This window comes from Tenacibaculum sp. ZH5_bin.1 (genome assembly GCF_042865525.1).
In the GTDB taxonomy this organism is placed as follows: Bacteria; Bacteroidota; Bacteroidia; order Flavobacteriales; family Flavobacteriaceae; genus Polaribacter; species Polaribacter mesophilus.
The window spans coordinates 1-57,671 of sequence record NZ_JBEGIO010000003.1 but is presented as its reverse complement, the minus strand read 5'-3'; the positions used below and the strand labels follow the sequence as shown (position 1 = coordinate 57,671).

Genomic DNA, 57,671 nt, shown 5'->3' with positions numbered 1-57,671 from the left:
CAAATAGATTATGGAAATGCAACAATTTTATTACGATAATAAGATCGTAAAAAAATTCATCTACGCAACCTTACTATGGGGAATAGTAGGTTTTTCAGTGGGATTGTTATTGGCTTTTATGTTTTTATTCCCAAATTTAACTGACGGTATTTCGTGGTTAAGTTTTGGACGTTTAAGACCATTACATACGAACGCAGTAATTTTTGCATTCGTTGGAAATGCCATTTTTGCAGGAGTTTACTACTCACTACAGCGATTACTGAAAGCCCGTATGGCGAGTGATTTTTTAAGTAACTTTAACTTTTGGGGATGGCAGTTAATAATTGTTGCAGCAGCCATAACACTTCCGCTAGGGTATACCACTTCAAAAGAATACGCTGAATTAGAATGGCCAATCGATATTGCCATAGCCCTAGTTTGGGTGGCTTTTGGTGCTAACATGATTTGGACAATCTTACAAAGAAGACAACGTCATTTATATGTAGCAATTTGGTTTTACCTAGGAACTTTTGTAACCGTAGCAGTATTACATATTTTTAATAGTTTAGAGTTGCCAGTAAGTTTCATGAAAAGTTATTCTGTGTATGCAGGGGTTCAAGATGCACTGGTACAATGGTGGTACGGACACAACGCTGTGGCATTCTTCTTAACGACTCCGTTCTTAGGATTAATGTACTACTTTGTTCCTAAAGCGGCTAATCGTCCAGTATATTCATATAGGTTATCTATTGTGCACTTTTGGTCATTAATTTTTATCTACATCTGGGCAGGGCCTCACCACTTATTATATACATCATTACCAGATTGGGCTCAAAATTTAGGAGTTGCGTTCTCAGTAATGTTAATTGCACCATCTTGGGGAGGTATGATTAACGGATTACTAACACTTCGTGGAGCTTGGGATAAAGTAAGAGTAGATCCAGTATTAAAATTCATGGTAGTTGCAATTACAGGTTATGGTATGGCAACTTTTGAAGGACCAATGTTATCGTTAAAGAATGTAAATGCAATTGCGCACTTTAGTGATTGGATTATTGCTCACGTACACGTAGGTGCCTTAGCTTGGAACGGATTCTTAACTTTCGGTATGTTATACTGGTTAGTACCAAGAATGTTCAAAACAAAATTATATTCTACAGCATTGGCTAACTTCCATTTCTGGATTGGAACTTTAGGTATTATTATGTATGCGCTACCAATGTATGTTGCAGGATTTGTACAAGCTTCAATGTGGAAACAGTTTAATCCAGATGGAACGTTAACTTATGGTAACTTCTTAGAAACAGTAAACGAAATTATTCCAATGTATTGGATGCGTGCTATTGGAGGAAGCTTATTTATCCTTGGAGCATTTGTAATGTTATATAACATTGTTAAAACGGTAAGATCAGGAAGTGGAGTAACAGATGAACTAGCAGAAGCAGCGGCATTAACAAAAGTATCTAAATACAGAACTTCTAAAGAAGGTTGGCATACTTGGTTAGAAAGAAGGCCTGTAAAATTAACTATATATGCTACAGTGGCGATTTTAATAGGAGGAGTTGTTCAAATTATTCCAACATTATTAGTAAAATCTAATATTCCAACAATAACAAGCGTACAACCTTATACTCCTCTAGAATTAGAAGGTAGAGATATTTATATCCGTGAAGGATGTGTGGGATGTCACTCACAAATGGTACGTCCATTTAGATCGGAAGTAGAACGTTATGGAGAATTTGCAAAAGCAGGAGAGTTTGTATACGACCATCCGTTTTTATGGGGTTCTAAACGTACAGGTCCAGATTTATTAAGAGTTGGAGGAAAGTATAACGATAGTTGGCATTTAAATCATATGTATGATCCACAAAGTACATCTCCAGGATCTATTATGCCAGCATACCAATGGTTAGTAAGAAATAAGTTAGATAAGAGTGATACCGAAAGCAAAATGAAAGCAATGGTTAGCTTAGGAGTTCCTTATACGGAAGAAGATATTGCAAATGCACAAACAAGCATGGAAGAGCAAGGAGCTATAATTCAAGAGAACTTGTATGCTGATCCAGACTTTGCAACAAACTATGAAGCAGATAAAAAGTATGCTCAAGAAAATGGACAAACTTTCATAGAAATGAAAGATAGGGAAATCGTAGCCTTAATCGCTTATTTACAACGATTAGGTACCGATATTAAGATTAAAGATGTTCAAGACCAATTAAGCGCTAAAAACTAGAAATTATGTTAAAGTTTGTAAAAAATCATATGGAAACTATTGCAGGTATTGAAATATACCCAATTATTTCACTAACCATATTCTTTACATTTTTTGTAGTGTTGTTTTGGTGGGTATTTACAGCCAAGAAAGAATATATAAGTAGGGTAAGTGAATTGCCTTTAGATAATTAGTAAAATTTAAAAAGATGAAAAAATATTTTCAGTCTATAGTATATATCATTTTTGTTGCAGTAACCTTTTTTGCTATTGCTACTGCAATTAAATCATATCAAAATCCATTTAGTCTATATGAACACCCATTAGTTTGGATAGCGATTGTAGGGCTTATAACTGTTGTAGTTTTAAAAGAAGTTTTAAATATTGTGGCTCAGCAAAGAGCAGAGCAACTTCAAATGGAAAAAGATGGAATTAAACCAGAAGAAGTTGATAAATGGGCTTGGGCTAAAAAACTTATTAGTAAATGGACAGAGGCCAAAGCAATTGAGCAAGAAGATGAAATTATTCTTGATCATAATTATGATGGAATTAAAGAGTTAGACAATAACTTACCACCATGGTGGCTATATATGTTCTATGCAACAATCATTTTTGCAGCAGTATATTTAATAAGATATCATGTATTAGGAGCAGATAACCAAGAAATGGAGTATGCTCAAGCAGTAGCAGAAGCTAAAAGAGAATTAGCAGCATTTAAATCAAACTCAAAGGAAGCTATTATTGATGCAGAAACTGCTACAGTATTAACTTCTGATGCCGATTTAAGTAGAGGTAAAGCTGTATTTAATTTAAACTGTGCAGCATGTCATATGGCTGATGGAGGAGGAGGTATAGGACCTAATCTGACAGATGAGTATTGGATTTTAGGAGGAGGAATGAAGAATATTTTTAATACAGTTGCTAATGGAGGTAGAGACGGTAAAGGTATGGTTGCTTGGAACAAAACATTAAAACCTAAAGACATTCAAAAGGTTGCGAGTTATATAATTTCTTTACAAGGAACTACTCCAGCAAAACCAAAAGAACCTCAAGGAGAGTTATATAAAGAAGAAGGTCAAGCATCAACTGTTGCAGAACCAGTAGAAGAGCAAGTAAAAGATAGTATTCAATAAAAAAATAGAAGTTACAAATTAGTTTTTAATAGTTGATTATGGAAACACCCAAAAACGAACAATTCAGAGATAGTATTGGTACTATAAATGATGAAGGAAAAAGGGCTTGGGTGTTTCCAAAAAAACCAAGCGGAAAGTTTTATAAGTATCGAAGCTATATAAGCTATTTTTTATTAGCGTTTTTATTACTAGCACCGTTTATTAAAATTAACGGAAATCAGTTTTTACTATTTAATGTTTTAGAACGTAAATTTAACATTTTCGGATTTCCTTTTTGGCCACAAGACTTTCATTTAATGGTGATTTCAATGATAATAGGAGTGGTGTTTATCATTCTATTTACTGTTGTTTTTGGTCGAATTTTTTGCGGTTGGATTTGTCCGCAAACTATTTTCTTAGAAATGGTTTTTAGGAAAATTGAATATTTAATAGAGGGAGATAGAGGAAAACAAATTCGTTTAGCAAAACAAGCTTGGAATGCAGAAAAAATAAGAAAAAGAGTCTTAAAATGGATAGTCTTTTTTATCATCTCTTTTATTATAGCAAACGTTTTCTTAGCATATTTAATAGGAAGTGATAAATTAATAAGTTACATAACAGGTAACCCATTAGACCATATTAGTACTTTAATATCATTGCTAATTTTTACAGGAGTTTTCTATTTTATTTTTGCATGGTTTAGAGAGCAAGTTTGCATTATAGCTTGCCCTTATGGTAGACTGCAAGGAGTGCTGTTAGATAATAAAACTATTAATGTGGCTTACGATCATGTAAGAGGAGAAGGAAAAGCAGGGAGAGGAAAGTTTAATAAAAAAGAAGATAGAGCAGCGTCTGGAAAAGGAGATTGTATAGATTGTTTTCAATGTGTGCATGTATGTCCTACAGGAATAGATATTCGAAACGGTACGCAATTAGAATGTGTAAACTGTACAGCTTGTATTGATGAATGTGACCATATGATGGAAAAGGTAGGGTTGCCAAAAGGACTTATTCGTTATGCAAGTGAAGAAAATATTGTAAAGAAAGCACCTTTTAAATTCACTGCAAGAATGAAAGGGTACTCAGCAGTTTTGTTTATTTTAATAGGAATTTTAATAGGGATGCTGTTTTTGAGGAACGATGTAGAAGCAACAATTTTACGATTGCCAGGTCAGTTGTATCAACACAAAGAAAACGGAGTTATTAGTAATATTTACACTTTTAAAGTAGTAAATAAAACAACAAAACAAATAGATAATGTGAGTTATAAATTGTTATCTCATAAAGGAAAAATAGAAACAGTAACACATCAAGATTTTGAAGTACCTAAACAAGGATTAGCAGAAGGAACCTTATTTATAGAGTTACATCAGTCTGAAATGAAAAATGAAAAAGAAAAACTAAAAATAGGAGTGTATAGTGGTGATAAACTTATTGAAACTACTACAACCAACTTTTTAGGACCAAGAAGTTATAGATAAATCAGTCTAAAGTTCATTAGCTTTTAGGAGTAAGTATGAATAAAGATTAAGAACCAAAGACTAAAAACAAATTAAAATGAAACTAAACTGGGGCACGGGTATAGTAATAGCAATAATAGGATTTATAGGCTTTATTATGTATTTCGTAATTACGATGAGTACAGGTAAAAACTTTAATCACGATTTAGTAACTGAAAAATACTACCAACAAGAATTAGAATTTCAGAACAAATTAGATGCTACTAAAAATGCGAAAGCATTAAAAAAGAATATTAAAATAGAAAAAGTAACTGAAGGAATTAAAGTCCATTTTCCAACGGACTTTAACCCTAAAGATATAAAAGGAAAAGTGTTCCTATACAGACCATCTGATAAACAATTGGATTTCGAAATACCTATTTCGATCTCCGAAACATATTTGCTCGTGCCTGAGAAACGTTTGTTGGGTGGTCGTTGGAACATAACAGTTTCCTGGAACTACAAAAATAAAGATTATTTATTTCAGAAAGAGTTAGTGTTTTAATGTTTCTTTCAGCAATCATATTTGGTTTATTAGGTAGTTTTCACTGTATAGGCATGTGTGGTCCTATAGCCTTTATGTTACCTGTAGACAGAACGAATAAAGTAAAACAGTTTTTTCAAATAACTAGTTATCATTTAGGACGCTTATTTACTTATAGTTTAATAGGCTTTTTATTTGGTTTACTAGGTAAAGGGTTTTATTTTTTTGGGTTTCAGCAACAACTATCAATTATTGTTGGTGTATTAATGATTTTTGCAGTTTTAATACCTAAAACTTTTCAGAAATATAACTTTTCAAATCCAATAAATAAATTGGTAATGAAAGTAAAGTCTTCTTTAGGGAAAGAATTAAAGAAAAAAGGAAATGATACTTTTTTTACCATCGGTTTTCTAAATGGATTTTTGCCTTGTGGATTAGTTTATATGGCAGTTTTTGGAGCGTTGAGTACAACTAATATGTTATCAGGAAGTATATATATGTTTCTCTTCGGATTAGGAACAATACCATTAATGACAGCAGTGGTTTATGTAGGGAATTTTGCAAATGGTTTGATGCGAAAAAGAATTCAACAAGCAATACCTTATGTTGTAATTATTATTGGAGTATTGTTTATTCTTAGAGGACTAGGGTTAGGAATACCTTATGTTTCTCCACTTCCTGTGTCTGATCTTCATAATTCAGTTGATGGTTGCCATTAATCATAATTTTGAAAAGTGTAAAAAACTTGTTTAATAGTTGGTTATGTTAATTTCCTGTTTTATATAGTTTCCTTGATTGTCTATTATTACATTTCCTTTTAATGTAAAAACATCATAAAAACTAAGAATTGTTTTGTTTGGTAAAAAAGTTGCATTCACAGTAACTTTACCATGAGCATTATTTAAAAAAGGATTGTTTTCTTCATTAAAATCCCATAGTTTATTTCCTGTTATAGTATCATATGCTGAAATGATATAAGGAGTTTCTTTTTTTATGTTGACTTTGTGTCTAATAACAACAACATTATTTCTATAAGAAATAATTTCAGCATTTAAAAAGATAGTTTCTTGTAAGGTGGTAGCTAGCTGTTTCTTTTTTGCATATAATTTATATCTATGTTCGTTTATGCGTCTTAGATAGTATGTGCTGTTAGTGTATTTGTATCTATCAGTAATTAAATTATCATCTGTATGCAAGTATAATACCTCACCGTAATTAGTTTTTACATAGACACTATTTTTTTGAGCAGGAGAATAACTTAATTCGGCAATACCACTTTTTTGATGTTTTTTGGGCATCATACGGTTTAAATCTTCTTTGTTTTTTATAACCATGTTGCTGTTAACCATGTTAAAAGCTTTTATATAATTATTAGAAGCTTCAAATAACCATAAGGTATCTTTTGCACTAAAAACGTAAACATTATTGCCTGGAATAACTAATTTTTCAAATAAAACTGTATCTATTTTTTTAGTGTTAAATTTTCTTACAACTAAAAATGAAGAGTCATTGCTTACGGTTTTATGTTCTTTAATATAGTTACCTCTTATTTTTTGAACACCTATTTCCCAAATTTCATTATTAGGATTATATATGCGCTCTTTAAGTACATAATCACCTCTTTCATTGATGTTTAAAAAAGAATCAATATTTATGTATTTGGGCATAAAGTAGAAGCTAACAACAAGTAGTGTTAAAATAAAATCTCTTTTGGCTAATTGCGTGTTTTGTGCTTTAAAATTTAAAAATGTTGCAATAGCAGAAAATACTCCAAAGTAAAAAACTAAAGCAATAAAAATCACTAGAAGTAAGGGTAAGGCTACATATAAACCATCATTGTTTAATACAAAAAAATCAAAAGTCCATCCATTTTGTCCTGGTTTATATGAATAATGTGTACTAGTATATGCTATAGATCTATTAAAAAAAATACGATTGGGTATGGTAATAAAAAACTTTAATAAAATACCTAAAATAGAAACGACCATTAAAGAAATAAAGGCACGTACAACAACGCCTACAAATTTAGAAGAGTTTTTATCCATAACAAATGTAAAATTTAAGAAAGCAAATGTATAGAATATATAGTGGTTTATAAAGTGACAAAAATCATAGCTTTACTGACAAAATTTAGGTAACTTTATAGAAGACGTAGAACCTAAAAGTAATTAATCATGAAAAAAATTATAGTCCCAGTTGATTTTTCTGAATATTCTGAAAATGCTTTACAAACAGCAGCTTTTTTAGCAAAAAAGTCAGACGCTGAGGTGTTGGTAGTACATATGCTTGAGTTATCTAATGCTGTTTTAAGTAGATCAGAAAGTTATTTACAACAAGAAATGTTGTTTTATTTACAAATGTCTGAGAAAAAGTTAGCAGAATTTTTAGAGAAAGAGTATTTATCGGGTATAAAAGTAACCCCAATTATAAAGCATTTTAAAATCTTTAGCGAAATAGACCAGTTGGCAAGAAATGAAGGAGCAGATTTGATTGTTATGGGATCTAAAGGAGCTAGTGGTTTAAAAGAAATGTTTATTGGTTCTAATACAGAAAAGGTAATCCGTTATGCGCATGTACCTGTATTAGTAATAAAAGAGGAACCGATAGTAAAACAGATAGAAAAGATACTGTTTGCTTGTGATTTTTCTGATGACGATGTAAAACCATATATGGAAGCGAAAGAGTTTCTTAAGAAGTTTAATGCAGATATGGAGCTGGTATATGTAAGTACACCAACGTCTAAGTTTAAAAGCACCGAAGAGTTAGAAGAAAGAATGAAGCATTTTTTTAATCAAACAAATGAAAGTTATGATGAAAACATTCATAAAGTAAAAATAATTTCTGATTATTCTGTAGAAAAGGGAGTGTTCTATTATGCAGACAAAATAAACTCAGATGTTTTAGTAGTAGCTACGCATGGTAGAAAAGGAATAGCACACTTTTTTGAAGGTAGTATTTCAGAAGATATTGCCAATCACAGTAAGTTACCAGTATTGTCTTTTAAAATTTAGAATATAAAAGTAAAAAAGCTCATTCAAACTGAATGAGCTTTTTTACTTCTTTTAAAGAAAAGAATATTTACTTTCCTTCTTTAGTTTTTATATCATCTACAAACTTTTGTAAACGTTTACCGTATTCAGAATTTTTAACTTTATCAGTTAAACTATTATTAATAGTATCTAAAAGCTGAATGTTAGCATCATATAGTTCAGATAATGCAATGTATGGTGCAGCTTCACTATCAGCGTTTGCAATAGCAAAGTTTGTAGAGAATAAGAAACGACGACGTACCATTTTCTTATAATCTGTTTCTACTTGTTCTAATTGTACCTCATCTTGAGCTTGACGAGCTTCTACTTCTTTTTTTACAAAATCTAGACGTTGCTCCATAAAACGTTGGTTTATTTTACGATACTCATTCATTACTTCTTGATTTTTAGAACCTTTAATTTCAGGTTTAAAACCAAACTCTTCAATTTTATCGTTGATGGTAATTTCACCTTCTTCCCCAAAAAACATAATGTGTTTATCTGTTGTATTACCATCAAAAGTTAAGTAATACATTACAGGAGACTCAACATTATCTGTTAATATAAATTTATCATCACCTAACAACGCCATAGAATCAACAGATACCAATAATGTGTCCTTCATCTTTTGAAGATATAAAGTACCTTTTTTTAATCCTTTAATCTGACCTTTAACAACCATGTTTCCTTCTTTTTTAGAGGAACAAGCAAAAGCAACAAGTGCAATTGCGAAAAGAGCAATAATTTTCTTCATTGAATTCAAAATTTGTCTGTTGCAAATATGCAGATTTCTCCTAAACTTTTGAGGCTATTTCCATTAAAATTGTACATAGGATTGCGCCTACGGTACCGATAGCGTATCCGAAAACAGCTAATAAAACACCTACAGTTGCTAAAGATGGATGAAAAGCTTGCGCTACGATTGGGGCAGATGCAGCCCCACCAACATTTGCCTGACTTCCTACTGCTAAGAAGAAATATGGAGCGCGAATTAATTTAGCTACTAAGATTAATAATCCAGCATGAATTGCCATCCATACCAAACCAATAAAAATTAAATTGAAATTATCAAAAATTAGCGTTAAGTCCATTTTCATACCAATAGTTGCTACTAGTACGTAAATAAAAATACTTCCTAATTTACTAGCTCCAGCGCCTTCATAATTTTTAGCTTTCGTAAAAGATAAAACAACAGCAACAATTGTTGATATACTAATTAACCAGAAAAAGTTTGATCCTAAGAAAGAGAAAATGTTTTTTGTAGTTTGAGATTCCATAGTTGCTGTTAACGAAGCAAAAACGTCACTTAAATACGCTCCTGCAAAATGACCAAAACCAACAGTACCAAAAGCAATGGCAAGCATAATTATAAAGTCGGTTAAAGTAGGAGTTCTTTTTACACTTTGTGTAAAGTTAGAAACTCTTTGTTTTAAATCTTCAATAGCTGAAGTATCAGCTTTTAACCATTTATCTATTTTGTCTTTTTTACCAATTCCAATTAAAATGATAGCCATCCAAATATTAGCTACTACGATATCAACAAACACCATTCCTCCATATTTAGCTGGATTGTATTGATAAATTTCTAGCATAGCAGTTTGGTTAGCTCCACCACCAATCCAACTACCAGCTAAGGTAGAAAGTCCTCTCCAAACAGCATCAAATCCAGCTCCTCCTACTGTTTCTGGTGAAACAGTAGAAATTAATAAAATGGCAATTGGTCCTCCAATAACAATACCAACAGTTCCTGTAAAAAACATGATTAAAGCTTTTGAGCCCAAGTTGAAAATAGCTTTTAAGTCAATACTTAATGTCATTAAAACTAAGGCAGCAGGTAATAAAAACCTACTAGAAACATAGTATAGTTGTGATTTGTTTTTTACGACTTCGCCAGCAGCACTGGTAGTTTCCCATTCTGGAGAAATAACTCCTAAAGTAGTAAATATTGCAGGGATAAAATAAGCCATGAATAAACCTGGGACTATTTTATAAAACTTAGGCCAAAATCCTGAGGTTTTTGATTCTGTATAAAATACAAAACCTAACGAAATCATTAAAATACCAAATACGATTGCATCGTTTGTAAAAAGAGGTGCTTCCATTTAAAAATAATTTGTCGCTAAAGTATGAAATATTAGTTAGTTCTATTTTCTATGATCTGTACTTATTGCAACTCCTAATTGAATTCTATTAAAGTTACCAACCTCGTTTACATGTATTAGTTGATATCCTGCTTGAAGCTTAACTACGTCAGATACTTTATATTTAAAACCAGCTCCAAACCAGTTTTGATTATAAGCTTCTCCCTCAAAATCTAAAAAGGTTTCATTGTATAGGTATGTAGACCATTTTTCATTGATAGGATGTCCCAATGCAAGTTGATATCGAAAGAAATTACTGGTAGTTGATTTAAAAAAACGTTGTTCACCTCTAAAACGATGTACCAGGTTTAAACTAGCTATTTTATGATTTACATTTAGGTCTTCATAAATACGATGTTCGTTAAAGTCGCCTGCATTAACATTAAAAGTTTCATCAGTGTTTAAGAAGGCATACCCTATAGTAGCGTTGATATTTTTATTGAACTTATAATTAGCTCCCAAACGCCCGATAAACTGCTGCATGTCATCTCCAACTTCAAAAAAGCGAAAATGTGCCATAGATTTTAAACCAAATTTATCTGAAATTTGGTGTGATCCGTTATACATGTACCAAACCCCTAATTCTTTGGTTGGATCAGGTTGATTTTGTGAAAAACTGTTTAATGAAAGTAAAGAGACAATTAATAAGAATAATTTTCGCATAATAATAGTGTTGTAGTTCTTTGTCATATTAAAAATCTCCCACATAAATAAATATACGGGAGATTTTATGTTGTATTGACAAAAATATAAACTCAATAATTTTTATGAAAAGTTATATTGTTAAAGTTCTTTTATAATTGGTCGTTTTTTATAGGTTCTTCTTTCTTTAAGTAGGTGTCTAAAAATTGTAAGATTCTACTATTAGCTTCTATTTGATTTTCCTTTTTAACAAAACCATGCCCTTCATCATCAAACAGCACATATTCTACAGGAACTCCATTTTTCTTAACACCAGCTACAATTTCATCAGATTCTACCTGTAAAACTCTTGGGTCTTTAGCTCCTTGTAATACCATTAATGGCTTGGTTACTTTGTCTGTATGGAATAAAGGAGAAATTCTTTTCAACCTTATTGAGTCTGCAGAGTGTGGATCTCCTAGTTCTTTATATAAAGCTTCTCTAAAAGATTCCCACCAAGATGGAATACTTTTTAAGGTGCGCATCCAGTTTGTAACTCCGTAAATGTTTACACCAACAGCAAATTCTTCTGGAGTGTATGTTAAAGCAGCCATGGTCATATAACCACCGTAAGATCCTCCAATAATACCTATTTTTTCAGCATCAATTTCTGGTTGTTTTGCTAACCAATTTTTCCCTTCTACACAATCTTGCAAATCTTTTTCTCCATGGTTTAAATCATCCATAGTAAAAAAGGTTTTACCGTATCCGCTACTACCTCGATTGTTAACCGCTAAAACAGCATAGCCATGGTTTACTAAATATTGAATTCTTGAACTAAAATTTTGACGTGATTGTCCTCCAGGACCTCCATGAACCCAAACTAAAGCAGGAACTTTAGTATCTTCTGAAGCTTGATGAGGTACATAGTAAATTGCAGGAATAGTTACTCCATCAAAAGAAGGGTAACGAATTACTTTCGCTTTTACTAAATCAGCAGGATTAATTTCTTTATTTAACACATCGGTTAGCTGCGTTTGTTTTTTTGTTTTTAAGTCATACACATATAAGTTTGAAGGAGTATTAGAACCACCAGCATAAAAACGCATCATACTTTCGTCTCTAGAAAAACCAACGCTAGTAATACTTTTTCCATCAACATTAGGAAGCTCAATATTTTTACCAGCTTTGACATCATAAACTTCAATGACGTTTTTAGCATCTTCATTAATATATGTTACTCTATAGGTACCATTGTTTGTAAAGTAGCTTCCGGAAATATCCCAATCTTTGGCTAATACTTTTTCTGTTTGGTTAGTGCTAATTGTATATTTCATTAAGGTAGCGAATTCACCTTCAGCATCTGTTGTATAGTAGAACTCTGTATCATCGATAGAAAAATCAGCAGCAGAATTACCACTCAATGTTAGGTTAATTTTGGTGATTACTTTGGTGGTTCTATCAAACAAAAATAAATCACTATCGTTAGTATTAACCGTTTTGCTTAGGGCTAGTATGTTTTTATTGTTTGATATTGCTGCTACGTTATAACCTTCTTTATTTTCATAAATCATTTTTGGAGTAAACGTTTCCACATCCATTTCATAGAGATCCATAAAACGATTGTCTCTTTCGTTTGAAGTGAAAAAGAAACTCTTTTCGTCTTTAGCCCAACCAAAAAAGCCTGCTCTGGCACCTTTAGTAGGTGTTAAATCTTTAATATCACCGTTAAGTTCTCTTAAAAAGATATGATAAATTTCATCTCCATTATTATCCATTCTAAATAACATTCTTTCATCCTTTGGGAAATAAGATGTTGCAAAAACGGAAGAACTATCTGATTTTGTAATAGGTTCAAATTCTCCTCCAGATGTTGAAACGGTGTACATGTTATAGATTCCCGAACGATTACTAGTTACAAGTAACTTAGAATTATCAGGAGAAAAACTTCCACCAAAAACGTTTTCGTTATCCATCATTTGCTCAATAGAATATTTTTTGGGAGCTGTACTGGTTTTAACAGATTCTTTTTTATCCGTTTTACAAGCAATTACCGAAACGGCAATGGCAAGTAATAAGAAATGTTTTTTCATAAGTGTGTGTTTGGGTTATTAATTTCGGTTTTTAATAGTTTTTTTATTCTAAGCTAAACTGCTTGGTTTCTTTAAAAGGAGATAAATCTATTTTCTCAACTTCTGCCTTATATTCTTTCCAATCTTTATTAAAGAAAGCATTGGTTTTTTCTAAAGCAGGTTTTAATGCCTCTTTAAATTGAATAATTAACTGTTTTTCTGTAGAAGTTTGTTCGCTAAATCTACTATTCACATATCTACTAGCAGTTCCTAAACGTTGAATAATATTTACTTCTGGATTTCGTGTAATCCCTTGTCTTTTATCTACCTTTCCTAAATAAACAGCTAAAAGTGTATCTATTTTCTTAATAATATCTTTAGAATCTTTAATTGATTCTTTATAAAGCTTTTTGTCTTTTTTAGATAGTTTTTGGTTGAAACTATTTGCAATATTTTTACTCTCAACTAACTGTTTTACTGCATCAGTTATAATTTTTTGCTGAGCTTCTAGATCTTTGGCTGCTGCATATTTTTGATCTATTGCATTCTGAGAAATATGCAGTCTTGGGTCAAATTTTACAGTAATGTTTTGTTCTGATGTTTGATTACCAAAGGTAGCTTTTATGCTGTAGGTTCCAGGTTTTACTCGAACACCTCTAGGTTCTCTTTTTTGTTTCCTGATAGTTCTAGAAGGTCTGGCAACACCTTTTTCACTCATAAACCAAACACCTTTATGAATACCATTTTCTTTGGGAGTTTTTCTTTTAAGGGTTCTAATAAGTCTGTTACCATCAAAAACTTCAAATTTGATAGAATCCCATTTTATGGTATTCTCGTCTTCTTTTTTAATAGAATCTTTGCCTTTTACTTCAGGTTTTTTTGTTGATTTCGGTTTATTCACATAAAATTGAACCAAAGCACCACGACTTCTATTAGTTCCATTAAACATAGCATCAGCACCAAATCGGCTACCAGTGGGTTGTTGGTATGCTGCTTGATATGCTGTTGGAGGTGTGAATAACTCAATATTTTTGGTAAGAATGTTTTTGTTTTTAGCTATTGCTCTTAACGGACGAATGTCATCTAACACCCAAGCAGCTCTACCAAAAGTGCCAATAACTAAATCGTGCTCTCTTGGGTGAATTACTAAATCTTTTACAGGAACAGTAGGGAAGCCTTCCGTCCATTTTGTCCATTTTTTTCCTGCGTTGATAGAAATATATAAACCGTCATCAGTTCCTAAGAATAGTAAATTTGGCTCAATTGGGTCTTCGATAATACATTGTGTAAAGCTTTTTACATCGCTTTCATCAACAATACGTTCCCATGTTGCTCCGTAATCTTTTGTTCTGTATGCATAAGGTTTATAGTTAAAACGACGATAATCGTTAGCAACTAGTAGAGCTTCTCCTTTATTTTTATTAGATGCTTTTATTTGCGTAATCCAACTATTTTCAGGTAAACCTTTCAAGTTTTTGGCAACATTTGTCCAAGTTGTACCTCCATTTTTAGTAATATGTACTTGTCCATCATCCGTAGCAATCCATAACATATCTTTTTCTAGGGGAGAAGGTTCAATTACTAATATAGTACAGTGATTTTCTGCTCCGGTAGCGTCCATGGTTAACCCACCACTTTCTGATTGTTTGAGTTTACTTTTATCATTCGTAGTTAAGTCTGGAGAAATTACTTTCCACGTTAAACCTTTATCGGTTGATTTGTGTACAAATTGGCTTCCAAAATATAAAGTGCTGTTATCAAACGGGTCAATATTAATAGCTGCATTCCAATTAAAACGTAGTTTTATAGTAGCATCAGGGTGTGTTGGGCGAACAGTATAGTTATTACCTGTTTTGTAATCGTAACGAGATACATAACCTTGTTGACTCATAGACCAGCCATAACGCGAGTCGTCTTTGTCTGGAACAACATCAAAACCGTCACCAAAACTAATTTCTTGCCAATATGAATTTCGTATTCCTTGGTCTTTCCATACATAAGCAGGTCCGCGCCAAGAGCCATTATCTTGCATACCGCCATACACATTGTAAGGAAACTCATTATCTACATTAATATGATAAAATTGTGCAACAGGCAAATTCCCAATAAAACGCCAAGTTTTACCTCCATCTTTGGTAACATTCATTCCACCATCGTTTCCATCAATCATGAATTTTCCATTTTTAGGATGAATCCACCAAGCGTGATGGTCTGGGTGAATACCATTATCAACACCATAAGCAGGCATGAGTTGCTTAAAGTTCTTTCCTCCATCAATAGAAACATTTACATAGGTGAAAACAGTGTATAATTTGTGTTCGTTTTGGGGATCTACGTAAATTTCTGAATAATAAAAAGGGCGATTTCCGATGCCTTTTTTATCATTAATTTTTTTCCAAGAAAAACCACCATCTTCACTTTTGTATAAGGCATTCTTTTTTGCTTCTACCAAAGCATAAATAGTGTTAGGGTTAGAGGGAGCGATTGCTACTCCAATTCTCCCCAATTCTCCTTTTGGAAAACCTTCTTTTTCGGTAATTTTTTTCCAGTTTTCTCCACCATCATGGGTAATGTATAAACCACTTCCTTTACCTCCTGATTTAAAAAACCAAGGATCACGTTTGTGTTCCCACATAGCAGCTATTAGCTTGTTTGGATTGGATGGATCCATAATTAAATCTGCAGCACCGGTTTTATTATTATTGAATAAAATTTGTTTCCAAGTTTTACCGCCGTTGGTAGTTTTATACACACCACGTTCTTTATGTTCACCCCAAGGTGATCCAATAGCACCAACGTAAACAATGTCTGGATTGTCTGGATGTATCACTACACGATGTATATGACGTGTTTTTTCTAACCCCATCGATTTCCACGATCTTCCTCCATCAAGAGATTTGAAAATTCCGTAACCACCATTTAAACTATTACGAGGGTTTCCCTCACCTGTTCCTGCCCAAATTACACTAGGGTTTGATTGTTGTATGGCTAAAGCACCAATAGAGGCTGTTACTTCTTTATCAAAAATAGGTTCCCATTTAATGCCTCCTGAAGTAGATTTCCAAATACATCCAGAAGCTGTACCAACAAACATAATATCAGGATTGGATTCAACAACATCAATGGCTGTGACACGTCCACTCATTCCACCGGGACCAATGTTTCTTGGTTTCATGTTTTTGACTAAATCCATTGAGAATTCTTGAGAAAAAGTAGCGCAAGAGAAGGTTATAAATAGTAGATAAAAAAGGTTTTTCATAAGAGTTAGTTGCTTGTAATTTAAGGTTGTACAATGTACAAAATAGAAAACGTCCAATAAAATTGGACGTTTTTTTTAACAAGTTCTTAAGATTTGTTATTCTTCTTCTTTCTTTTTAGGTTCTCTTTTGGCTTCTTTAAGTGCTTGCATAAGCATCCATTCAATCTGCCCATTAGTAGATCGAAACTCATCGGAAGCCCATTTTTCAATGGCTTTTAACATTTCTTCATTAATACGGAGTGCAAAAGCTTTCTTTTTTGCCATGTTGTGTTTTATAATAGTGTTTTTTGAAACGCAAAAATGGTTACAAAAATACAATTTCAAAATTCTTTTAGTTTATAGTAAAGAGCTCATAAAAATTAAGATATATACTATAATGGTGGTTATAATTTGTGTCACGTTAATTGATTTTGTATAGATAACTTAATGGTTTAAAGTACCAGCATTTACCACAGGAGACGCTTCTTTATCTCCACATAAAATAACTAATAAGTTACTAACCATCGCAGCTTTACGTTCTTCGTCTAACTCCACAATTTCTTTTTTGTTTAGTTCTTCTAAAGCCATGTCCACCATATCAACAGCACCTTGTACAATTTTATGTCGAGCAGCAACGATGGCTGTAGCTTGTTGACGCTTTAACATGGCACTTGCAATTTCTTGTGCATAGGCTAAATAACCAATTCGTGCTTCTAAAACCTCAATACCTGCAATGGCTAATCGTTCTTCTAATTCTTTTTCCAAAGCTTCACTTACTTCATTTACACTAGAACGTAGTGTAATATCTTCTTCGTGTCCCTCATCTGCGAAATTGTCGTATGGATACATACTAGCTAGTTTTCGTACAGCAGCATCTGTTTGTACACGAACAAAATTCTCATAATTATCAACATCAAAAGCAGCCTTATAGGTTTCGGTAACTCTCCAAACTAAAATAGTACTTATCATTACCGGGTTTCCTAGTTTATCATTAACCTTTAAACGCTCACTATCAAAATTACTAGCTCTTAACGAAACAGTTTTCTTTTTGTATAATGGATTTGCCCAGTATAAACCATTTTGCTTCACAGTACCTACATATTTACCAAAGAATAATAGAACTTTTGAAGAATTAGGGTTTACTAAAATAAAGCCCAATGCTAAAATAAATGCTATTACAGACATTAATATAAATATTGGATTTTCTGTTTTAACGGCTAATGCGATTCCGCCAATAAAAAGAATAAGTACAATAAAAAACATTAGGTACCCATTTGCTGGTTTGATAATTTTTTCTGCCTTCATATTTGTTTTAATTAAATTGATGTTAAAATGATATCATAAAGATATAAATTAAATTTTGTTAAATCCAAATTTTTGATGATTATATTTTATAATTTAGCTTCCGATTATAATTTAAACCATTCATGAAAACAAAATTTTTAATAGTACTAGTTGCATTGTTAGTGAGTATTTCATCAATAGCTAATAACGAAGATGTTTGGGGGCCAACAGGTCACAGAGCTACTGGAAAAATTGCAGAAAAACATTTGACTAAGAAAGCTAGAAAGAAAATTGAAAAATTACTACAAGGTGAGAGCTTAGCATTTGTATCTACTTTTGCAGATGAAATAAAATCTGATAGAAAGAAATATGGAAAGTTTTATACTTGGCATTATGTAAACATGCCGTTAGATGCTCGTTATGAAGATACCGAAAAAAATCCGAAAGGAGATATGATTACTGGTATAGAGCAATGTATAAAAGTGTTAAAGGATGAAAATAGTTCAATTGAAGACAAACGTTTTTACTTAAAAATGCTAGTACACTTGGTAGGTGATTTACATCAACCGATGCATGTTGGGCAAAAAGAAGATTTAGGAGGTAATAAAATTCAGGTTCAGTGGCATGGAAAAGGCTCTAATTTACACAGAGTTTGGGATGAAGATTTAATTAATAAATGGGACATGAGTTATGTTGAATTAGCTGATAATGAAAGAGATTTATCTAAAGAACAAATCAAAGTAATTCAAAAAGGAACTGTTGTAGATTGGTTACATGATACACATAAGATCACTAAAGAAGTATATAAATCTGCTGAAGTAGGAGAGAATTTACGTTACCGTTATTCGTATGTATACTTTCCTGTAGTGAGAGAACAGTTACAAAAAGGAGGTTTGCGTTTAGCCAAATTACTAAATGAAATTTTTTGTTAATACAACAAAATACAGTGATAAAATGAAGAGCTTGGAAATATATTTTCCGAGCTTTTTTCTTGTTAATATTTAGTTAATTCTATCTTTTTAATACGATAAACAGTTAATTTTGAGAGAAATCGTTTTAAAATGCATAGAAGTAAATTCTTACTCATACTTATAATAACCGCTTTTTTTAGTGGAATAACAGCCCAAGCTCAGGTAAAGGACACATCTAAAAATGTTAAAATTATTACGTTAAATTACGAAGAGTTAAAACCATTTTTACATAAAAGCAATGATAAAACTTATGTAGTTAATTTTTGGGCTACATGGTGTATGCCTTGTGTAAAAGAGTTACCTGCTTTTGAAAAACTTCATAAGAAATATAAAGATAAAAATGTTGAAGTTGTTTTGGTAAGTTTAGATTTTTCTAAGCAAATAGAAACGAATTTGATACCATTTATCAAAAAGAAAAAACTACAATCTAAAATACTTCATTTTGAAGATTCAAATGAGCAGTTTTGGATTAGAGATATTGCAGAAAGCTGGTCAGGTTCAATACCAGCAACCCTAATTTACAATAGGCAAAAGAGAAAATTTTATGAACGAACTTTTAGCTATGTAGAGTTACAAAACGAATTACAAACCTTTTTAAACTAAATAATTATGAAGACAATTAAAATAATATTGATGTTATTGGTGGTGGCATCTATTTCAGCATTTACTAGTAATAACTCTAGAGGTTATAAAGTAGGAGATGAAGCTTCTGATTTTACATTAAAAAATATAGATGATAAAATGGTTTCTTTGGCAGATTATAAAGACGCAAAAGGATTTATTGTTGTGTTTACATGTAATATGTGTCCGTATTCTGTAGCTAATGAAGATAGGTTAATAGCTTTAGATAAAAAGTATAAACAAAAAGGATTTCCTGTAATAGCTATTAATCCGAATGACCCAGAGGTATCGAAAGGAGATAGTTTTGAAGCAATGAAAGTACGAGCTAAAGAAAAAGGATTTACATTTCCTTATCTATTTGATGAAGGGCAGAAAGTATATCCTAAATATGGAGCAACAAGAACCCCACATGTTTATATTTTAAATAAAGTAAATAAAAAATTAATTGTAGAATATATTGGAGCTATTGACGATAATTCTCGAGATGAAAACAATGTAAAAGAACGTTTTGTTGAAAATGCTGTAGATGCTTTGATAAAAGGAGAAAAACCAACAAAAACTGATACAAGAGCAATAGGTTGCTCTATTAAAGATAAAAGAAACAGATAATTAACAGTTAAATATTTAAAACTAATAAATCCCGCGGTTTATGCGGGATTTTGTCTATTAGTGCTATTAATTACCTAATTTTATAACCAATCGCAAAATGAAACCAAGAAAATAATGAAGAAATTATTACTATCACTACTGTTTGTTAGTGCAACAGTAACGGCTCAAACTATCGATTTGAATTATTACTTGCCAAAAAATGTTTCTTATAACTCCAATATTCCCACTCCAAAATCTGTTTTAGGACATGAAGTAGGAGAGTGGCATGTTACACATGATAAGTTGGTAGAATATATGAAAGCACTTGCGAATGCTTCAGATAGAGTAGTGCTTGAAAACAGAGGAACAACTTATGAAGGAAGACCTTTAGTATTGCTAACAATTACTTCCTCTAAAAACCATCAAAATTTAGAAGAAATACGAGAAAATCATATAAAAGCAACAAACGATGCTTCTATAGATGTTTCTAATAGTCCAATTGTGGTATACCAAGGGTTTTCAATTCACGGAAATGAAGCAAGTGGTTCAAATGCAGCCTTGGCAGCAGCGTATTATTTAGCAGCAGCAGAAGGGCAAAAAATAGAGGAATTATTAAATAACTCAGTAATACTTTTTGATCCAGCAATGAACCCAGATGGTTTACAACGTTTTGCATATTGGGCAAATACAAATAAGGCAAATAATATTAATCCTGATCCGAATGATAGAGAATATTATGAGGTTTGGCCTGGGGGAAGAACTAATCATTATTGGTTTGATATGAATCGTGATTGGTTGCCAGTTCAATTACCTGAGAGTAGAGCACGAATTAAAACATTCCACAAGTGGTTGCCTAATATTTTAACCGATCATCATGAAATGGGAACAAATTCTACCTTTTTTTTCCAACCAGGAATTCCGAGTAGAACAAATCCATTAACTCCAAAGATGAATCAGGAGTTAACTAAAGAAATAGCAACCTATCACGCAAAAGCATTCGATAAAATAGGTTCAACCTATTATTCAGAGGAAAGTTTTGATGATTTTTACTACGGAAAAGGGTCAACTTTTCCAGATATTAATGGAGGAATCGGAATTTTGTTTGAACAAGGAAGTTCTCGTGGACATGCACAAGAAAGTGAAAACGGAGTTTTAACCTTTCCGTTTACCATTCGAAACCAGTTTACAGCAGCATTGTCAACACTAGAAGCTGCTAAAAATATGCGAACTAAAATCTTACAGTATCAACAAGATTTTTATAAAAATTCAAGAAGCTCAGAAACAAACAAAGCGATAGTATTTGGTGATAAAAAAGATGCGACGAAAACAAATCACTTAGCTGAGGTTTTACAACGTCATCAAATAAAACTCCACAAGTTAAAAGAAGATTTTACATCGAATGGAAAACGTTTCAAAAAAGGGTATAGCTACGTAGTACCTATGAACCAAAAAAATCACAGGTTGATAAAAGCAATGTTTGATGTACGAACTACATTTAAAGATAGTTTGTTTTATGATGTATCTGCTTGGACCTTTAATTATGCATTTGGAGTTGATTTAGCTGATAATGTATCATTATCGAAAGCAGGAGCTGAGGTGACTCAATTACAACCAAAACAAGGAACAATTCAACAAAAAAGTAGTGTAGGCTACTTATTTTCTTGGAATGAGTATAGTACACCTAAAGCGTTAAATACGATTTTAGAAAAAGGATTGCGAGCGAAGGTAGCGATGAAAGAGTTTGTAAACGATGGTAATTCGTATGATTACGGAACTATTTTTATTCCAGCTCAAAATCAAAAATTAAATGGAAATGAGTTGTTCGATTTCTTAGGAAAAGTAGCCAATGAAAATTATATTGAAATTAAAGGTGTGTCTACAGGATTAAATGAAGGAATTGATTTAGGAAGTAGAAACTTTGAAGCTGTAAAAAAGCAAAAAGTAGCGATGTTGGTTGGAAAAGGAGTAACAAGTTATGATGCAGGAGAAATTTGGCATTTATTAGATCAACGTTACGATATGAAACTAACGAAGCTAGATACCGATTATGCTTCGAGAGTAAATCTTGATAAGTATACGACGATTATTGTTCCGAATAGTCGATCTATTGATAAGAATTTAGTAGAGAAACTAAAAGTATGGGTACGTAATGGAGGAGTGCTAATCGGATATAGAAATGCAGTAAACTGGTTGTCAAAAAAAGGATTTATTAAAGTGAAATTTAATAAGACTAAAATTGATTCTATAAATAATGTGTCATTTGAAAATCGTTCGTTACAATTTGGAGCGCAAGTAATTGGAGGTGCTATTTTTGAAGCAAAGATTGATCGTTCTCACCCAATCAATTTTGGATACAAGAATGAAAAAATAGCATTATTTAGAAATACTAAGCAATTCATTCAAGCAGACGCGAAGAGTTATAACAACCCAATTCAGTACACCAATAATCCGTTATTGAGTGGTTATATTTCAAAGGAGAATTTAAAGGAATTGAAAAACACCGTTCCATTTAAAGCAGGACGCTTAGGTAGTGGAAGGGTAATCGTTTTTACAGACAATACCAATTTTAGAGGTTTTTGGTTTGGAACGAATAAACTATTGATGAATGCTATTTTCTTTGGAAAGTTGATGTAGAGAATTATTACAAATGTTAGATTAAACTATAAATATGCAGTTTTTTGAATTTTATGTTAACACATTTCAATGGAAAGCAGTGTTACAACAAGGAAAGCAATTACGCAAAGTATTTATACCTATAGATAATGAAGAATGGGTACAGGAAGAAAACTAACCTGTAAAAATGGATTTGGTAGATGCCTACCACGATTTATCTTTATGGAAAGGAGAAACTACCTTTATGGATGTTATAGAATGGTCTAACGATTTTACTATAGGAGGATTAACTCATAAAGCTGGGGCTTTTATGTTAATGACAGGAAAAGTAAAAGAGGTGTTAGAAAAATACAACCTACCACCACATCGTTTTTATCCTACCGAAGTCTATTGCAAACGGTATAAGGAAACAAGAGATGATTATTATTTGTTTCATATGACAGGAGAGGGTCTATATGGTGATGATTATGTAGATTATCTTAAATGTACTTTTGTAGAATACAAAAGAGATTTTCAGTATAACAAAATACAGGTAAAAATTCACCCTGAAGGCGTGGTAAATAGTTTAGAAAGCTACAATGAAATAACTTTTGGGGAAGGAGATTCTTTTTTAGGTAGTTATACAGAAAAAATAGCTAACGGAGAAATGAAAGAAAAACGTAATGGGTTAGATTTTCTTAATAAAGTATATAAACACGATTATGATGTATTATGGGGTATCTCAAATACGATTTATATAAGTGAAGCAATAAAAGAAGAGTTAGAAAAGGTAGGTGTAAGTTGTGGTAGTTTTTTTCCTATAACACACAATATGATTCGAGCTTTTGAATATAAACAAATGAAAAATAGTTAAGATTTATTTAAGAGATATGTTTATAATGATTCAATAAGTGTAACAAAATTCTAATTAACTCGTCTTTTAAGTATACTAACAAAAAAAGTACTATGAGTTTATTAAGAGTTTTATTAGCAATATTTTTTCCACCGTTAGCAGTGATAGGTAAAGGTTGTGGATCAATTATAATAGTGTTTTTATTAACACTTTGTGGATGGGTTCCAGGAGTTATTGCAGCGCTAATTATATTAAACAATCCAAATTAGTTTTGTGTAATGTAGCAATTTGGTAATTTGAAAATGTATCAATGAAAAAACTCCAATTTGATGAAATCAAATTGGAGTTTTTTTATGGTCTATTCTCTAGTTTCTCATTTCTAAGTTTCCTATTCAAGAACTTCTTCAATAATCTTTCCAGAACATCCGTTAGGGAATTCTATCTGTAATAAATTAGAGATGGTTGGAGCGATATCTACAATTTCATATTTCTTTTTAGAAACACCTTGCTTAATTCCGTTTCCATAAAAAATCATCGGAATGTGTGTATCGTACGAGTATCCAGAACCATGCGTAGTCCCTTTTTTTGAACTACTAGCAATAGTTGACGGATTAGGTATTAAAATAACATCACCCGAAAACTTTTGATTGTAACCGTTTTGTAATACATGTAAAATTCCGTTAGTAAACGTTGTGGTTTGCATGGTTCTAGCAGTTACCGATTTGTATATCTTTTTATGATTAATAGCTTCATCCGCTATGGTTTGTGCTACATTTTCATAGTTAAGGTTTAACTCTCTAATCTTATCTTTATTTAAGAAAACTTGGAAGTTAGAAACATTTTCAATGATTTCATCAGATTTAAAATGCTTTAATGTAACCTCATTTAAAAAGTTTTTAAAAGCAACAGGCTTTACATAACCAGCGGGTATTTTTAAAGATTCTAAGTATGAAGGAACTTGTACAGCAGCATGATCAGCAGTTAAGAATAAAGTGTAATTACCTTTTCCAACCTGTGTGTCTAAAAACTTAAATAACTCTGCTAAATCTTGATCTAAACGTAAATAAGTGTCTTCAATTTCTTTAGAAGCAACTCCAAACTGATGTCCAACATAATCGGTTGAAGAATAACTAACCGCTAAAAAGTCGGTGTACTCAGATTTTCCTAAGTTTTCACCAATAATAGCCGCTTTAGCAAAATCAGTTGTGATAGAATTACCAGCAGGAATCCCTTTTATTATACTGTAATTATTATTACTCTTTCTTAACGTTGGAATGTCGTGCGGAAAAACTGGCTTTTCCTCCCCTTTGAAAGTTACTTCAAAGTTATTATCATCATCAATACTTTGGGTATACGTACTAATATCATATAAAGTTTCCCATGGTTTACTTAAATATTCATCAGCTTTCCCTGAAGCATTGAACTCTTGTACCCAAGTAGGTAATTCATTTAAGTAAAAAGAAGAAGAAATCCATTGCCCTTTATCACCACCGTCAAACCAATAAGCAGCGTTAGCTGTGTGTCCTGCAGGTAAAATAGCAGAACGATCTTTTATGGCAATACCAATAGTTTTACCATTCATGTTTTGAGCTAGTTTCAACTGATCGGTTACTGTAGTAGTTAACATTCTGTAAGGAGACTTTTTACCTCCTTCACCGTTATTACCAACAGTGTTGTAGTTATTATCATCAACACAATAAATAGTTTTCTTTAAATATTTATCATACCAATGGTTGCTAATAATTCCATGATTAGTAGGCGTTGTTCCTGTGTAAATAGAAGTATGCCCTACAGCAGTGTAAGTAGGAATATAATTGTAATGAGCGTTTTCTAAAGAGTATCCTTCTCTAAGTAAACGTTTAAAACCGTCGTTCCCATATCTATTAGCAAAACGAGTAAGGTAATCGTAACGCATTTGGTCAATAACAACACCAACTACTAGTTTTGGTTTTTGAGTATTTGTTTTTTTATTAACAGAGCAGCTGGTTAAACATATTATAGCTGCTAAAAAAGCTATTTTTCTCATTTTGTTTTTTGAAAATTAAAACTCAAAGGTACATAAAAAGCAAGCTAAAACTTATAAATAAGGCGATGAGTTAATGGTTTTTTAATACTTTAGCAAAAAGAAAAAATATATTTCATTTAATGAATTACATTGAGCATATAGGTAAATACTTTTCAATGCTAAAACAGGTTTTTTCAAAGCCACAAAGAGCAAGAGTATTTCGGGAAGCTTTGTTTAGAGAAGTAGATGAGTTAGGGCATAAGTCGATAGGAATTATAGCTTTTATATCGTTTTTTATTGGAGGAGTAATTGCCTTACAAACTGCGTTAAACTTAGAAAGTCCGTTTATACCAAAATCGTTGATTGGTTTTGCAGCAAAACGATCAGTAATTTTAGAGTTTGCACCTACATTTTGTTCTATTATTTTAGCAGGTAAAGTAGGCTCGTATATAACTTCAAGTATTGGAACTATGCGTGTTACAGAGCAAATTGATGCACTTGAGGTGATGGGAATTAACTCATTAAACTATTTAGTGCTTCCTAAAATAATAGCTACAGTTTTCTTTTATCCGTTTTTAATAATTCTAGGAATGTTTTTAGGAATTTTTGGCGGATGGATGGCAGGGGTATTATCGGGTTTGTTTTCTGGAGCAGATTATATAGCAGGAGTTCAATTAGATTTTGATCCGTTTCTTATAACCTATGCGTTGATAAAAACAGTGGTTTTTGCTTTTTTAATTGCCACAGTGCCTTCCTATCATGGATATTATGTAAAAGGAGGTTCATTAGAAGTTGGAAAAGCAAGTACACAGTCTGTAGTTTGGACTACAGTGCTTATTGTTATAGCGAACTATTTCTTAACTCAAATGTTATTAACCTAATGATAGAAGTAAACAATTTACACAAAGGATTTAATGGTGTTGAGATTTTAAAGGGGATAACAACTTCATTTAAACCAGGAGAAACAAGTTTAATTATTGGTCAGAGTGGTTCAGGTAAAACAGTATTTTTAAAATCATTAATTGGCTTACACACACCAGAGCAAGGAACCATTGTTTATGATGGACTTGCGAATACTGATATGACGATAGAAGATAAACGTCAATTTCGTCAAGAATTAGGAATGGTATTTCAAGGAAGTGCCTTGTTTGATTCTCAAACAGTAGAAGAGAATATAATGTTTCCTTTAAAAATGTTTACCAAACAACCCGAAAGTGAAATGCTAGACAGGGTGAATTTTGTGTTGAACCGTGTAAACTTAGAAAATTCAAATAAAAAGTTTCCTGCTGAATTATCTGGAGGAATGCAAAAACGTGTAGCAATTGCCCGTGCAATTGTAATGAAGCCTAAATATTTGTTTTGTGATGAGCCTAACTCAGGTTTAGATCCGCAAACGTCTATTGTTATAGATAACCTAATTCAAGAAATTACCGATGAGTATAAAATTACTACAGTAATAAATACACATGATATGAATTCGGTGATGGAAATAGGAGATAAGATTGTTTTTCTAAAAAATGGAGTCAAAGCATGGGAAGGATCACATAAAGAAATCTTCAAAACAGATAATGAAGCAGTGGTAGATTTTGTGTATTCATCTAATTTATTTAAAAAAGTAAGAAAAGCATACTTAAATGATGTTTAGGTAACTTTCTGTTAATTAATAGGTAACAAAAAACATTAAAAAATTTTCAAAAAAACTTCTAAAAAATGTTTGTGGGAACAATAAAAGCTTCTATATTTGCACCCGCAAACGCAGAATAGCAAAAGCAAAAAATGACCGGGTAGCTCAGTTGGTAGAGCATCTCCCTTTTAAGGAGAGGGTCCTGGGTTCGAGCCCCAGCCCGGTCACTATAAAGCTTCTCTTAATAAATGAGAAGCTTTTTTTAAAAAGCTTTGGGGAGATTCCAGAGCGGCCAAATGGGACGGACTGTAACTCCGTTGTCTTACGACTTCGCAGGTTCGAATCCTGCTCTCCCCACGAAAACTCAATCATATCGATTGAGTTTTTTTGTTTGTATAATTATGTTGTTTAATATTTTTTGTTTTTTGTTAAACATAATGTATATTTTTGTTAAATCTTAAATATTTTGATATGAAAAAAGTGTTGATATTCTTAGTTTTACTTCAGTCTTTCGCTGTTGTATCTCAAAATAGCGGGGAAATTTCAGGGAAGGTTATTGATTCTAAAACAAGAGAAGTGCTTCCTTTTGTAAATATTTTAGTATACGGAACAGAAATAGGAACAGTTTCAAATGAAAATGGAGAGTTTGTATTGAGTAATGTTCCTTTAGGGTACAATAAAATACAAGCATCGTTTGTAGGTTATAAAACGTTAATTTCTGACGAGTATTTAGTTACTAAAGATAATTCGCCATATATAACCTTGGAGTTAATTGAAGATGCAACACAGTTAAAAGAAGTTCAAATACAAGCACCACTATTTAAAGAGTCTGTAGATAGCCCTTTATCGCTTCAAAGTTTGGGTATAGCAGAAATAGAAAAGAACCCAGGAGGTAATAGAGATGTCTTAAAGGTTATTCAGTCTTTTCCAGGAGTAGCTTCTAATCCTGGATTTAGAAATGATATTATTATTAGAGGAGGAGCAACTTCTGAAAATAAGTTTTATTTAGATGGAATTGAAGTTCCAGTAATAAACCACTTCCAAACACAAGGAGCAACTGGTGGACCAGTTGGAATTATGAATGCAGATTTAATTCGTAAGGTAGATTTTTATTCAAGTGCTTTTCCTGCTAATAGGGGTAACTCTTTAAGTTCTGTTATAGAGTTTACTCAAAAAAGAGGAAACCCAAATTCACTAAATACAAGGGCAACTATTGGAACTTCGGACGCAGGAATTACCTTAGATGGTCCATTAGGAAAGAACACAACCTTTATGTTTTCTGCTCGACAATCGTATTTACAGTTTTTATTTAAGTTGATAAAACTTCCTTTTTTACCAACATACAGCGATTTTCAAGTGAATGTTAAATCGCAATTATCAAAAAACAGTGAATTATCAATAGTTGCTTTGGGTGCTATTGATGATTTTGAAATTAATAAAGAGGTAAATGATGGTGAAACAGATTTAGAAACGATAAAGAGAAATAAAGTTATTTTAAACTCTGTTCCCGTAAACAGTCAATGGAATTATACGGTAGGAGCCAGTTATAAGTACTTTGCTCCAAACTCGACACACTTAGTTGTATTAAGTAGAAATGAATGGAAAAACAAGGCAGTAAAGTACTTTTTAAATGAAGAAATACCAGCAAACTTATTGTTAGATTATTCATCTAAAGAAATAGAAAATAAATTACGATATGAAAATAGCTTTGAAACTGTTAACAAAATTGATTTTAACTTAGGTTTTAATTTAGAAACAGCGAGGTATACGAATAGTAATTATCAAAAAAATGCTAATTCAGATGGAGTTATTATTTATAATTTTAATTCAGCCATAGACTTTGTGAAATATGGAGTTTTCGGACAAGTATCAAAAAGATATTTAGATGAAAAGTTAGGAGTTTCTTTTGGTTTTAGAATGGACGGGATTGATTACAATTCAGAAATGAAAAATCCATTTAACCAATTTTCACCACGATTGTCGTTAAGTTATAATTTATCTGAAAAATGGACGGTGAGTTCTTCAGTAGGTCGTTATTATCAATTACCATCGTATACAGTATTAGGATATAAAAATGATATAGGAGAGTTTGAGAATAAAAATGGATTGAAGTACATACAATCAGATCATTTTGTAAGTGGATTGAGTTATAAGCCTGATACAAGTTCAAAAATAACTTTTGAAGGGTTTTATAAAGGATATAAAAACTATCCATTTTCAATAAGAAACCAAATAAGTCTAGCAAACTTAGGTGCTGATTTTGGTATTATAGGAAACGAAGCAGTAAGTTCAACCTCTGAGGGTAGAGCATATGGTTTTGAGTTGTTAGCACAAAAGAAATCGTATAGTGGATTGTACGGAATAGCGTCGTATACTTTTGTGAGAAGTGAATTTAAAGATGCACAAGGAGCCTATATTCCCTCAACTTGGGATAATAAACACTTACTAACAATTACAGCAGGAAAAAAACTAAACAGAAACTGGGAAATAGGAACGAAATTTCGATTAGTTGGTGGTAAACCTTATACGCCATATGATTTAGACGCTTCTTCTTTAAAAGATAATTACGATGTGCAAAACGGCGGAATTTTAGATTATACCAAACTAAACACAGAAAGATTAGATACGTATACACAATTAGATATACGTGTAGATAAAACATGGTTCTTAAAAAAAGCGGCTATTAACTTGTATTTAGATGTTCAAAATATATATGCTAGTAGCTCTAAACAGCAACCATTTTTATTACCTATTGAAGATGGAAATAGAAGAGTGACCGATCCTAACGATAGTTCAAGATATTTACTAGAAGAAATAGAAAGTACAACAGGTAGAGCCTTACCTCGTATAGGTGTTATTGTAGATTTTTAACAGTTTTGAAGTTTAATAGTCTTTTAAAAAGAGTAAATTGCTTGCTTAAATTATCATAAGATTTTTAAATATGAAAAAAATTCTATTAGGAGCAGCATTTACTTTTTTAAGTATAACTTCAACTTCAGCACAAAAGTATCAGTTTTCAACAGTAAAAGACATTGAAGATACTGAAGTTAAAAGCCAAGGAAGAACAGGAACATGTTGGAGCTTTTCTACAACCTCTTTTTTAGAATCAGAAATTATTAGATTGATAGGTAAAAACATTGATTTATCTGAGATGTATACGGTTCGTAACACGTATTCAGATAAAGCAAATAATTACTTATACCGCCAAGGAAAAGCACAATTTAGTGAAGGAGGTTTGGCACATGATGTTATTAATTCTGTAGAAAAATACGGATTAGTACCTGAGCAAGTTTTTACTGGTTTAGATTTAGGACAAGATAAACATAATCACGCTGAAATGATTACGGTGTTAAAATCGATGTTGGATGCTTATATCAAAAATCCAGCAGGAGAATTAAGTCCAAAGTGGAAGCAATCAGTAGAAAGTGTTTTGGATGTATACTTAGGAAAAAATAAAAAGGAATTTACTTTTGAAGGAAAAAAATATACTCCTAAAACGTTTGCAGAGTATGTAAAAATAGATCCTTCAAACTATGTAACGATTAGTTCTTTTGAGCATGCAAAAAAATATGATCAATTCATCTTAAATATTCCAGATAATTTTTCAAACGGAGCATTTTATAATGTTTCTTTAGATGAATTAGTTGCAGTAACAGAAAACGCAATTAAAAAAGGATACACCGTAGAGTTAGACTGTGATGTTTCAGAAAAAACATTTTCATCAAAAAATGGAGTAGCAATAATTCCTGCAAGTAGCACAGAAAATGAAAAAGCACTAACAGAAATAGTTGAAGAAAGAACTGTTACACCAAGTTTACGTCAAGCAGAATTTGAAAACTTTAATACAACGGACGATCACTTAATGCATATTGTAGGTTTGGTAAAAGATCAAAAAGGAAATACCTATTTTAAAGTAAAGAACTCTTGGGGTAAAAATCAAGGAAATCAGGGGTATGTATATATGTCAGTTCCTTATTTTAAATTGAAAACAATATCTGTTTTATTACATAAAGATGCAGTTTCACCGAATTTAAAAAGTAAGTTAAAGATTTAATAGTTTTTAAACATTACTATAAAAATTAGTAGAACTTCAATAATAAATATAGGGCTTTTGGTAATACTCAAAAGCCCTATATTTTTGGATTTGTAACTAAATATGGTTTACGTATATTTTAATAACGTTCTGAAATTACTGTATTTTTGAAACTCAAAAAAAATGTTGCACGTCACAACTAACATTTAAATTAAAAACATATAAAATTAATATATGAAATCCTTTTTTACAATTGCTTTATTATTGTGTTGTATAACTATAGCTAAAGCTCAAAAAGACACACTTTGGTTAGATAAAAACTGGAAAGAAACCAATAAAGAAAATGCTTCTTTTTATAGAAACCCTATACAAAAGGAGGGAAAACTATATCGTGTTAATGACTTTTATATAGATGGTACATTACAAATGACAGGACTTTCTAAGTATAAAGATAGTATTTATTTGCAACAAGCCTTTTGGTATACTAAAGAAGGAAAACTTATAAAGAAAATGAGTTTTGATGATAAGCAACTAAAAGGAATATCTACTTATTATACAGAAAGTAAAGACAAAAAAACGACTATAGCAATCGAAGAGGTTACCTACGAGAATGGAAAAATAACAAAAAGAATATTTTTTGAAGGAGATAAAAATGATATTCGTTATGAGTATTACTATGATAAAGGAAAAATAACTAAAGAAATATATTATGGTAAAAAAGGAAAAAAAATAGGACAGATAACTTATGATAAAAGAGCATATAGAGATGGGAAAAAAGTAAGCTATTATTATAACCCAATGCGTGTTAAATATATTGCAGAATATGAACAAGGAAATCCAGTTTTTACACAATACTTTTATCATAATGGAATTACTCGTAATCGTTTTAATAAAAGTACTTTAACAGAAACATTTTATGATGAACAAAACACCAAGTTAGGGGCTATACAATACAAGTATGAAGAAGAATTAAATTATAAAACTCCTTATGAAGGAAAGAAATACTTGTTTTTTTTCACCAAGACAGCAGTGGTAAAAAAAATAAATACTTATGAAAAAGGAAAATTAAAAAAGGTTGAAACATTTAACAAACAAGGTATTCTAATTAAAAAAGAAGAATTTGGAGATAAAAGGAACCTTGTTAAGGTAATAAGCTACGATGATCAAGGTACTCAAATAGGGGTGTTAGAACAAATAAATGATAAATTAGAAGGTAGAGTTGTAAAAAATAAAGGAGGTAATAAACAAGATATTACTTACAAAAATGGAATAGCAGAAGAAGTAGTTGAATATTATAAAGATACTACATTGGTATTTTCGCATTTAAAAAATTCGGAAATTACCTATTATGATATTTCAGGAAAGAAGTTAGGAAGACTAAAAGTAAAGCTAAAAGAAGGTTATTATAACTCTAGAGCTTTAGAAGCAGGTTATTACTCGCCAACTCCTATTGAAGGTACTCTGTATAAGAAAAACTATCGAAACAAAATTTCAGAAAAAGAGAGCTTTAAAGATGGAGAAGTAGTAGAAAGAACAAAGTATGATTATAAAGAAGATAACGCTCTTTATAAAGAAACAAGATTCTACGAAGATGGAAGTTTATCAAAAATCATTAGCTACTATATTAATGGAGGAAAAAAAAGTGAAGTAACCTATAAACTTAATTCGTACAGAAAAAAGTTAACAGCAATTTATTACGATAAAAGCGGAAAAGTTATCGCTAATTATAACTTTATAACTAAAACAGGAACAGAATACAAGTATTTCTATAAAACAGATCAAATAGAAGAAGTTAAAGAGTTAAATAAAGGAAAACTTATAAAATCAAAAAGATATCAAAAAGTATATAACTCAAGGAATAATGAATATGTTTTAAGAGAAGATATAGATGTTAATTCGGAAGCTAAATTTTACTCTAAAGAAGGAAAATTAATAGGGCAAGCGACTTTTACCAATCAAAAACCTACAGGGGTTATGTATGATTATAAAGATCGAATAGAAATAAATGTAAAAAATGGATTGAAGGAAGGAGTTTATAAAAAGTTTGAATACGACGAAAAAACTTTAAAGGAAACTGGAAATTACGTAAACGATAAAAAGCATGGAACTTTTATTTATTATAAAAGAGGTAAAAAACAAAAAGAAGAAAATTATTACGAAAATAAAAAAGAAGGATATAGTATTTATTATGATGAAAAAGGTAAAGAAATATCTCGATTATTATATAAGAAAGGAAAGCCTTTTGAAGGGCAAAAGAATGACCTTTATGGAACCAAAAAAACATATAAAAATGGTGCTCTAGTAAAGAAAATAGAACAAAATAAAAATCAAAAAATAATTACCGAATATATATCAGAAAAAGAAACGAGTACCACTGTTTACAATTTGCAAAACCAGCTGCTATTAACGTATAAGGAATTAAATAACCAATTAGAAGGAGAAGTTGTTCAATATGAAAAAAACAAACCTAAATATACTGCAGTTTTCTCAAAAGGTAAATTAGTAACAGGAATAGTATATTTAAAAGCCAACTCTAGATATCAATCTGAAGTATACTTAAAAATGAGTAAAGTAGACGAAATTATAACAATACAAACATATAACGAGGAAGGAAAGCTACTCTTTACAGGAGAAATAAACCCTAGCTTATACAAAGAGTACTCTGAACAAATATTACCATATAAATTGGGTATCAGAGAAATAGTTTATAATAACGATTTATTTATTTTAGAGTAACCTTAATTTTTTTAGTGAGGTTATTAAAAAAGATTAGTCTTTGTTACGAAATTATTTAGGTAAACTAAAATAGTTTGTCTCTCAGAGTTTTTTAGCCTTTACTAATTACTGAATTTCGTATCTTTCCAAAGTTAACAAAAATTAGAATTTATGGAAGAAAATAAACAAGAAGCAGCAGCGGAGCAATCGAAGCAAGCGATACAGCAAGATGCAAAAGGTTTATGGGAAAAAGTAAAAAAGTTTATTTTAGAGTTACTCGATTTTAGAGATGATACAGACCAAGAAGCAACAATAGAAGCAATAAAAAGTGATATTTCTTTTAAAGGAGCCACAGCTTGGATTTTAATCTGTTCTATTTTTGTGGCATCTATTGGTTTAAATGCAAACTCAACAGCAGTAGTAATTGGAGCCATGTTAATATCTCCACTAATGGGACCTATTTTAGGAGTAGGAATGTCTATTGCTATTAATGATATTGACACATTACGAAAATCGTTAATAAACTTAGCAACTATGATTGTATTGAGCTTATTAACTGCATTTCTATTTTTCTTTATATTTCCACTTCGTGAAGAAACTTCGGAGTTATTAGGTAGGGTAAGACCAGATATTCGAGATGTATTAATAGCTTTTTTTGGTGGTTTAGCATTAATTATTGCACGAACCAAAAAAGGAACAATTGCTTCTGTAATCTTTGGTGTAGCAATTGCAACAGCTTTAATGCCGCCTTTGTGTACTGCAGGGTATGGTTTGGCAATAGGTAATTTTGACTACTTTCTTGGTGCGATGTACTTGTTTACAATTAATACTATTTTTATCGCTTTAGCAACTTTCTTAGTATTAAAACTGTTAGGTTTTACTATGATTCGTTATGTAAACTCAGCTAAACGTAAAAGAATAGCGCAAATAGCATCTTTTATAGCCTTTTTAGTAATGGTTCCAGCGGTATTTACTTTTGTAGGAGTGTATAATGAGAGTGTAATAGACGCAAACTATAAAAGGTTTTTAAAAGCAAAAGTATACGATAATCCTAACTTATGGCTACAGCGTGAAAGACTAGAAGTTAAAGATAAAACAATAAGCTTGTTTTTTAATGGTGATGTAAGTGATGCAACAGAGTCATTTTTACGTAACGAATTAAAGGCTTTTCCTAAAATAGATTCTTATTCTTTAGTTATAAATGAAAATAAAGCTAAAAGTGTTGATAGAGTAGTAGATGCTTATGATAGAGCTGTAAAAGAATTAGATGAAAAAGACAATGTTATAAAAGGTTTACATATGGAGATTGATGATTTAAAAAGAACCATATCTAATTTAAATCAAACGATTGAACAACAAGCTTTATATAGAGATAAGAATTCAATTCCTTTTAGTAAAATTAGTACAGAGGCAAAAATTAGATTCAATGATATAAAAGAAATGAGTTTAGCTAAAGTTCTATCTTCAAGCGACTTTATAAAAGTAGATACAGCAACAGTAGTATCAGTAAAATGGAATGCAAAGTTAAAGGACTCTATTCTTGTAAAAAATGAAAACGAACTGAGAAGTTGGATACAGAAAGAGTTAAAAACAGACAAAGTACAAATAAGAAGAAACTAAAATAAAAAACCGAGCAAATAGCTCGGTTTTTTTTGATTACTTGTTAGAGAAGTATAGTAAATAAAATATTACTTATACTTATTAAGACACTACAATTCCAAAAGAGTCACAAATAAAAAGTAATAGTAAATCTAAAGTTTATTAAAGTATAGGCTTTTAATTATTCCGTCAGAAAGCCCAATTTTAGGAACATATATTTTTCTTGCACCACTCCACTTCATGGCAGATAAGTATATTTTTGTAGCAGGAATAATTACATCGGCCCTATCAGGGTTTAAACTTAATTCCGAGATTCGTTCATGATAACTCATCTTTTTTAAGAATTGGTACTGAGCATTAAGATAAATGTATGAAATAGGTTTACCACTATCTCTACCAGACATTTTAAATAGCTTATTAATATTTCCTCCAGAACCAATTAAAGAAATACGTTTATAGTCACCAGTATTTTCTTCAATCCATTTTTGAACCTTTTTAAAAAGCGCTTTATTTTCAGGTTTTGTATTATTAAGTAAACGTACAGTACCTATTTTAAAAGATTTAGAGTTAATAATTTTTCCTTTAGAAAACAAAGTAAACTCTGTACTCCCCCCACCAACATCAACATATAAGTAAGTAGCATCAGATTCTATTAATTGATTTAAATCTGTTGAAGAAATTATAGCTGCTTCTTTTTTTCCGTCAATAATATCAATCTTAACATCAGTATTTTCTAAAATAGTAGCGGCAACTTCTTCTCCATTTTCAGCTTCTCTCATTGCTGAGGTAGCACAGGCTTTGTATTTTTCAACACCATGAATTTTCATGATTAATTTAAAGGCTTGCATTGCATCAAGCATTCTTTGAGTATTCGCCTCTGATATTTTTCCAGAAACAAAAGCGTCCGCTCCTAAACGAATAGGAACACGAACTAAGGATGATTTTTTAAATTGTGGTTCTTTATTTTTTTCTTCAATAACGTTGGCTACTAATAACCTTACTGCATTAGATCCTATATCAATAGCGCCGTACTTCTTTATCTTCAAAATGTACTAATTTATCTATGGTTTTTAGGAAACTCGACTAAAACTGTGTTTCCTTTTTTAATATCTTTCCAATGCTTTGTATCAAACTCTATTCCAACAACCCCACAAGTAGTTACATGTGCAATAGGTTTGTTTCCAAATTTATTTACAAAACTATTTATACCATGGTCGTGGCTAAAAACAATAGCACTGTTAAAGCTATCGTCAAGAGCTTTTACTGTTTTTACTAAATAACCATCACTAAAGCTATACAATTGACGTTTTATTTTAAGATTGGATAAAGGATATCCAAAGTTCTCACAAAAAATAACAGCTGTATGAAGTGCTCTGTTGGCACTACTAGAAAGAAATACGTCAGGTCTTTTTATTTCTTCCGCTAGGTACTTAGATAAAAGATGGGCATCGTTAATACCACGTTCTTTTAAAGGTCTGTCAATATCTTTAACGCTCTCATATTTCCATGATGATTTTGCGTGACGAACAATATAAAGTGTTTTCATTTAATTATAAAAAGCTATGTAAATATAAAACTAAGGAGCTAAACGTTCAAGTTTCCAAGAAAAATCTTTTTGTAAGGTGTATCGAATGCGATCGTGCATACGGTTAGGGCGCCCTTGCCAAAACTCAATAGAAACTGGTTTTACTAAAAAACCACCCCAATGTTTAGGTCTAGGGATTTCTTGATTCTCAAACTTTTTTTCAAAAGAAGCAAGATTGTTATCCAGCTCATTACGAGAGGTAACTACCTCACTTTGATTAGAAGCCCAAGCACCTAATTTACTTCCATCTGGTCTCGATTCAAAATACCCGTCAGACAAATTCTCAGCAAGCTTCTCAGCCTTTCCTTTAATGATAATTTGTTGTTCTAAACCAGCCCAAAAAAAAGATAGGCATACATGATTGTTATTTAAAATAGCCTTTCCTTTCTCTGAATTGTAATTGGTATAAAAAATAAAACCTTCCCAAGTGTATTTTTTTAATAAAACAACCCTGCTTTTTGGAAAGCCATCTAACCCGATAGACGCAATCGTCATAGCATTTGCTTCCTCTACCATTTCAGATTCATCTGCAACAAAAAACCAATCCCTAAACAATTCAATAGGATTCTTAGGACAATTATTCTCTAGTAACTCTCTTTTTTCGTAAGATTTTCTATAGTCACTTAAATCGTGTGCCATTATTGTTAATTTATACTATGTAAAAGTACAACTTTATCAAAAGTATTGTAGGCCTTACATATTAAAATTTAGCAAGATTTGAATAAATAAAAGCAAGAAAGGTAAAATAAGGAGAGTTAAGTAATCTTAGTTTTGATTTGCAAAACAATTCATCCGTAAAATTATACAGTTGAGTATTTCTTTTTGTGTTAAAGATTGAAAAGAAAGCAGTTTTGTGGTGTCAAAAACGAACAAAATGAAACATTTATTACTTGTTGTATGTTTTTTAACTCATACATTATTAATTGCACAAACTACTATTGCAGGAAAAGTAACTGATACTAAAGGAAATCCTATTGAAGGGGCAAATATATATTTAGAGGGAACTTATGACGGAACTTCGTCTGACGAAAAAGGAAACTTCTCTTTTATAACTTCAGAAGAAGGAGAACAAACATTAACAGTGTCTTTTATTTCTTTTGAAACGTATATAAAAACAGCTGAAGTATCAACGTTTAAGAATTTAAAAATAATACTTCGTGAAGATGTAAATACGTTGGATGCAGTAACTATAAATGCAGGAACTTTTGAAGCCGGAGATAATGCCAAAGTAACAGCGTTAAAACCTTTAGATGTAGTAACCACTGCAAGCGCACTGGGAGATTTTGTTGGAGCCTTGCAAACCTTGCCAGGGACTTCTTCGGTTAGTGAAGATGGACGTTTGTTTGTGCGTGGAGGTGAGGCGGAGGAAACACAAATTTTTATAGATGGAGTTCGAGTGTATACTCCGTATAGTCCTTCGGCACGTAACATTCCTACACGTGGTCGATTTTCTCCGTTTTTATTTAAAGGAATTACGTTTTCAACAGGAGGATATTCAGCAGAATACGGTCAAGCATTGTCAAGTGTTTTATTACTAAACACGAATGACGAAGCAGTAAAAGAGAAGACAGATATCTCACTAATGACAGTTGGTTTAGGAGTAGGAAACACTCAGATATTTGGAAAAAACTCACTAAGTGTGAACGCATCTTATATCAATTTAGCACCCTATCAAAAATTATTTCCCGATAGGAATACTTGGAATAAACCAGTGCAATCATTAAATGGTGAAGCTGTATATCGTTTTAGATTTAAAAATGAGTCTTTGTTGAAGTTGTACGGAGCTTATAGTTATACTGATTTTGATATGATTCAAGAGGATATTAATTATGAAGATGGATTTCGTTTTGGGTTGAAAAATAGAAACGTGTATTTCAATGGATCTTATAAACAACATTTAACTAATAACTGGACAGTTACAGGAGGAGCATCGTTTACTAATGATAATTCAAAGATAAACATATTGGATGATAAGGTTGTAGATAATGAAAACTCAGCTCATGTTAAGGCAACGTTGAAAAAGAGATTTTCAAACCGATTTAAACTGAATTTTGGTGCAGAATATTTTATAACCGATTTCTCTGAAGATTATAGAAGTGAAACGAATGGAAATACTACGTACGGATTTGACAATAATATCTTTGGAAGTTTTATTGAAGCAGATATCTTTTTTAGTAAAAAGTTAGCAACGAAAGTAGGAGTACGCATGGAAAACTCTGAATTGTTAGATGAGTTCACCATTTCACCAAGGGCTTCTATAGCTTATAAAACAGGAGAAAATGCACAGTTTTCATTTGCTTACGGACGCTTTTATCAAAATCCGAAAAATGAATATTTAAAATTCAACATGCAATTTAAAGCAGAGAATACTTCTCATTTTATAGCAAACTATCAGTATGTTAAAAACAAACAGATTTTAAGAATAGAAGGATATTATAAAAAGTATCAAGATTTAGTAAAATATGATAATGATAGAGCATTATCCTATTCAAATTTCTCAAACTTAGGAGAAGGGTATTCAAAAGGAATAGATATTTTTTGGAGAGATAATAAAAATGTAAAAAGCACAGATTATTGGGTTTCCTATTCGTTTTTAGATACTGAAAGAGATTATAAAAACTACCCAGTAAAAGCTACACCAAACTTTGCATCAAAACACAACTTATCAGTCGTAGCAAAACATTGGATTGCAGATTGGAAAAGTCAAGTAGGAATGAGTTATAATTTTGCATCTGGACGAAGTTATACAAACCCTAATAAAGGTGGGTTTCTGAATCAGAAAACTAAAAATTATAATTCTGTAAGCTTAAATTGGGCATACTTAATTAGTCAGCAAAAAATTTTGTATTTCTCAGTAAATAATGTTTTAGGAACACAAAATGTGTTTGGATATAATTATAAAAACACACCAAATCCAGCTGGGACTTTTAATAGACAAGCTATAATACCATCAGCGGATAGTTTCTTTTTCGTAGGATTCTTTTGGACGATTAGTGATAATAAAAAGGACAACCAGTTAAATAACTTATAACAACAATTCAGTAATTAAAAATAACGATTCAGTATTCTTTTTTATATAATTAACGAAAATCAAAAGATATTTGAATAGTCAAAATAATAATCAATATTATCTAAAATAAATACGAGACAGATGAAAAAAACAATTTTAACAATGATAATTTTATTTGGGTGCTTAACAGCTATGGTAGCCCAAAATACACATACAGTTTCAATTGATTTTAAAGGGATAAAATCAGATAAAGGTGCATTATTTGTGGCATTATACAATACGGAGAAAAGTTTTTTAAAAGAAGGGTATAAGGGAGAGATCGTAAAGATTACTAATAAAAAGGCTAGGGTTGAGTTTCACGATATTCCAAAAGGCACATATGCGGTTTCTTGCTTTCATGATACAAATAATAATAAAAAAATGGATACAAACTTTATAGGAATACCAAAAGAGCCAATAGGAGTTTCTAACGATGCAAAAGGATTTATGGGACCTCCAAAATATAAAGACGCCAAATTCTTGGTAAATAAAGACATATCATTAGTAATTAATATAAATTAACAAAAGAAGAATTAGTTACTTGATAGAGTATTGAAGATATCCTACTTCCTGTAGAGTAATAAAAACAAAACAATTAAGATTAAAAAGATGAAAAAAATAATCACATTAGTACTATTAATATTTACAATAAGTGTTTCAGCACAAAGTAAATACGAAAAAGGAATGACAAAGGCATTTGAGTTATGGGGAGCAAATGAAACAACGGAAGCAGCTCAATTATTCGAACGTATTTCTAAAGCAGAAAAAGACAACTGGTTGCCGTCTTATTACGCAGGAATGATTAACATTTTAGAAAGTTTTCAAATAAAAGAAGAAGCAACGTTAATAGCTAAATTAAATAAGGCACAAGAGTTTTTAGATATCGCAAAATCCATTTCACCAGAAAACCCTGAAATATTAATTACACAGGCATTATTACATGTTTCATATATGGCTTTTGATGGACAGAAATATGGAATGACGATGTCTATGAAAAATGCGGCGTTGTATGAAAAAGCATTGAAAATAGCTCCTAATAATCCGAGAGTTATTTTGAGTAAAGCAGAGTCAGATATGGGAGCAGCTCGTTTTTTCGGGCAGTCTACAGAGCCTTTTTGTAATAATGTAAAAAGAGCCATTGAACTAGGAAAGGAAGAAAAAATAAAAGAAAAATTTTATCCTAAATTTAATATACAAAGGGCAGAACAGGTGTTGAAAAAGTGTATGAAGTCCTAATACTTTTCTATTAACTGAACTAACAAGTTAAAAGAATCTTCATTAGCTACCCATTTTTTATACTTTTTAAAAGGGAGTTGTTGAAGGTTTTTTGTTGGATATAATTGATGAAAAATAGTAAGGGCAGCTGCAAAACTTCCAGTTGTTGAAGGATGAAAGTTATCTAAGCTATATAAAGACTCTTTGCCTTTATAAGTATTGTATTCTTTCCATAGATTACCTACAGGAAATAACAAAGCATTATTTTGTTTGGCGGCAGATTTGTGATTTTCAATTACTTTATCAAAAGTATGGTAATATCTAACGGATGGCCATACCATAAAGTAACCAAGTTTGGTGTTATATTGCTCGCAAAAGGCTTTTATTGTAGCCCCATCTTGTACTAGCATTCTTTTTCCTTCTGCTTGTGAGGAAGGACCTTGTTGAATAATTAGATAATCGAATTGTTTTTTAGCTAGTAATTTTTGAAGTTTTCCTTCGTTAATATGATCAATAATAGCGTAATTAGGGTAACATAAGCTCTTGGTTTTAATAGTAACACCATGTTGTTTACCAATATACTCCAACATTTTAGGCATGTTGTTCATATAGGTTAAACTATTTCCAACGAATAATATTTGTTGTGCTTGAACTGGAAGTTGAAGAAAGAGAAGTAAGTAAAGTAGTTTTTTCAAAGAAGTTAGTATTATGTTTTATACCTCTAAATTTAACTTATTTTTCAATTCTATTCTACCAAAAGAGGTAATAATAATTTCTCTAGAGTTTGGTTTTTTACGTAACCAATCTTTTTTAATCATTGCTTTGAGAAGAGAAGCTCCCAATGCTCCTGCAATATAATGTCCTCTATTACTCCAATCTAAATATTGATGAGCAAAAGAGCGTTTTTTTTATTGAATAGATTAATAATGTGTTTTCTAAAGTGTTTATAGTTACTTACGTGTTTATTTGAGTGTAAAAGTACATTGCGTTTTTATATCTTATTTCATTGTAAAATGAAGTATGGAATTTATATTAATAAAAAACAAATGCTTTTCTATAAACAGGCAAAGCTGTAAGAAAAGCATTTAGTTAAGTGTTTTACTTTTTAATAAAACGGTGTTTATTGCTGTACTATTTTACATCAATAACAAACTCATCTCTAGGAATTCTAACTTTTTTCATTGGTTTAATCCAGTCCTTTTCATCATCGGCATATCCAATGTACATCAATGATACACTTTTTAAGCCTATTTTATCTAACTCTAAAACTTTATCAACCAATTTATTGTCAAATCCTTCTGCAGGACAAGTGTCTACTTTTAACTCTGCTGCTTGTGCTAGAGCTAAGCCTAAAGCAATATAAGTTTGTCTTGAGGTGTGTGCAAAATTAACTTCATTAGGAAGATTTAAATATGCTTTTTTAAGCATATCTGTATAACTGCTAAATCTTCCTCTAGGTAAACCTCTTTCATCAGTAGTAAAATCATATACTTTATCTATTCTTTCTGCGGTATAGTTATCCCAAGCAGCAAAAACTAATACATGTGAGCAGTCTTTCATAGAGTCAGGGTTTAAGGCTCCTTGTACTAATTTTTCTTTAACTTCCTGATTAGATATTGAAATGACTCTAAACTGTTGTAGTCCTGATGAGGTTGGTGCTAATCTAGCAGCTTCTATAATTTTTTCAATATGTTCTTCGCTTACTTTTTTATTTGGGTCAAAAGCTTTTACAGCATGTCTCCAGTTAAGGTTTTCTATTAATGACATTGTATTAATATTTAATTATTTGTTGTATTTAATGTTACTTCAATATTTCCTCTTGTAGCATTTGAATAAGGACATACTTGATGTGCTTTTTCGGTTAAATTTTTAGCTTCTTCTAAAGAAACTTCAGGAATATTTACATCTAAGGCTACTGCAAGTCCAAAGCCTCCATTTTCTATTTGGCCAATACTTACTGTTGCTTTAACGGTAGTTGTACCAGTGTTAATTTTAGATTTTTTAATAACTAGGTTTAATGCACTGTCAAAACAAGCCGAATATCCTGCTGCAAAAAGCATTTCAGGATTTGGATAGTCGTCATTAGCGCCTCCAAGGGCTTTAGGGTGTCTAACATCAAGTTCTAAAACTCCGTTTTCACTTTTTACATGTCCATTTCTTCCACCAGTTGCTTTGGCGCTGATATTATAAATTGTTTTCATTATTTATTAATTTGATTTAAAATATATTCTATTGTGTTTTTAAGCTCTATTAATTTTTCTGTAGAAACATTTAATGAAGTCATCATTTGATCAGGAATACAAGTTGCTTTTTTGTGTATGCTTTTACCTTTATCTGTAAGGTTAATTTTTACAACACGTTCATCGGTGGTTTCTCTTTTCCTTTCTATAAGGTGTTTTTGCTCTAGTCTTTTTAATAAAGGAGTAAGAGTGCCACTGTCTAAGTTTAGTTTAGTGCCAATTTCAGATACACTTTGATTGCCTTCTTCCCATAAAACCATCATTACTAAATATTGAGGATAGGTTAAGTCTACCTCTTTTAATAAAGGTCTGTATAAACTAATAATTTCCTTGGCAAGTGTATATACAGGAAAACATACTTGATTTTTTAATTTTAATTGTTCTGACATAATTTACTTAAATAACAACACAAAAATACCCAGAAATTAAGTTGTACGCAATTTAATTGTGTTAATTTTACGTGAAAATAGTATTAACTAATTTAGTTCCTAAAAGTTTGGTGTGCTATTTAAAAAGTTTGGTGTGCTATTTAAAAAGTTTGGTGTGCTATTTAAAAAGTTTGGTGTGCTATTTAATTAGATAGGGCTTTCTTAACTCAATTTCCATTGCTCTTTTATAAAAGTTAGCAAACTCTTTTTCTCTATATTTTACTCTCATTGCAGCTAAAACATCAGGCAGCCCTAAGCTAAACCAATTCCAAAGCATGGTGTTAAAATTGTATTTATACATTTGTTTACCTACTTCATTTCTTATTTGCAAGATTTCAGGGGTAGAAATACCGTTTGTATTTAACAAGTTTATTATATTTAAATCATCTTCATGTGTATAAACTGTGTCAAGGTAAGGCTCTAACAGCCAATTCCAGTTTTTAGACTCTTTAAAGGTTGTAATATTGTTTTTTTTAACAAAACTTTTTAAAAGTTCAGCTTTTTCTTTTTGGATAAAAATTACTTCATCCTTAATTTTGATTAAAGGAGGATAAGATTGGTAGCATATAGCGTCTATTTCACAAGCTTTAATTTTTTTATTAGGAAATACTAATGAAGGTTTAAAGGGGTACTTTACTATTTCTATTTCAGTACTTAAAATTTTAGACGTTCCAATTCCGCAAATCATAGTATTCATTTCATAGTTTTTATTTTTTTAATTCATTGACAAATTTTCTAGAAGTCACTGTGTCATAAATTATTTTTAGTTTCATTATTTTGTACTCAGAATCAAACTCAATAATATCAACAACATCAAATTCTACTTTTTTATTATTCTTTAAAGTCCATTTGTAAGTAAAGTAGAGTGCTAAATTATTAGAGTTATTTTGTTCAAAAATTCCTTTTATGAAAAGTTCAGAGTTAGAAGTGTCATTATTTAATTCAAGATAAAATTCGTCGGCTTTTCTTATTCCATAAATAGGTGATTCAACAATCCCATTACTATTAAATAAACTAATAATCTCTTTTATGTTTCCGTTTTGGAGATGCATTATATATTTTTTTGCTATTTCAATTTTATTCATAGATAAAAGTTTATTATTTCTTTTTTAACAATGTGTCGGTGTTTTACTTAAACTATTTAAATAATTTACATACCGGATTTTTTCCTTTGTTTTACTATCAGTTATTACAGAGCCTGATTCCTGGATTAACTAAAAGAAAAATTTAAATTATAAGAAATATTGTTGTGAGTAGTTTTTTCATACTATAAAACAATATTTTTTGAAACGAATATAAAAACAATAGCAACGAAAACAAATTACTTTTCAAAAATCACTTTCTTCTATATAATTTTAGTATTTGTAATTATCAATAAAACAAAATAAACAGAATGAAAGAGCAGGTTACGATTTTAAAAAATGAAGAGTATTCTTTTAGAGAGTTCAACGGAGGTATTGCAATTTTAGATTATATAGGACAATCAACAAGTGTTGTGATGCCCGACTATATAAACAATAAACCTGTAACGTATATATTAAGGGAGGCTTTTGATGATAAAGGGCTCAAAGCAGTAATCTTACCAAAATTTTTAGAGTATATAGACGAGGATGCCTTTTATAAAAATGAAATTAAAGAGTTAGTTATACCGTCAAAAGTTACAGAAATAAGAGGTGGAGCTTTTGGAAGAAATAAAATTGAAAAACTCATTATAAAAGGATCATTAACAACAATTCATATGTTTTGCTTTGTAGGAAATGCACTTACGAGTATAGATTTACCAAAATCGGTCACTAAATTATGTAATGATTGTTTTGCTGAAAATAATTTTGAAGAACTTACAATTCCAGAGCACATAACAACATTAGGGAGCGACTCCTTTAAGGATAGCAAAAAGTTAAAAAAGGTAACTTTACCTCAAAAATTAGAAGATAGTATTACTGGAGCTTTTAGAGGATCAGATATTGAAAATATTGATTTCGTAATATATTAAGGAATAAACTTCTTTATTTTTTAATAGTTAACTATCTAACTTTTTTCTTATTTCACATGGGTTGCCGAAAGCCAGCACATCACTGGGGATGTTTTTAGTAACAGTACTACCAGCCCCAATAGTTACATTATTTCCAATAGATACTCCAGGAAAAATTATAGAATTACCACCAATCCAAACATTATCTCCAATAGTTACTGGTTTGGTTGAAGTTAGATAATGAGTTGTGTTATTGGAGTTAATAATACGATCAGAAGCTTTTATGGGGTGTGTAGCGGTATAAATTTGTACATAAGGAGCTATTAAACAATTTTTACCAATGGTAATTTTATTATTGTCTAAAAACATACAGTTAGTGTTTATAAAAGTATTTTCTCCTATAGAAATATTTTCACCATAATCACAAAAAAAAGGCGTTTCTATCCAAACTCCATTACCTTTTGAAGCAAAGAGTTCAGATAAAATTCTATCTCGTTCTAGTGTTAACTCTGAATTTAAGAAATTATATTCTTTTAATAACTTTCTGGCTTTGTGGTAAACTTTAATTAATTCAGGATCTCTTGAATTATAGTAGTCACCATTTAGCATTTTTTGTTTTTCTGTCATCCTTTTAAATAATTTAGTAAGTCTTCTAGTTTTTCGGTAGAATCTTGTAGCCCTCCTTTTCGGTTTCTAAGTAACCAAATTGTTTTATGGTTTTCTATTAAAGTTGTAAGTTCAGAAGCTAATTCCTTTCTTTTTTTCTGTGGAATATTTTTTGTAGCCGTATTTTTAGCTGTTAATCTTGCTAAACCTAAATCAATTCCAAAAAGAGCCAGTTTAGAAGCTTGTTCTAGTTCTTTAATAACGATTAAAGAATCTAAAGCTGTTGGTTGTGCTTTATGTAATAATGCGAGTCCTTTTTTAATTTCAACTTTAGAAGCTAATAAACCACTTTTGGTAATATGTTTGGTTTGGTAATGTCCTTTTATAGTCCATCTAAATCGTCTAATCATTAAATGAAAAGCGTTAGCATTTCCTTCAGGTATTTTAGCTTTTAAGTAAGAATTTCCTAAAGTTAAGACAGCTTTGGCAGCATAACCTGTAGCATCTTTAAATACAAACCTGTTTAAAAGAAAGGCTAAATTTTTTTCTGTTTTATCAGAGTAATTCCATGCATAATTAGCTCCTAAAATTAAGGAGGGATAACTGACAGATTTTGGTTGAAAATGCCCAAAATCTCCCCAATCTGTTATGAGATAACCTTTGGCTTTATATTTTTTTCCTGCTACTGCAGCTTTTTTAAGATTTATAAAGGCATTGGCGTTTCTACCAATTTCAGAACGCCAACTAGACGTACCAGGGCACACGTAAAAATTTAAGTTAGCTTTATGGAATTTAGCTAAATTTTTATCGAAAGGATAAGTAGCATCGTAACCCCAAACTAAAGCAGTCATATTTTTAGGAATATCCTTTATTAATTTAGGATGATTTAGTACAATATCACCCCAAAACTGAGTTTTTTTTCCATTTTTTATAATCTCAGTGTTTAACTTTTTTAAAAAATTTAAATATACTTTTCCTTTACCAATAGAGTCGCATAATGATTTTGATTTACCTAAACCTAACTCTAAAGTTTCATCACCTCCTATATTAGCATAATTGCTAGAAAAGTTGGGTAAAAGCTCTGCATATAACTCTTGTATTAATTTAAATGATTCAGGGTTTGTAGGGGCGAGGGCAGTCCTTTTTTTATTACCCCATTTTGTTTTACAATTGGTTTCACACTCACTTAAACTTAAGTATTCATCATGTTTTAACCAATTTTCCATATGTCCAAAAGAATTTTGGTTAGGTACTAAATCTATTCCTTTTTTTAAACAATAAAAATCGAATTGTTGAATTTGGCTGGCTGTAAGCGGACTCGCATTTTTCCATACAATGGGATGATTACGATAAGCAAAAGTATGTTCTGTATAAAGTTGTAACTCGTTAATTCGCCATATTGCTAATTGATCTATTAACTGATATAAACTTTCCATTTTAGGTACTTTGTTCCGACTTATATCTAACATGTAACCTCTCTTTTCAAAATCAGCCCAATCACTAATTTTAAGGGTAGGCAATGAGTTGTGCTTATCTTTAGCGTAAGATATTAATTGGTTTAAAGTTTGTTTACCATAACGTAAAGCACTTATATTTTTAGCAGATAAATTAATTTCTGAAGCTTTAAGTTCTAGCTCATATGCATCTATATTTGGAAGACTATTATCTATTTCAAAGCAAACTTTAAAATTTCCTCTGTTAGTTTGTATAATATGTTTACCTGTAAAGGCTTCATTATTACTTGTTTTTAAAAAATTATCTAAAAACATTATTTGTGCTTGTTCTACAGCAATAGTATTTTTCTTAATAGATATTTTTTGAGGTGTAAAAAGTAGGTGTTTTATAATTGTATCATTAGCAAAAGCCAAATAGTTTGAGAGTATAAAAATAAAAAAAACAACTCCTCTTAAATTCATATTAATATTATTTGCGATTAAAGTTTAAAGATACGTTTAATCTAGACTTTAGTTGTGTAAAGTAGTAAGATTTTAGCACTTTTAGTATCTGTTTTTTTGAAAATTTATAAGAATAGAAAGTCAAAGTACTCTCTGTGTGAAGTTCTAATTGTTAATGATGAAGTTGTTACTATAGCTTGTAAACATATTAATATTATGATTGATAATTTAACACACAGTTTTTTATTTTAGTTATTGTTATTTATAAAAGATTTATCGCTAAATTATCTATTAAATTTATTTTGCATATTAAGAAAATTTCTTTCAAGTGTTTTTATATATTTTAAGAACAGACAATTTTAAGCTATAAATCGAAAAGTTATTTGAGTCCAATCTAAAAATAATAATAAATAGAATACTTATGAGTAAAAAATATAAGATTCAAAAAAGCCCGTTTGTAGTACCAACGACAGATGGAAAATTAATTGAAGAGCATTTTGGAAATGCTACTGATGGAAATTCAAAAGTAAGTATAGCACACATGATAGCACCTCCAGGCTGGAGTGAGCCTTTTCAAACACCTGAATTTGAAGAATATACTTATATAATCAAAGGAAAAAAGCAATTTAATATTGATGGTGAAATTGTGGTGTTAGAAGCAGGACAATCGATTAAAATTGAAAAAAAGACACGTGTTCAATATTCTAATCCATTTACAGAACCCTGTGAGTATTTAGCAGTTTGTTTACCTGCTTTCTCAATGGGGTTGGTGCATAGAGAAGATAGTTAACAATATTCCTAAAATAATAGCAGCAAACTTTTGGTAGTTGAATTTATGGTTTTCCGTGCTTTCAAAAAGAATGATGGTTGAAATATGTAAAAACACTCCAACTATTAAAGCTGTAATTTCTGTATGGTATTGTTTCACTAAAAGAACGTTGTTAGATACTAAAATACCTAAGGGACTCATTAATGCAAATAAGGTTAAAAATAAAAAGACTGTTTTTTTAGAATACTTAGCATGTAATAAGAAGGTAGTTAAAACTATTGCAATAGGAATTTTGTGTACAACAATAGCCCATAATAAGTTGTCATCTGCATGATGAATAGGTAATCCTTCTGAAAAAGCGTGTACACACAAACTAATAAATAATAACCAAGGAAACTTAGACGAGTCAGAATGTAAATGTATATGTCCGTGTTCAGCACCTTTAGAAAAAGACTCTAATACCGATTGAATGATGATTCCCACTAAAATTAAAATACCAACTAACCTTGTGTTATTAGTGTAGAGATATACTTCTGGCAATAAATGTAAGATAGTTACTGAAAGTAAATAAGCGCCACTAAATGCTAATAATAAGCGAACGAAGGTTTTACTAGGTTTTAGTGTAAAAACGAATAAAACACCTACTAAAACAGAAACAATTAGTAAAAAGTAACTCATTTAGCAACAATAATTAAGCGATCAGAAGATTGTGAATTAAACTCATTAAGACTGTAATCGCCAAAAACATGTGTTATTTGTAAATTGACACTATTAAAATATGATTGTAGTTTTTCTAAAGTTAAAAATTTTACACGCTCTGTATACGAGTGTGATTTTCCTTCAGCTGTAAAAGAAATATGTTTTAATATAAATCCGTCTTTAATTTCTTTTTTAATATTAAACTCAATACCATCAATAGTTTTTATTTCTTCTTTTATAAGTGTATTTTTTACTTTTTCAACATTTAAAAAGTCCAAGACAAATACACCGTTTTCTTTTAATCCGTTTTTAATACTTTTTAAAACAGCAATGTCTTCGTTATCATCTTCAAAATAACCAAAACTAGTAAAGAGATTAAATATACCATCATATTTACTTTCAATAGGCTCTCGCATATCCCAAACTTCAAAATGAAGCGTGTCATTCTCAAACTGTTTGGCATGTTTAATACTATTTTTACTTAAATCACCACCCACAACGTCATATCCTAACGAGTTTAAGTATACTGCATGACGTCCTTTTCCACAGGGTAAATCAGCAATACGACTTAACTTAGGCAGTTGTAAGAAAGAAGTGATATTACGCATAAAAAACTGTGCATCGGCATCGTTTCTATGCTTGTATAAAATATGATAGTATGGTGTGTTAAACCACGAAGTAAACCAATCTGTTGTATTCATAATTATAAAGGTCTGCAAAAATACGCAAAACTTACGTTTTTTACATTCAAAGTAGAAAAGATTCATAACAACCCAAAATTAGCTGTACTTTTGCAATGAAATTTTACAGTTACATGGAAAAAGATTTTAAAATGACCGCCATAACCATGGCAGGTTTAGAAGGTGTTTTGGCAGACGAGTTACGTCAACTAGGAGCAATGGAAGTGAAAGAAGGAGTAAGGAGTGTTACTTTTAGAGGTGATAAAGGTTTTATGTACAAAGCAAATATAGCTTTACGTACTGCTATTCGTATTTTAAAGCCAATTAAACGCAGTAAAATTTTTGATGAAGAAGATTTATACGAAGCAATTCAACGTGTAAAATGGGAACGTTTTTTGGATGTTGATGGAACGTTTGCGATAGGTTCGGTAGTAAATTCAAAAAACTTTACTTCAAATTCACATTATATTAGCTTAAAATCTAAGGATGCTATTGCCGATTATTTTATGCATAAGTATAAAAAGCGTCCGAATGTAGATTTAAAATATCCAGATGTAAAAGTTCATGTACATATTCACAAAGAATGGCTAACTATTTCGTTAGACTCATCAGGTGAATCGTTACACAAACGTGGATACCGAAGTGCTACGAATATTGCTCCGATTAATGAGGTATTGGCAGCAGGATTAATTTTACTTTCAGGATATAAAGGGGAAGAAAATTTTATTGACCCGATGTGTGGTTCAGGAACTATCTTGATTGAAGCTGCAATGATTGCGAATCAAATTCCTGCAAATATCAACCGTAAGCACTTTGCTTTTGAAAACTGGAAGGATTATGATGAAGATTTATACTTTGTTATTCAAGATTCGTTATTAAAGAAAATACGAAGTTCTCATTTCAAAATTATGGGGTTTGATAAGGCTCCATCGGCAGTTAGAAAAGCGCAGCAAAATATTATCAATGCTAATTTGGATGAGTTTATAGGAGTACATCACGTAAACTTTTTCAATTCTAAAAAAGAAGTATTTGGTAAAACTACAATTTTGTTCAATCCGCCTTATGGAGAGCGTTTAAATATTGATGTAGAAGAATTTTACAGAAAAATAGGAGACACCTTAAAGAATAACTATCCAAATTCAACTGCGTGGTTAATTACGTCGGATATTCAAGCGCTAAAGTTTGTAGGGTTACGAACGTCGAAAAGAATACCGCTTAAAAATGCAGATTTAGATTGCCGTTTTGTAAAGTACGAACTGTATGAAGGTAGTAAAAAAGCAAAGAAGAATTCTTCATTTAACGATGAAGAAGAATAAAAATAAAAACTCCGCTGAAAGGCGGAGTTTTTGTTATGGCTAATTATTCATAGCCAATAATTCGCGTAACTTCTCCTTTCCATTTAAGTTCTCAGGGTTTATTTCTAAACTCTTTTGATAATTTTTTATAGCATTTCTTATTTGTCCGTCCCTCATATATGCTTCTCCTAAAGAATCATAAGCATTATATGATTCAGGAAAGTAAAGTATTTCAATGGTAAATAAATCGATAGCTTTTTTATAAAAACCTCTTTTAATCATATCATAACCTTTTGTATTTAAGTCAATTTCAGAAATTTTAAATTTTGATTTTCTAACTAAAGACTTTGTTTCTTCTAAGTTTTTAGTTAGGCAAGTTTTAATTACTTTTTTGGTAAAAAAGTAATTGTCTAGTTTGGGAGTATTTCCAGAAATAGTTTTTTCTATGAAATAGCGTACATCTAAAAAGCCTTTATCAGCATCTTTATTTGTAAGAATTATTACAGTATATCCTTCTTGTTTATAAACTCGCCATTCGCTACCTACACCATAATGTCCTCCACTATGACCATATATATTACCTTCTTTTGGGTTTGGAAATTGCATTCCATAACCATAGTAACTATCTTTTTTTAAAGGAGTAGTGAATAGTTTAGTGTATTCTTTATTAAGTAGTTTATAGCCTTTCAAAGCATTAGAAAACTTATACAAATCATCTAAGGTGGTATATCCGCCCCCATGAGCACCACCTCTTACAGGATACGTATGAATATTTATTTTAAGCTTATTTGGGTGGACTTCAGAAGTTGTGTAACCCTCTGCTGCATTGTCAATAGGATGATCTAAGTCATAGTTCCCTGTATTTTTCATCGAAACTATCGTATAAATATTGTTTTCTAAATAATTATTATAATTTGTACCAGATACAACTTCAATTATTTTACCTAGTATTAAGTAATTGGTATTACGATATGAAAATGTTTCACCTGGCTTGGACTCCATTGGTTCATTTTCATACAGAGAATTAAAGTCATTTGTATGTCTAAATAAATCTTTAGATTTTCTTATAAAGGATTCTCTGGCAAAAAAATGAGGTAGTCCACTTGTATGTGTTAAAAGGTGAGCTATTGTTACAGAATCTATAACAGTTTTATTAGGGTAATTTGGAATAAACTTTCCGATATTGTCTTGAAGTGATAGTTTTCCTTTTTGTATTAACTGTAAAATGGCTACAGCAGTAAATGACTTACCAATAGAACCTTGATTGAATTTTGTGTTTGTTCTATTTTTAACTTTATGACCTAAATGAGCATATCCATAAGCTTTCTTGAATATGATGCTATCATTTTTAGCAATTAAAACTGCTCCGCTGAATCCATCTAAAGAATCTAAATAGTTAGCAATTTGAGTTATTTTTGGACTTTTAAAAGTAGTAGGTTTTTTATTAGTACAAGAAAAAGTTATTATAAGTACAAGTAAGTAGGTTAATTTTTTCATTTTAATGATTACAATTTTTAGTTATTTTTTTTAAGGTTTTATAAAGCTGTTCTAGCTCTTTAATAGAAATGGTATTTAAGGCAGTTTTTCTATTTGTGTGTATTACAGGCTTTAGTTTCTTGATAATTTCTTTTCCTTTTTCTGTAATTTCTAATTTAGCTTTTCGTTTGTCTTCATTGTCTGTAAATTTTATCAGATAATCTTTCTTTATCATCAATTTTACAATTCGTGTCATTGAAGCGTAGTCTTTAAAAATTAAATCGGCAATTTCAGTTTGTGACTTGTCATTATTTTCAAGTAATAATAAAATCAAACCCTGATCTACAGTAATACTAGGTACAACTTCTGAGATATTATGTTGACTTAATTTGCGGTATGCTTTTATAGCTTCCTCAATAGAGTATAGTACTGTGGTGGTTGGTGTATTAAAATTCATTTTGTTTGATATATCAAGTAAAGATATAATTTTATTTGATATATCAAGTAAAAAAATAATGACTAATCATTTTCTTAGATAGAGAAAAAATGCTTAGTTATTGATGTAAAGTTCTTGGAAAAGGAATACAATCATAAATGATTATACGGATACGACTGTCGTCAAAATACTTTAACAGAAGGGATTAATGCAATTTTGAAACATTAATCCTTAATTTATAAATGTAAGAGAGAAAAGGAATTAGAAAAACTCATTAAAAAGTCAATAAATATTTTAGAATAATCTAAGACCACACGTGGGTTTGAATATGAAAACACTTAATTTTATACACAAAAAAAATAAGATAAACTAGTTTATCTGGTTTAAATTATATTTTTTAATAGGCAACCTATTTTAGGACGACTCATTAATACTTCTATTTTTATAATTATTAAGCTACTTAAAAGTTCAATTATTTCTTTATTCAAAAGAGTTATTTCTTAAGGGAAATTTACCTGATAATTAAAAAGAGTAAAAGTAATATTTACCTAAATTATTTTTTTTTATTAAATTGTAAGAGGTTAGAGTATTGTAAATCAGTTTACTTTAAGTGTTTTTTTACAGGTGTCACCTTTTAACTATTAATACAGTGCTAGTAAAAGCATTTAATCATACTTAAGAAAAAATAAAGTCAATTTAATAAAATATTATACATGATAATCAAGAAGTCCCACCCAAACAAAGTAAATAATGAAAAAATTAGCTACCCTCGTACTTTTAGTTTTAAGCACAGCTACTATTGCTCAAGTAGGCATTGGAACCTTAACACCTAGTCTATCTGCTCAGTTAGATATTAAATCAGATTCCAGAGGCTTATTAATACCTAGATTAAATATTAATGATTTAAGTACATCATTACCAGTAAATAATAATACAATTAAAGAAAGTTTATTAGTTTATAACACTAATAAAAATTCTGGAAAAGGATTTTATTATTGGAATGGAGTGCTATGGGAACAATTAGTAGATATAACCACGGTCTCAAACCTGATTACTACACAAGTAGATAATCAACAAATAGAAAAATTCTTCTTAAATAGCTCTAATATTCTTACTCTTGAGTTGGAAAATGCAAGTTCTAAATCAGTCGATTTATCATCTCTTTTGCAAGAGAATGAGTTATTAACTGGTATAGGATCACCTATTAATAACTCTGTAGATCCTGTTACAGGAGTTTTATATGTAGATACTAATTCCGGAGATGTTTATAGCTCTGATGGTAGTTTATGGAGTTCAGTTGCATCGTCAGGACCAGACGGAAAATCCGCCTATCAAGTTTGGTTAGACGCTGGAAACAGTGGAACTGAAGCTGACTTTATCACTTCATTAAAAGGAGACACTGGAGCTGCGGGAACGAATGGAACGAACGGAGTAGACGGAAAATCCGCCTATCAAGTTTGGTTAGATGCTGGAAACAGTGGAACTGAAGCCGACTTTATCCTCTCTTTAAAAGGAGACACTGGAGCTGCGGGAACGAATGGAACCAACGGAGTAGACGGGAAATCCGCCTATCAAGTTTGGTTAGACGCTGGAAACAGTGGAACTGAAGCTGACTTTATCACTTCATTAAAAGGAGACACTGGAGCTGCGGGAACGAATGGAACGAACGGAGTAGACGGAAAATCAGCCTATCAAGTTTGGTTAGATGCTGGAAACAGTGGAACTGAAGCCGACTTTATCCTCTCTTTAAAAGGAGATACCGGAGCTGCGGGAACGAATGGAACCAACGGAGTAGACGGGAAATCTGCGTATCAAGTTTGGTTGGATGCTGGAAACAGCGGAACTGAAGCCGACTTTATCCTCTCTTTAAAAGGAGATACCGGAGCTGCGGGAACGAATGGAACGAACGGAGTAGACGGAAAATCAGCCTATCAAGTTTGGTTAGATGCTGGAAACAGTGGAACTGAAGCCGACTTTATCCTCTCTTTAAAAGGAGATACCGGAGCTGCGGGAACGAATGGAACCAATGGGACAGACGGAAAATCCGCCTATCAAGTTTGGTTAGACGCTGGAAACAGTGGAACTGAAGCTGACTTTATCACTTCATTAAAAGGAGACACTGGAGCTGCGGGAACGAATGGAACGAACGGAGTAGACGGAAAATCCGCCTATCAAGTTTGGTTAGACGCTGGAAACAGTGGAACTGAAGCCGACTTTATCCTCTCTTTAAAAGGAGATACCGGAGCTGCGGGAACGAATGGAACGAATGGAGTAGACGGAAAATCTGCGTATCAAGTTTGGTTAGATGCTGGAAACAGTGGAACCGAAGCCGACTTTATCACTTCATTAAAAGGAGACACTGGAGCTGCAGGAACCAATGGAGTAGACGGAAAATCTGCGTATCAAGTTTGGTTAGACGCTGGAAACAGTGGTACCGAAGTCGACTTTATCACTTCATTAAAAGGAGACACTGGAGCTACGGGAACGAATGGAACCAACGGAGTAGACGGAAAATCCGCGTATCAAACATGGTTGGATGCTGGAAACAGTGGCACCGAAGCTGACTTTATCATTTCATTAAAAGGAGATACCGGAGCGGCAGGAACCAATGGGGCAGACGGGAAATCTACGTATCAAGTTTGGTTAGACGCTGGAAACAGTGGAACTGAAGCCGACTTTATCCTCTCTTTAAAAGGAGATACCGGAGCTGCGGGAACGAATGGAACGAATGGAGTAGACGGAAAATCTGCGTATCAAGTTTGGTTAGATGCTGGAAACAGTGGAACCGAAGCCGACTTTATCACTTCATTAAAAGGAGACACTGGAGCTGCAGGAACCAATGGAGTAGACGGAAAATCTGCGTATCAAGTTTGGTTGGATGCTGGAAACAGTGGAACCGAAGCCGATTTTATCACTTCATTAAAAGGAGACACTGGAGCTGCGGGAACGAATGGAGTAGACGGAAAATCTGCGTATCAAGTTTGGTTAGACGCTGGAAACAGTGGAACTGAAGCCGACTTTATCACTTCATTAAAAGGAGACACTGGAGCTGCGGGAACGAATGGAACCAACGGAGTAGACGGAAAATCTGCGTATCAAGTTTGGTTAGACGCTGGAAACAGCGGAACTGAAGCCGACTTTATCACTTCATTAAAAGGAGATACAGGAGCTGCGGGAACGAATGGAGTAGACGGAAAATCTGCGTATCAAGTTTGGTTAGACGCTGGAAACAGTGGAACTGAAGCCGACTTTATCACTTCATTAAAAGGAGACACTGGAGCTGCGGGAACGAATGGAACCAACGGAGTAGACGGAAAATCTGCGTATCAAGTTTGGTTGGATGCTGGAAACAGTGGTACCGAAGCCGACTTTATTACTTCATTAAAAGGAGACACTGGGGTTGCAGGAACGAATGGAACCAATGGATCAGACGGAAAATCAGCCTATCAAGTTTGGTTGGATGCTGGAAACAGTGGTACCGAAGCCGATTTTATCACTTCATTAAAAGGAGACACTGGAGCTGCGGGAACGAATGGAACCAACGGAGTAGACGGGAAATCTGCGTATCAAGTTTGGTTGGATGCTGGAAACAGCGGAGCTGAAGCCGACTTTATCCTCTCTTTAAAAGGAGATACCGGAGCTGCGGGAACGAATGGAGTAGACGGGAAATCTGCGTATCAAGTTTGGTTAGATGCTGGAAACAGTGGTACCGAAGCCGACTTTATCACTTCATTAAAAGGAAACACTGGAGCTGCGGGAACGAATGGAGTAGACGGAAAATCTGCGTATCAAGTTTGGTTGGATGCTGGAAACAGTGGAACTGAAACCGACTTTATCCTCTCTTTAAAAGGAGACACTGGAGCTGCGGGAACGAATGGAACCAATGGGGCAGACGGAAAATCAGCCTATCAAGTTTGGTTAGATGCTGGAAACAGTGGAACCGAAGCCGATTTTATCACTTCATTAAAAGGAAACACTGGAGCTGCGGGAACGAATGGAACCAACGGAGTAGACGGGAAATCTGCGTATCAAGTTTGGTTGGATGCTGGAAACAG

General features: G+C 31.6%; 51 protein-coding genes and 2 tRNA genes. 29 read left to right on the top strand and 24 right to left on the bottom strand.

The window, feature by feature from the left end; all coding sequences use genetic code 11:
• The first annotated feature begins 10 nt into the window (after positions 1 to 10).
• The 6 genes from ccoN to ABHQ57_RS10445 all read left to right on the top strand — a co-directional run bounded on the left by ccoN (position 11) and on the right by ABHQ57_RS10445 (position 6,004).
• Entirely contained in the window at positions 11 to 2,212 is a 2,202-nt protein-coding gene (ccoN, locus tag ABHQ57_RS10470) for a cytochrome-c oxidase, cbb3-type subunit I (protein WP_167714191.1), read from the top strand.
• A gap of 5 nt (positions 2,213 to 2,217) precedes the next feature.
• Positions 2,218 to 2,385: a cytochrome c oxidase subunit IV gene (locus tag ABHQ57_RS10465; protein ID WP_047790117.1), complete on the top strand. Its 168-nt coding sequence runs from the start codon at positions 2,218 to 2,220 to the stop codon at positions 2,383 to 2,385.
• A 14-nt stretch (positions 2,386 to 2,399) separates the two neighbouring features.
• Positions 2,400 to 3,323, top strand: a complete 924-nt coding sequence (locus ABHQ57_RS10460; protein ID WP_159613873.1) for a cbb3-type cytochrome c oxidase N-terminal domain-containing protein — start codon at positions 2,400 to 2,402, stop codon at positions 3,321 to 3,323.
• A 38-nt stretch (positions 3,324 to 3,361) separates the two neighbouring features.
• The gene (ccoG, locus tag ABHQ57_RS10455; protein WP_159613875.1) at positions 3,362 to 4,783 is read left to right on the top strand and encodes a cytochrome c oxidase accessory protein CcoG; all 1,422 of its coding nucleotides are present in this window, start codon (positions 3,362 to 3,364) and stop codon (positions 4,781 to 4,783) included.
• A 76-nt stretch (positions 4,784 to 4,859) separates the two neighbouring features.
• Positions 4,860 to 5,306, top strand: coding sequence for a FixH family protein (locus ABHQ57_RS10450; RefSeq protein WP_047790120.1), 447 nt, complete (start codon positions 4,860 to 4,862; stop codon positions 5,304 to 5,306).
• Positions 5,306 to 6,004: a sulfite exporter TauE/SafE family protein gene (locus tag ABHQ57_RS10445; RefSeq protein ID WP_167714190.1), complete on the top strand. Its 699-nt coding sequence runs from the start codon at positions 5,306 to 5,308 to the stop codon at positions 6,002 to 6,004. Before ABHQ57_RS10450 ends, ABHQ57_RS10445 begins: the two co-directional genes overlap by 1 nt.
• Before the next feature lie 30 nt (positions 6,005 to 6,034).
• Here the strand turns inward: ABHQ57_RS10445 and ABHQ57_RS10440 are convergent, their stop codons facing one another.
• Positions 6,035 to 7,330, bottom strand: coding sequence for a hypothetical protein (locus ABHQ57_RS10440; RefSeq protein WP_167714189.1), 1,296 nt, complete (start codon positions 7,328 to 7,330; stop codon positions 6,035 to 6,037).
• Between the two features lie 129 nt (positions 7,331 to 7,459).
• On the opposite strand from ABHQ57_RS10440, the gene ABHQ57_RS10435 reads away from it, so the two are divergent.
• Entirely contained in the window at positions 7,460 to 8,296 is an 837-nt protein-coding gene (locus ABHQ57_RS10435; RefSeq protein WP_167714188.1) for a universal stress protein, read from the top strand.
• A gap of 67 nt (positions 8,297 to 8,363) precedes the next feature.
• Here the strand turns inward: ABHQ57_RS10435 and ABHQ57_RS10430 are convergent, their stop codons facing one another.
• The 7 genes from ABHQ57_RS10430 to ABHQ57_RS10400 all read right to left on the bottom strand — a co-directional run bounded on the left by ABHQ57_RS10430 (position 8,364) and on the right by ABHQ57_RS10400 (position 17,691).
• Positions 8,364 to 9,068 (bottom strand): DUF4369 domain-containing protein, encoded by a 705-nt coding sequence (locus ABHQ57_RS10430; RefSeq protein ID WP_167714187.1) that lies wholly within the window; start codon positions 9,066 to 9,068, stop codon positions 8,364 to 8,366.
• 40 nt (positions 9,069 to 9,108) lie between these two features.
• Positions 9,109 to 10,416: a DUF819 domain-containing protein gene (locus tag ABHQ57_RS10425; protein ID WP_167714186.1), complete on the bottom strand. Its 1,308-nt coding sequence runs from the start codon at positions 10,414 to 10,416 to the stop codon at positions 9,109 to 9,111.
• 42 nt (positions 10,417 to 10,458) lie between these two features.
• Positions 10,459 to 11,118, bottom strand: a complete 660-nt coding sequence (locus tag ABHQ57_RS10420; protein WP_167714185.1) for a DUF2490 domain-containing protein — start codon at positions 11,116 to 11,118, stop codon at positions 10,459 to 10,461.
• 131 nt (positions 11,119 to 11,249) lie between these two features.
• Positions 11,250 to 13,169: an alpha/beta fold hydrolase gene (locus tag ABHQ57_RS10415; RefSeq protein ID WP_167714184.1), complete on the bottom strand. Its 1,920-nt coding sequence runs from the start codon at positions 13,167 to 13,169 to the stop codon at positions 11,250 to 11,252.
• 43 nt (positions 13,170 to 13,212) lie between these two features.
• On the bottom strand, positions 13,213 to 16,407 hold the full coding sequence (locus ABHQ57_RS10410; RefSeq protein ID WP_389863632.1) for a WD40/YVTN/BNR-like repeat-containing protein: 3,195 nt from the start codon (positions 16,405 to 16,407) through the stop codon (positions 13,213 to 13,215).
• Positions 16,408 to 16,503: 96 nt separating this feature from the next.
• On the bottom strand, positions 16,504 to 16,671 hold the full coding sequence (locus ABHQ57_RS10405; protein ID WP_073184483.1) for an Arc family DNA-binding protein: 168 nt from the start codon (positions 16,669 to 16,671) through the stop codon (positions 16,504 to 16,506).
• Between the two features lie 159 nt (positions 16,672 to 16,830).
• Positions 16,831 to 17,691 carry an SPFH domain-containing protein gene (locus ABHQ57_RS10400; RefSeq protein WP_073184482.1) on the bottom strand — a complete coding sequence of 287 codons (861 nt, stop codon included), beginning with the start codon at positions 17,689 to 17,691 and terminating at the stop codon, positions 16,831 to 16,833.
• A gap of 122 nt (positions 17,692 to 17,813) precedes the next feature.
• Here ABHQ57_RS10400 and ABHQ57_RS10395 point away from each other — a divergent pair, with 122 nt between their 5' ends.
• The 7 genes from ABHQ57_RS10395 to ABHQ57_RS10365 all read left to right on the top strand — a co-directional run bounded on the left by ABHQ57_RS10395 (position 17,814) and on the right by ABHQ57_RS10365 (position 23,564).
• Entirely contained in the window at positions 17,814 to 18,602 is a 789-nt protein-coding gene (locus ABHQ57_RS10395) for a S1/P1 nuclease (protein ID WP_167714182.1), read from the top strand.
• Positions 18,603 to 18,731: 129 nt separating this feature from the next.
• Positions 18,732 to 19,244, top strand: a complete 513-nt coding sequence (locus tag ABHQ57_RS10390; RefSeq protein ID WP_167714181.1) for a TlpA disulfide reductase family protein — start codon at positions 18,732 to 18,734, stop codon at positions 19,242 to 19,244.
• Between the two features lie 6 nt (positions 19,245 to 19,250).
• On the top strand, positions 19,251 to 19,871 hold the full coding sequence (locus ABHQ57_RS10385) for a thioredoxin family protein (protein ID WP_167714180.1): 621 nt from the start codon (positions 19,251 to 19,253) through the stop codon (positions 19,869 to 19,871).
• Positions 19,872 to 19,985: 114 nt separating this feature from the next.
• Entirely contained in the window at positions 19,986 to 22,484 is a 2,499-nt protein-coding gene (locus tag ABHQ57_RS10380) for a M14 family metallopeptidase (RefSeq protein ID WP_167714179.1), read from the top strand.
• A gap of 34 nt (positions 22,485 to 22,518) precedes the next feature.
• Positions 22,519 to 22,641, top strand: coding sequence for a hypothetical protein (locus ABHQ57_RS10375; protein ID WP_262886546.1), 123 nt, complete (start codon positions 22,519 to 22,521; stop codon positions 22,639 to 22,641).
• A gap of 9 nt (positions 22,642 to 22,650) precedes the next feature.
• A complete protein-coding gene (locus ABHQ57_RS10370) occupies positions 22,651 to 23,316 on the top strand; it encodes a hypothetical protein (protein ID WP_167714178.1) in 666 nt (221 codons plus the stop codon).
• A gap of 92 nt (positions 23,317 to 23,408) precedes the next feature.
• Entirely contained in the window at positions 23,409 to 23,564 is a 156-nt protein-coding gene (locus tag ABHQ57_RS10365; protein WP_073184478.1) for a YqaE/Pmp3 family membrane protein, read from the top strand.
• A 119-nt stretch (positions 23,565 to 23,683) separates the two neighbouring features.
• On the opposite strand, the gene pafA is transcribed toward ABHQ57_RS10365, so the two are convergent.
• Positions 23,684 to 25,321, bottom strand: a complete 1,638-nt coding sequence (pafA, locus tag ABHQ57_RS10360; protein ID WP_167714177.1) for an alkaline phosphatase PafA — start codon at positions 25,319 to 25,321, stop codon at positions 23,684 to 23,686.
• Positions 25,322 to 25,440: 119 nt separating this feature from the next.
• On the opposite strand from pafA, the gene ABHQ57_RS10355 reads away from it, so the two are divergent.
• From ABHQ57_RS10355 to ABHQ57_RS10320, 8 genes are all read left to right on the top strand, one after another.
• A complete protein-coding gene (locus ABHQ57_RS10355) occupies positions 25,441 to 26,181 on the top strand; it encodes an ABC transporter permease (protein WP_047790134.1) in 741 nt (246 codons plus the stop codon).
• Positions 26,181 to 26,945, top strand: a complete 765-nt coding sequence (locus tag ABHQ57_RS10350) for an ABC transporter ATP-binding protein (protein ID WP_047790135.1) — start codon at positions 26,181 to 26,183, stop codon at positions 26,943 to 26,945. Before ABHQ57_RS10355 ends, ABHQ57_RS10350 begins: the two co-directional genes overlap by 1 nt.
• Positions 26,946 to 27,078: 133 nt before the next feature.
• Positions 27,079 to 27,151: transfer RNA gene (locus tag ABHQ57_RS10345), tRNA-Lys, on the top strand.
• A gap of 47 nt (positions 27,152 to 27,198) precedes the next feature.
• A tRNA-Tyr gene (locus tag ABHQ57_RS10340) sits at positions 27,199 to 27,281 on the top strand.
• A 114-nt stretch (positions 27,282 to 27,395) separates the two neighbouring features.
• Positions 27,396 to 29,795, top strand: a complete 2,400-nt coding sequence (locus ABHQ57_RS10335; RefSeq protein ID WP_167714176.1) for a TonB-dependent receptor — start codon at positions 27,396 to 27,398, stop codon at positions 29,793 to 29,795.
• A 70-nt stretch (positions 29,796 to 29,865) separates the two neighbouring features.
• Positions 29,866 to 30,978 carry an aminopeptidase C gene (locus ABHQ57_RS10330; RefSeq protein WP_389863623.1) on the top strand — a complete coding sequence of 371 codons (1,113 nt, stop codon included), beginning with the start codon at positions 29,866 to 29,868 and terminating at the stop codon, positions 30,976 to 30,978.
• A gap of 213 nt (positions 30,979 to 31,191) precedes the next feature.
• On the top strand, positions 31,192 to 33,693 hold the full coding sequence (locus ABHQ57_RS10325; protein WP_167714175.1) for a toxin-antitoxin system YwqK family antitoxin: 2,502 nt from the start codon (positions 31,192 to 31,194) through the stop codon (positions 33,691 to 33,693).
• A gap of 150 nt (positions 33,694 to 33,843) precedes the next feature.
• The gene (locus tag ABHQ57_RS10320; protein WP_047790139.1) at positions 33,844 to 35,292 is read left to right on the top strand and encodes a DUF389 domain-containing protein; all 1,449 of its coding nucleotides are present in this window, start codon (positions 33,844 to 33,846) and stop codon (positions 35,290 to 35,292) included.
• 131 nt (positions 35,293 to 35,423) lie between these two features.
• Here ABHQ57_RS10320 and ABHQ57_RS10315 read toward each other — a convergent pair whose 3' ends face one another.
• Genes ABHQ57_RS10315 through pdxH form a run of 3 tightly spaced genes read right to left on the bottom strand, consistent with a single transcriptional unit; the run spans position 35,424 to position 37,495 of the window.
• A complete protein-coding gene (locus ABHQ57_RS10315; RefSeq protein ID WP_073184470.1) occupies positions 35,424 to 36,320 on the bottom strand; it encodes a Ppx/GppA phosphatase family protein in 897 nt (298 codons plus the stop codon).
• Positions 36,321 to 36,328: 8 nt separating this feature from the next.
• Positions 36,329 to 36,817 (bottom strand): histidine phosphatase family protein, encoded by a 489-nt coding sequence (locus ABHQ57_RS10310; protein ID WP_047790141.1) that lies wholly within the window; start codon positions 36,815 to 36,817, stop codon positions 36,329 to 36,331.
• 30 nt (positions 36,818 to 36,847) lie between these two features.
• On the bottom strand, positions 36,848 to 37,495 hold the full coding sequence (gene pdxH, locus ABHQ57_RS10305; RefSeq protein WP_047790142.1) for a pyridoxamine 5'-phosphate oxidase: 648 nt from the start codon (positions 37,493 to 37,495) through the stop codon (positions 36,848 to 36,850).
• A gap of 235 nt (positions 37,496 to 37,730) precedes the next feature.
• Here pdxH and ABHQ57_RS10300 point away from each other — a divergent pair, with 235 nt between their 5' ends.
• The 3 genes from ABHQ57_RS10300 to ABHQ57_RS10290 all read left to right on the top strand — a co-directional run bounded on the left by ABHQ57_RS10300 (position 37,731) and on the right by ABHQ57_RS10290 (position 41,141).
• Positions 37,731 to 39,887: a TonB-dependent receptor gene (locus tag ABHQ57_RS10300; RefSeq protein WP_167714174.1), complete on the top strand. Its 2,157-nt coding sequence runs from the start codon at positions 37,731 to 37,733 to the stop codon at positions 39,885 to 39,887.
• A gap of 120 nt (positions 39,888 to 40,007) precedes the next feature.
• Positions 40,008 to 40,427: a DUF2141 domain-containing protein gene (locus ABHQ57_RS10295; RefSeq protein ID WP_082118675.1), complete on the top strand. Its 420-nt coding sequence runs from the start codon at positions 40,008 to 40,010 to the stop codon at positions 40,425 to 40,427.
• An 87-nt stretch (positions 40,428 to 40,514) separates the two neighbouring features.
• On the top strand, positions 40,515 to 41,141 hold the full coding sequence (locus ABHQ57_RS10290; RefSeq protein WP_073184460.1) for a M48 family metallopeptidase: 627 nt from the start codon (positions 40,515 to 40,517) through the stop codon (positions 41,139 to 41,141).
• Here ABHQ57_RS10290 and ABHQ57_RS10285 read toward each other — a convergent pair.
• The 6 genes from ABHQ57_RS10285 to ABHQ57_RS10260 form a co-directional block, all read right to left on the bottom strand.
• Entirely contained in the window at positions 41,138 to 41,815 is a 678-nt protein-coding gene (locus tag ABHQ57_RS10285) for an SGNH/GDSL hydrolase family protein (protein WP_159493760.1), read from the bottom strand. The two genes, ABHQ57_RS10290 and ABHQ57_RS10285, sit on opposite strands and share 4 nt — an antisense overlap.
• Before the next feature lie 436 nt (positions 41,816 to 42,251).
• On the bottom strand, positions 42,252 to 42,887 hold the full coding sequence (locus ABHQ57_RS10280; protein ID WP_167714173.1) for a nitroreductase family protein: 636 nt from the start codon (positions 42,885 to 42,887) through the stop codon (positions 42,252 to 42,254).
• A gap of 11 nt (positions 42,888 to 42,898) precedes the next feature.
• Complete coding sequence (locus ABHQ57_RS10275; RefSeq protein WP_047790147.1) at positions 42,899 to 43,321, bottom strand: organic hydroperoxide resistance protein; 423 nt, start codon at positions 43,319 to 43,321, stop codon at positions 42,899 to 42,901.
• Positions 43,321 to 43,749: a MarR family winged helix-turn-helix transcriptional regulator gene (locus ABHQ57_RS10270; RefSeq protein ID WP_047790148.1), complete on the bottom strand. Its 429-nt coding sequence runs from the start codon at positions 43,747 to 43,749 to the stop codon at positions 43,321 to 43,323. Before ABHQ57_RS10270 ends, ABHQ57_RS10275 begins: the two co-directional genes overlap by 1 nt.
• A gap of 178 nt (positions 43,750 to 43,927) precedes the next feature.
• On the bottom strand, positions 43,928 to 44,485 hold the full coding sequence (locus tag ABHQ57_RS10265) for a hypothetical protein (protein WP_083574841.1): 558 nt from the start codon (positions 44,483 to 44,485) through the stop codon (positions 43,928 to 43,930).
• Between the two features lie 10 nt (positions 44,486 to 44,495).
• On the bottom strand, positions 44,496 to 44,873 hold the full coding sequence (locus tag ABHQ57_RS10260; RefSeq protein ID WP_073184452.1) for a hypothetical protein: 378 nt from the start codon (positions 44,871 to 44,873) through the stop codon (positions 44,496 to 44,498).
• Between the two features lie 308 nt (positions 44,874 to 45,181).
• On the opposite strand from ABHQ57_RS10260, the gene ABHQ57_RS10255 reads away from it, so the two are divergent.
• Positions 45,182 to 45,781: a leucine-rich repeat domain-containing protein gene (locus ABHQ57_RS10255; protein ID WP_073184449.1), complete on the top strand. Its 600-nt coding sequence runs from the start codon at positions 45,182 to 45,184 to the stop codon at positions 45,779 to 45,781.
• 27 nt (positions 45,782 to 45,808) lie between these two features.
• Here ABHQ57_RS10255 and ABHQ57_RS10250 read toward each other — a convergent pair whose 3' ends face one another.
• Together ABHQ57_RS10250 and ABHQ57_RS10245 are read right to left on the bottom strand one after the other, a co-directional pair.
• Positions 45,809 to 46,387, bottom strand: coding sequence for a sugar O-acetyltransferase (locus ABHQ57_RS10250; RefSeq protein ID WP_073184447.1), 579 nt, complete (start codon positions 46,385 to 46,387; stop codon positions 45,809 to 45,811).
• Positions 46,384 to 48,282, bottom strand: coding sequence for a family 20 glycosylhydrolase (locus tag ABHQ57_RS10245; RefSeq protein WP_167714172.1), 1,899 nt, complete (start codon positions 48,280 to 48,282; stop codon positions 46,384 to 46,386). The genes ABHQ57_RS10250 and ABHQ57_RS10245 overlap by 4 nt, the downstream gene beginning before the upstream one ends.
• Positions 48,283 to 48,682: 400 nt before the next feature.
• Between ABHQ57_RS10245 and ABHQ57_RS10240 the strand changes: the two genes are divergently transcribed.
• On the top strand, positions 48,683 to 49,051 hold the full coding sequence (locus ABHQ57_RS10240) for a cupin domain-containing protein (RefSeq protein WP_047790153.1): 369 nt from the start codon (positions 48,683 to 48,685) through the stop codon (positions 49,049 to 49,051).
• On the opposite strand, the gene ABHQ57_RS10235 is transcribed toward ABHQ57_RS10240, so the two are convergent.
• The gene (locus ABHQ57_RS10235) at positions 49,019 to 49,708 is read right to left on the bottom strand and encodes a ZIP family metal transporter (RefSeq protein WP_047790154.1); all 690 of its coding nucleotides are present in this window, start codon (positions 49,706 to 49,708) and stop codon (positions 49,019 to 49,021) included. The two genes, ABHQ57_RS10240 and ABHQ57_RS10235, sit on opposite strands and share 33 nt — an antisense overlap.
• Positions 49,705 to 50,430: a bifunctional 2-polyprenyl-6-hydroxyphenol methylase/3-demethylubiquinol 3-O-methyltransferase UbiG gene (locus ABHQ57_RS10230; protein WP_159493763.1), complete on the bottom strand. Its 726-nt coding sequence runs from the start codon at positions 50,428 to 50,430 to the stop codon at positions 49,705 to 49,707. Before ABHQ57_RS10230 ends, ABHQ57_RS10235 begins: the two co-directional genes overlap by 4 nt.
• A gap of 113 nt (positions 50,431 to 50,543) precedes the next feature.
• Between ABHQ57_RS10230 and ABHQ57_RS10225 the strand changes: the two genes are divergently transcribed.
• A complete protein-coding gene (locus ABHQ57_RS10225; RefSeq protein WP_047790156.1) occupies positions 50,544 to 51,725 on the top strand; it encodes a class I SAM-dependent RNA methyltransferase in 1,182 nt (393 codons plus the stop codon).
• 39 nt (positions 51,726 to 51,764) lie between these two features.
• Here the strand turns inward: ABHQ57_RS10225 and ABHQ57_RS10220 are convergent, their stop codons facing one another.
• Both ABHQ57_RS10220 and ABHQ57_RS10215 read right to left on the bottom strand, forming a co-directional pair.
• Positions 51,765 to 53,201, bottom strand: coding sequence for a serine hydrolase (locus ABHQ57_RS10220; RefSeq protein WP_167714171.1), 1,437 nt, complete (start codon positions 53,199 to 53,201; stop codon positions 51,765 to 51,767).
• 1 nt (position 53,202) lies between these two features.
• The gene (locus tag ABHQ57_RS10215; RefSeq protein ID WP_167714170.1) at positions 53,203 to 53,637 is read right to left on the bottom strand and encodes a MarR family winged helix-turn-helix transcriptional regulator; all 435 of its coding nucleotides are present in this window, start codon (positions 53,635 to 53,637) and stop codon (positions 53,203 to 53,205) included.
• Positions 53,638 to 54,366: 729 nt separating this feature from the next.
• Between ABHQ57_RS10215 and ABHQ57_RS10210 the strand changes: the two genes are divergently transcribed.
• Positions 54,367 to 57,671: beta strand repeat-containing protein (locus ABHQ57_RS10210; RefSeq protein ID WP_389863606.1), on the top strand; the 3,305-nt coding region annotated here is incomplete at its 3' end.

Coding starts and splice junctions, on each gene's coding strand:
- ccoN (WP_167714191.1), top strand. CDS start 11: ATGGAAATGCAACAATTTTATTACGATAATAAGATCGTAAAAAAATTC.
- ABHQ57_RS10465 (WP_047790117.1), top strand. CDS start 2,218: ATGTTAAAGTTTGTAAAAAATCATATGGAAACTATTGCAGGTATTGAA.
- ABHQ57_RS10460 (WP_159613873.1), top strand. CDS start 2,400: ATGAAAAAATATTTTCAGTCTATAGTATATATCATTTTTGTTGCAGTA.
- ccoG (WP_159613875.1), top strand. CDS start 3,362: ATGGAAACACCCAAAAACGAACAATTCAGAGATAGTATTGGTACTATA.
- ABHQ57_RS10450 (WP_047790120.1), top strand. CDS start 4,860: ATGAAACTAAACTGGGGCACGGGTATAGTAATAGCAATAATAGGATTT.
- ABHQ57_RS10445 (WP_167714190.1), top strand. CDS start 5,306: ATGTTTCTTTCAGCAATCATATTTGGTTTATTAGGTAGTTTTCACTGT.
- ABHQ57_RS10440 (WP_167714189.1), bottom strand. CDS start 7,330: ATGGATAAAAACTCTTCTAAATTTGTAGGCGTTGTTGTACGTGCCTTT.
- ABHQ57_RS10435 (WP_167714188.1), top strand. CDS start 7,460: ATGAAAAAAATTATAGTCCCAGTTGATTTTTCTGAATATTCTGAAAAT.
- ABHQ57_RS10430 (WP_167714187.1), bottom strand. CDS start 9,068: ATGAAGAAAATTATTGCTCTTTTCGCAATTGCACTTGTTGCTTTTGCT.
- ABHQ57_RS10425 (WP_167714186.1), bottom strand. CDS start 10,416: ATGGAAGCACCTCTTTTTACAAACGATGCAATCGTATTTGGTATTTTA.
- ABHQ57_RS10420 (WP_167714185.1), bottom strand. CDS start 11,118: ATGCGAAAATTATTCTTATTAATTGTCTCTTTACTTTCATTAAACAGT.
- ABHQ57_RS10415 (WP_167714184.1), bottom strand. CDS start 13,169: ATGAAAAAACATTTCTTATTACTTGCCATTGCCGTTTCGGTAATTGCT.
- ABHQ57_RS10410 (WP_389863632.1), bottom strand. CDS start 16,407: ATGAAAAACCTTTTTTATCTACTATTTATAACCTTCTCTTGCGCTACT.
- ABHQ57_RS10405 (WP_073184483.1), bottom strand. CDS start 16,671: ATGGCAAAAAAGAAAGCTTTTGCACTCCGTATTAATGAAGAAATGTTA.
- ABHQ57_RS10400 (WP_073184482.1), bottom strand. CDS start 17,691: ATGAAGGCAGAAAAAATTATCAAACCAGCAAATGGGTACCTAATGTTT.
- ABHQ57_RS10395 (WP_167714182.1), top strand. CDS start 17,814: ATGAAAACAAAATTTTTAATAGTACTAGTTGCATTGTTAGTGAGTATT.
- ABHQ57_RS10390 (WP_167714181.1), top strand. CDS start 18,732: ATGCATAGAAGTAAATTCTTACTCATACTTATAATAACCGCTTTTTTT.
- ABHQ57_RS10385 (WP_167714180.1), top strand. CDS start 19,251: ATGAAGACAATTAAAATAATATTGATGTTATTGGTGGTGGCATCTATT.
- ABHQ57_RS10380 (WP_167714179.1), top strand. CDS start 19,986: ATGAAGAAATTATTACTATCACTACTGTTTGTTAGTGCAACAGTAACG.
- ABHQ57_RS10375 (WP_262886546.1), top strand. CDS start 22,519: ATGCAGTTTTTTGAATTTTATGTTAACACATTTCAATGGAAAGCAGTG.
- ABHQ57_RS10370 (WP_167714178.1), top strand. CDS start 22,651: ATGGATTTGGTAGATGCCTACCACGATTTATCTTTATGGAAAGGAGAA.
- ABHQ57_RS10365 (WP_073184478.1), top strand. CDS start 23,409: ATGAGTTTATTAAGAGTTTTATTAGCAATATTTTTTCCACCGTTAGCA.
- pafA (WP_167714177.1), bottom strand. CDS start 25,321: ATGAGAAAAATAGCTTTTTTAGCAGCTATAATATGTTTAACCAGCTGC.
- ABHQ57_RS10355 (WP_047790134.1), top strand. CDS start 25,441: ATGAATTACATTGAGCATATAGGTAAATACTTTTCAATGCTAAAACAG.
- ABHQ57_RS10350 (WP_047790135.1), top strand. CDS start 26,181: ATGATAGAAGTAAACAATTTACACAAAGGATTTAATGGTGTTGAGATT.
- ABHQ57_RS10335 (WP_167714176.1), top strand. CDS start 27,396: ATGAAAAAAGTGTTGATATTCTTAGTTTTACTTCAGTCTTTCGCTGTT.
- ABHQ57_RS10330 (WP_389863623.1), top strand. CDS start 29,866: ATGAAAAAAATTCTATTAGGAGCAGCATTTACTTTTTTAAGTATAACT.
- ABHQ57_RS10325 (WP_167714175.1), top strand. CDS start 31,192: ATGAAATCCTTTTTTACAATTGCTTTATTATTGTGTTGTATAACTATA.
- ABHQ57_RS10320 (WP_047790139.1), top strand. CDS start 33,844: ATGGAAGAAAATAAACAAGAAGCAGCAGCGGAGCAATCGAAGCAAGCG.
- ABHQ57_RS10310 (WP_047790141.1), bottom strand. CDS start 36,817: ATGAAAACACTTTATATTGTTCGTCACGCAAAATCATCATGGAAATAT.
- pdxH (WP_047790142.1), bottom strand. CDS start 37,495: ATGGCACACGATTTAAGTGACTATAGAAAATCTTACGAAAAAAGAGAG.
- ABHQ57_RS10300 (WP_167714174.1), top strand. CDS start 37,731: ATGAAACATTTATTACTTGTTGTATGTTTTTTAACTCATACATTATTA.
- ABHQ57_RS10295 (WP_082118675.1), top strand. CDS start 40,008: ATGAAAAAAACAATTTTAACAATGATAATTTTATTTGGGTGCTTAACA.
- ABHQ57_RS10290 (WP_073184460.1), top strand. CDS start 40,515: ATGAAAAAAATAATCACATTAGTACTATTAATATTTACAATAAGTGTT.
- ABHQ57_RS10280 (WP_167714173.1), bottom strand. CDS start 42,887: ATGTCATTAATAGAAAACCTTAACTGGAGACATGCTGTAAAAGCTTTT.
- ABHQ57_RS10275 (WP_047790147.1), bottom strand. CDS start 43,321: ATGAAAACAATTTATAATATCAGCGCCAAAGCAACTGGTGGAAGAAAT.
- ABHQ57_RS10270 (WP_047790148.1), bottom strand. CDS start 43,749: ATGTCAGAACAATTAAAATTAAAAAATCAAGTATGTTTTCCTGTATAT.
- ABHQ57_RS10265 (WP_083574841.1), bottom strand. CDS start 44,485: ATGAATACTATGATTTGCGGAATTGGAACGTCTAAAATTTTAAGTACT.
- ABHQ57_RS10260 (WP_073184452.1), bottom strand. CDS start 44,873: ATGAATAAAATTGAAATAGCAAAAAAATATATAATGCATCTCCAAAAC.
- ABHQ57_RS10255 (WP_073184449.1), top strand. CDS start 45,182: ATGAAAGAGCAGGTTACGATTTTAAAAAATGAAGAGTATTCTTTTAGA.
- ABHQ57_RS10250 (WP_073184447.1), bottom strand. CDS start 46,387: ATGACAGAAAAACAAAAAATGCTAAATGGTGACTACTATAATTCAAGA.
- ABHQ57_RS10245 (WP_167714172.1), bottom strand. CDS start 48,282: ATGAATTTAAGAGGAGTTGTTTTTTTTATTTTTATACTCTCAAACTAT.
- ABHQ57_RS10240 (WP_047790153.1), top strand. CDS start 48,683: ATGAGTAAAAAATATAAGATTCAAAAAAGCCCGTTTGTAGTACCAACG.
- ABHQ57_RS10235 (WP_047790154.1), bottom strand. CDS start 49,708: ATGAGTTACTTTTTACTAATTGTTTCTGTTTTAGTAGGTGTTTTATTC.
- ABHQ57_RS10230 (WP_159493763.1), bottom strand. CDS start 50,430: ATGAATACAACAGATTGGTTTACTTCGTGGTTTAACACACCATACTAT.
- ABHQ57_RS10225 (WP_047790156.1), top strand. CDS start 50,544: ATGGAAAAAGATTTTAAAATGACCGCCATAACCATGGCAGGTTTAGAA.
- ABHQ57_RS10220 (WP_167714171.1), bottom strand. CDS start 53,201: ATGAAAAAATTAACCTACTTACTTGTACTTATAATAACTTTTTCTTGT.
- ABHQ57_RS10215 (WP_167714170.1), bottom strand. CDS start 53,637: ATGAATTTTAATACACCAACCACCACAGTACTATACTCTATTGAGGAA.